56 protein-coding genes and 1 pseudogene (2 of these 57 only partly in view) are annotated in these 55,939 nt (G+C 68.9%); 31 read left to right on the forward strand and 26 right to left on the reverse strand.

The genetic code is table 11. From position 1 onward, the window contains the following. Positions 1 to 846: the 3' portion of an FAD-dependent oxidoreductase gene (locus G9U51_RS15635; RefSeq protein ID WP_166198247.1), read on the forward strand. The gene continues 795 nt to the left of window position 1, outside the view; 846 of the gene's 1,641 nt are visible here — the last part of the coding sequence; the start codon falls outside the window, past its left edge; the stop codon is at positions 844 to 846. Between the two features lie 497 nt (positions 847 to 1,343). Here the strand turns inward: G9U51_RS15635 and mgrA are convergent, their stop codons facing one another. Beyond that, entirely contained in the window at positions 1,344 to 2,387 is a 1,044-nt protein-coding gene (gene mgrA, locus G9U51_RS15640) for an L-glyceraldehyde 3-phosphate reductase (protein WP_166198249.1), read from the reverse strand. Between the two features lie 17 nt (positions 2,388 to 2,404). On the opposite strand from mgrA, the gene thpR reads away from it, so the two are divergent. The 3 genes from thpR (at position 2,405) to G9U51_RS15655 (ending at position 6,304) form a co-directional block, all read left to right on the forward strand. Further along, positions 2,405 to 2,953: an RNA 2',3'-cyclic phosphodiesterase gene (gene thpR / locus G9U51_RS15645; RefSeq protein WP_166198251.1), complete on the forward strand. Its 549-nt coding sequence runs from the start codon at positions 2,405 to 2,407 to the stop codon at positions 2,951 to 2,953. 46 nt (positions 2,954 to 2,999) lie between these two features. Then, positions 3,000 to 4,955 carry a TerD family protein gene (locus tag G9U51_RS15650; protein ID WP_166198253.1) on the forward strand — a complete coding sequence of 652 codons (1,956 nt, stop codon included), beginning with the start codon at positions 3,000 to 3,002 and terminating at the stop codon, positions 4,953 to 4,955. A gap of 131 nt (positions 4,956 to 5,086) precedes the next feature. Then, the gene (locus G9U51_RS15655) at positions 5,087 to 6,304 is read left to right on the forward strand and encodes an MFS transporter (protein WP_166198255.1); all 1,218 of its coding nucleotides are present in this window, start codon (positions 5,087 to 5,089) and stop codon (positions 6,302 to 6,304) included. Between the two features lie 3 nt (positions 6,305 to 6,307). Here the strand turns inward: G9U51_RS15655 and G9U51_RS15660 are convergent, their stop codons facing one another. The 5 genes and pseudogenes from G9U51_RS15660 to G9U51_RS15680 all read right to left on the reverse strand — a co-directional run bounded on the left by G9U51_RS15660 (position 6,308) and on the right by G9U51_RS15680 (position 10,446). Further along, the gene (locus G9U51_RS15660; protein WP_166198257.1) at positions 6,308 to 6,586 is read right to left on the reverse strand and encodes a hypothetical protein; all 279 of its coding nucleotides are present in this window, start codon (positions 6,584 to 6,586) and stop codon (positions 6,308 to 6,310) included. 79 nt (positions 6,587 to 6,665) lie between these two features. Then, positions 6,666 to 7,751, reverse strand: coding sequence for a calcium:proton antiporter (locus tag G9U51_RS15665; RefSeq protein WP_166198259.1), 1,086 nt, complete (start codon positions 7,749 to 7,751; stop codon positions 6,666 to 6,668). Positions 7,752 to 7,761: 10 nt separating this feature from the next. Continuing rightward, positions 7,762 to 8,736: pseudogene (locus G9U51_RS15670) on the reverse strand (TerC family protein); the annotation flags it as partial. Positions 8,737 to 8,848: 112 nt separating this feature from the next. Beyond that, positions 8,849 to 9,400, reverse strand: coding sequence for an LOG family protein (locus G9U51_RS15675; protein ID WP_166198263.1), 552 nt, complete (start codon positions 9,398 to 9,400; stop codon positions 8,849 to 8,851). A 149-nt stretch (positions 9,401 to 9,549) separates the two neighbouring features. Beyond that, positions 9,550 to 10,446, reverse strand: coding sequence for an aminoglycoside phosphotransferase family protein (locus G9U51_RS15680; protein ID WP_166198265.1), 897 nt, complete (start codon positions 10,444 to 10,446; stop codon positions 9,550 to 9,552). Positions 10,447 to 10,747: 301 nt separating this feature from the next. On the opposite strand from G9U51_RS15680, the gene G9U51_RS15685 reads away from it, so the two are divergent. The 7 genes from G9U51_RS15685 to G9U51_RS15715 all read left to right on the forward strand — a co-directional run bounded on the left by G9U51_RS15685 (position 10,748) and on the right by G9U51_RS15715 (position 19,345). Then, on the forward strand, positions 10,748 to 12,190 hold the full coding sequence (locus tag G9U51_RS15685) for a cytochrome ubiquinol oxidase subunit I (RefSeq protein WP_166198267.1): 1,443 nt from the start codon (positions 10,748 to 10,750) through the stop codon (positions 12,188 to 12,190). A 24-nt stretch (positions 12,191 to 12,214) separates the two neighbouring features. After that, on the forward strand, positions 12,215 to 13,279 hold the full coding sequence (cydB, locus tag G9U51_RS15690) for a cytochrome d ubiquinol oxidase subunit II (RefSeq protein ID WP_166198269.1): 1,065 nt from the start codon (positions 12,215 to 12,217) through the stop codon (positions 13,277 to 13,279). Then, positions 13,279 to 14,835 (forward strand): thiol reductant ABC exporter subunit CydD, encoded by a 1,557-nt coding sequence (cydD, locus tag G9U51_RS15695; RefSeq protein ID WP_166198271.1) that lies wholly within the window; start codon positions 13,279 to 13,281, stop codon positions 14,833 to 14,835. Before cydB ends, cydD begins: the two co-directional genes overlap by 1 nt. Continuing rightward, a complete protein-coding gene (cydC, locus tag G9U51_RS15700; RefSeq protein ID WP_166198273.1) occupies positions 14,832 to 16,484 on the forward strand; it encodes a thiol reductant ABC exporter subunit CydC in 1,653 nt (550 codons plus the stop codon). Before cydD ends, cydC begins: the two co-directional genes overlap by 4 nt. Then, on the forward strand, positions 16,481 to 16,894 hold the full coding sequence (locus G9U51_RS15705) for a BlaI/MecI/CopY family transcriptional regulator (RefSeq protein WP_166198275.1): 414 nt from the start codon (positions 16,481 to 16,483) through the stop codon (positions 16,892 to 16,894). Before cydC ends, G9U51_RS15705 begins: the two co-directional genes overlap by 4 nt. Before the next feature lie 108 nt (positions 16,895 to 17,002). Further along, positions 17,003 to 17,872 carry a M56 family metallopeptidase gene (locus G9U51_RS15710; protein WP_166198277.1) on the forward strand — a complete coding sequence of 290 codons (870 nt, stop codon included), beginning with the start codon at positions 17,003 to 17,005 and terminating at the stop codon, positions 17,870 to 17,872. A gap of 24 nt (positions 17,873 to 17,896) precedes the next feature. Continuing rightward, the gene (locus G9U51_RS15715) at positions 17,897 to 19,345 is read left to right on the forward strand and encodes a UDP-N-acetylmuramoyl-L-alanyl-D-glutamate--2,6-diaminopimelate ligase (RefSeq protein WP_166198279.1); all 1,449 of its coding nucleotides are present in this window, start codon (positions 17,897 to 17,899) and stop codon (positions 19,343 to 19,345) included. A gap of 168 nt (positions 19,346 to 19,513) precedes the next feature. Here G9U51_RS15715 and G9U51_RS15720 read toward each other — a convergent pair whose 3' ends face one another. Then, on the reverse strand, positions 19,514 to 20,506 hold the full coding sequence (locus G9U51_RS15720; RefSeq protein ID WP_166198281.1) for a 3-hydroxyisobutyryl-CoA hydrolase: 993 nt from the start codon (positions 20,504 to 20,506) through the stop codon (positions 19,514 to 19,516). A gap of 25 nt (positions 20,507 to 20,531) precedes the next feature. Here G9U51_RS15720 and G9U51_RS15725 point away from each other — a divergent pair, with 25 nt between their 5' ends. The 5 genes from G9U51_RS15725 (at position 20,532) to G9U51_RS15745 (ending at position 25,304) form a co-directional block, all read left to right on the forward strand. Continuing rightward, on the forward strand, positions 20,532 to 21,338 hold the full coding sequence (locus G9U51_RS15725; RefSeq protein WP_217361289.1) for a glycerophosphodiester phosphodiesterase: 807 nt from the start codon (positions 20,532 to 20,534) through the stop codon (positions 21,336 to 21,338). A gap of 86 nt (positions 21,339 to 21,424) precedes the next feature. Further along, entirely contained in the window at positions 21,425 to 21,856 is a 432-nt protein-coding gene (locus G9U51_RS15730) for an ATP-binding protein (protein WP_166198283.1), read from the forward strand. 62 nt (positions 21,857 to 21,918) lie between these two features. Continuing rightward, a complete protein-coding gene (locus G9U51_RS15735; protein ID WP_166198285.1) occupies positions 21,919 to 22,803 on the forward strand; it encodes a DUF5926 family protein in 885 nt (294 codons plus the stop codon). A gap of 134 nt (positions 22,804 to 22,937) precedes the next feature. Next, the gene (locus G9U51_RS15740; RefSeq protein WP_166198287.1) at positions 22,938 to 23,075 is read left to right on the forward strand and encodes a hypothetical protein; all 138 of its coding nucleotides are present in this window, start codon (positions 22,938 to 22,940) and stop codon (positions 23,073 to 23,075) included. Between the two features lie 1,611 nt (positions 23,076 to 24,686). Next, positions 24,687 to 25,304 (forward strand): hypothetical protein, encoded by a 618-nt coding sequence (locus G9U51_RS15745; protein WP_166198289.1) that lies wholly within the window; start codon positions 24,687 to 24,689, stop codon positions 25,302 to 25,304. Positions 25,305 to 25,318: 14 nt separating this feature from the next. On the opposite strand, the gene G9U51_RS15750 is transcribed toward G9U51_RS15745, so the two are convergent. From G9U51_RS15750 to G9U51_RS15760, 3 genes are read right to left on the reverse strand one after another with little or no spacing between them, the layout of a single operon-like run. After that, a complete protein-coding gene (locus tag G9U51_RS15750; RefSeq protein ID WP_166198291.1) occupies positions 25,319 to 26,965 on the reverse strand; it encodes a hypothetical protein in 1,647 nt (548 codons plus the stop codon). A 57-nt stretch (positions 26,966 to 27,022) separates the two neighbouring features. Next, positions 27,023 to 29,203 carry a hypothetical protein gene (locus tag G9U51_RS15755; RefSeq protein ID WP_166198293.1) on the reverse strand — a complete coding sequence of 727 codons (2,181 nt, stop codon included), beginning with the start codon at positions 29,201 to 29,203 and terminating at the stop codon, positions 27,023 to 27,025. Between the two features lie 45 nt (positions 29,204 to 29,248). Beyond that, positions 29,249 to 29,845, reverse strand: coding sequence for a TMEM165/GDT1 family protein (locus G9U51_RS15760; RefSeq protein WP_328823511.1), 597 nt, complete (start codon positions 29,843 to 29,845; stop codon positions 29,249 to 29,251). A gap of 61 nt (positions 29,846 to 29,906) precedes the next feature. Here G9U51_RS15760 and G9U51_RS15765 point away from each other — a divergent pair, with 61 nt between their 5' ends. Together G9U51_RS15765 and pheA are read left to right on the forward strand one after the other, a co-directional pair. Further along, positions 29,907 to 30,386, forward strand: coding sequence for a DUF4446 family protein (locus tag G9U51_RS15765; RefSeq protein ID WP_166198297.1), 480 nt, complete (start codon positions 29,907 to 29,909; stop codon positions 30,384 to 30,386). Then, complete coding sequence (pheA, locus tag G9U51_RS15770) at positions 30,383 to 31,393, forward strand: prephenate dehydratase (RefSeq protein WP_166198299.1); 1,011 nt, start codon at positions 30,383 to 30,385, stop codon at positions 31,391 to 31,393. The genes G9U51_RS15765 and pheA overlap by 4 nt, the downstream gene beginning before the upstream one ends. An 8-nt stretch (positions 31,394 to 31,401) precedes the next feature. Here the strand turns inward: pheA and G9U51_RS17540 are convergent, their stop codons facing one another. Continuing rightward, complete coding sequence (locus tag G9U51_RS17540; RefSeq protein WP_235946227.1) at positions 31,402 to 31,668, reverse strand: hypothetical protein; 267 nt, start codon at positions 31,666 to 31,668, stop codon at positions 31,402 to 31,404. Here G9U51_RS17540 and G9U51_RS15775 point away from each other — a divergent pair. Together G9U51_RS15775 and G9U51_RS15780 are read left to right on the forward strand one after the other, a co-directional pair. Continuing rightward, on the forward strand, positions 31,652 to 32,974 hold the full coding sequence (locus G9U51_RS15775; RefSeq protein WP_328823512.1) for an ABC transporter substrate-binding protein/permease: 1,323 nt from the start codon (positions 31,652 to 31,654) through the stop codon (positions 32,972 to 32,974). The two genes, G9U51_RS17540 and G9U51_RS15775, sit on opposite strands and share 17 nt — an antisense overlap. Further along, complete coding sequence (locus tag G9U51_RS15780; RefSeq protein ID WP_166198301.1) at positions 32,971 to 33,753, forward strand: amino acid ABC transporter ATP-binding protein; 783 nt, start codon at positions 32,971 to 32,973, stop codon at positions 33,751 to 33,753. Before G9U51_RS15775 ends, G9U51_RS15780 begins: the two co-directional genes overlap by 4 nt. A 275-nt stretch (positions 33,754 to 34,028) precedes the next feature. Here the strand turns inward: G9U51_RS15780 and G9U51_RS15785 are convergent, their stop codons facing one another. Both G9U51_RS15785 and G9U51_RS15790 read right to left on the reverse strand, forming a co-directional pair. Next, on the reverse strand, positions 34,029 to 34,469 hold the full coding sequence (locus tag G9U51_RS15785; RefSeq protein ID WP_166198303.1) for an SRPBCC family protein: 441 nt from the start codon (positions 34,467 to 34,469) through the stop codon (positions 34,029 to 34,031). Continuing rightward, a complete protein-coding gene (locus G9U51_RS15790) occupies positions 34,466 to 35,377 on the reverse strand; it encodes a diacylglycerol/lipid kinase family protein (protein WP_166198305.1) in 912 nt (303 codons plus the stop codon). Before G9U51_RS15790 ends, G9U51_RS15785 begins: the two co-directional genes overlap by 4 nt. 162 nt (positions 35,378 to 35,539) lie before the next feature. Between G9U51_RS15790 and serS the strand changes: the two genes are divergently transcribed. From serS to G9U51_RS15815, 5 genes are all read left to right on the forward strand, one after another. Further along, positions 35,540 to 36,850 (forward strand): serine--tRNA ligase, encoded by a 1,311-nt coding sequence (serS, locus tag G9U51_RS15795; RefSeq protein WP_166198307.1) that lies wholly within the window; start codon positions 35,540 to 35,542, stop codon positions 36,848 to 36,850. A 292-nt stretch (positions 36,851 to 37,142) separates the two neighbouring features. Continuing rightward, positions 37,143 to 38,129, forward strand: coding sequence for a hypothetical protein (locus tag G9U51_RS17935; RefSeq protein WP_166198309.1), 987 nt, complete (start codon positions 37,143 to 37,145; stop codon positions 38,127 to 38,129). 70 nt (positions 38,130 to 38,199) lie between these two features. Further along, positions 38,200 to 38,991 carry an HAD family hydrolase gene (locus tag G9U51_RS15805; RefSeq protein ID WP_328823513.1) on the forward strand — a complete coding sequence of 264 codons (792 nt, stop codon included), beginning with the start codon at positions 38,200 to 38,202 and terminating at the stop codon, positions 38,989 to 38,991. Beyond that, on the forward strand, positions 38,988 to 39,794 hold the full coding sequence (locus G9U51_RS15810) for a TrmH family RNA methyltransferase (RefSeq protein ID WP_166198311.1): 807 nt from the start codon (positions 38,988 to 38,990) through the stop codon (positions 39,792 to 39,794). The genes G9U51_RS15805 and G9U51_RS15810 overlap by 4 nt, the downstream gene beginning before the upstream one ends. A gap of 50 nt (positions 39,795 to 39,844) precedes the next feature. Continuing rightward, a complete protein-coding gene (locus tag G9U51_RS15815; protein WP_166198315.1) occupies positions 39,845 to 40,498 on the forward strand; it encodes a VOC family protein in 654 nt (217 codons plus the stop codon). 256 nt (positions 40,499 to 40,754) lie between these two features. On the opposite strand, the gene G9U51_RS15820 is transcribed toward G9U51_RS15815, so the two are convergent. From G9U51_RS15820 to G9U51_RS15835, 4 genes are read right to left on the reverse strand one after another with little or no spacing between them, the layout of a single operon-like run. After that, a complete protein-coding gene (locus tag G9U51_RS15820; RefSeq protein WP_166198317.1) occupies positions 40,755 to 40,970 on the reverse strand; it encodes a heavy-metal-associated domain-containing protein in 216 nt (71 codons plus the stop codon). Between the two features lie 14 nt (positions 40,971 to 40,984). Continuing rightward, the gene (locus tag G9U51_RS15825; protein WP_166198319.1) at positions 40,985 to 41,266 is read right to left on the reverse strand and encodes a metal-sensitive transcriptional regulator; all 282 of its coding nucleotides are present in this window, start codon (positions 41,264 to 41,266) and stop codon (positions 40,985 to 40,987) included. A 38-nt stretch (positions 41,267 to 41,304) separates the two neighbouring features. Next, a complete protein-coding gene (gene purB, locus G9U51_RS15830) occupies positions 41,305 to 42,726 on the reverse strand; it encodes an adenylosuccinate lyase (RefSeq protein WP_166198321.1) in 1,422 nt (473 codons plus the stop codon). 18 nt (positions 42,727 to 42,744) lie between these two features. Further along, positions 42,745 to 43,515 carry a VOC family protein gene (locus G9U51_RS15835; protein ID WP_166198324.1) on the reverse strand — a complete coding sequence of 257 codons (771 nt, stop codon included), beginning with the start codon at positions 43,513 to 43,515 and terminating at the stop codon, positions 42,745 to 42,747. 141 nt (positions 43,516 to 43,656) lie between these two features. On the opposite strand from G9U51_RS15835, the gene G9U51_RS15840 reads away from it, so the two are divergent. Further along, positions 43,657 to 44,145, forward strand: a complete 489-nt coding sequence (locus G9U51_RS15840) for a MarR family winged helix-turn-helix transcriptional regulator (protein ID WP_328823514.1) — start codon at positions 43,657 to 43,659, stop codon at positions 44,143 to 44,145. Between the two features lie 48 nt (positions 44,146 to 44,193). Further along, positions 44,194 to 44,553 carry a tetratricopeptide repeat protein gene (locus G9U51_RS15845; protein WP_166198326.1) on the forward strand — a complete coding sequence of 120 codons (360 nt, stop codon included), beginning with the start codon at positions 44,194 to 44,196 and terminating at the stop codon, positions 44,551 to 44,553. Here G9U51_RS15845 and G9U51_RS15850 read toward each other — a convergent pair. Further along, the gene (locus G9U51_RS15850) at positions 44,542 to 45,027 is read right to left on the reverse strand and encodes a low molecular weight protein-tyrosine-phosphatase (protein ID WP_166198328.1); all 486 of its coding nucleotides are present in this window, start codon (positions 45,025 to 45,027) and stop codon (positions 44,542 to 44,544) included. The two genes, G9U51_RS15845 and G9U51_RS15850, sit on opposite strands and share 12 nt — an antisense overlap. Before the next feature lie 21 nt (positions 45,028 to 45,048). Then, the gene (locus tag G9U51_RS15855) at positions 45,049 to 45,441 is read right to left on the reverse strand and encodes a winged helix-turn-helix transcriptional regulator (protein ID WP_166198330.1); all 393 of its coding nucleotides are present in this window, start codon (positions 45,439 to 45,441) and stop codon (positions 45,049 to 45,051) included. Between the two features lie 118 nt (positions 45,442 to 45,559). Here G9U51_RS15855 and G9U51_RS15860 point away from each other — a divergent pair, with 118 nt between their 5' ends. Then, positions 45,560 to 46,450 carry an NADP-dependent oxidoreductase gene (locus G9U51_RS15860; protein WP_166198332.1) on the forward strand — a complete coding sequence of 297 codons (891 nt, stop codon included), beginning with the start codon at positions 45,560 to 45,562 and terminating at the stop codon, positions 46,448 to 46,450. 63 nt (positions 46,451 to 46,513) lie between these two features. Here the strand turns inward: G9U51_RS15860 and G9U51_RS15865 are convergent, their stop codons facing one another. Next, entirely contained in the window at positions 46,514 to 47,308 is a 795-nt protein-coding gene (locus tag G9U51_RS15865) for a GNAT family N-acetyltransferase (RefSeq protein WP_166198334.1), read from the reverse strand. Between the two features lie 55 nt (positions 47,309 to 47,363). Here G9U51_RS15865 and G9U51_RS15870 point away from each other — a divergent pair, with 55 nt between their 5' ends. Continuing rightward, positions 47,364 to 48,071, forward strand: coding sequence for a GNAT family N-acetyltransferase (locus tag G9U51_RS15870; protein ID WP_166198336.1), 708 nt, complete (start codon positions 47,364 to 47,366; stop codon positions 48,069 to 48,071). Continuing rightward, entirely contained in the window at positions 48,068 to 48,658 is a 591-nt protein-coding gene (locus G9U51_RS15875; RefSeq protein ID WP_166198338.1) for an MOSC domain-containing protein, read from the forward strand. Before G9U51_RS15870 ends, G9U51_RS15875 begins: the two co-directional genes overlap by 4 nt. A gap of 149 nt (positions 48,659 to 48,807) precedes the next feature. On the opposite strand, the gene bioD is transcribed toward G9U51_RS15875, so the two are convergent. From bioD to bioB, 6 genes are all read right to left on the reverse strand, one after another. Further along, positions 48,808 to 49,497, reverse strand: a complete 690-nt coding sequence (gene bioD / locus G9U51_RS15880) for a dethiobiotin synthase (protein WP_166198340.1) — start codon at positions 49,495 to 49,497, stop codon at positions 48,808 to 48,810. Continuing rightward, complete coding sequence (locus G9U51_RS15885; RefSeq protein WP_166198342.1) at positions 49,494 to 50,594, reverse strand: aminotransferase class I/II-fold pyridoxal phosphate-dependent enzyme; 1,101 nt, start codon at positions 50,592 to 50,594, stop codon at positions 49,494 to 49,496. The genes bioD and G9U51_RS15885 overlap by 4 nt, the downstream gene beginning before the upstream one ends. Continuing rightward, positions 50,591 to 52,141: an aspartate aminotransferase family protein gene (locus G9U51_RS15890; RefSeq protein ID WP_166198344.1), complete on the reverse strand. Its 1,551-nt coding sequence runs from the start codon at positions 52,139 to 52,141 to the stop codon at positions 50,591 to 50,593. The genes G9U51_RS15885 and G9U51_RS15890 overlap by 4 nt, the downstream gene beginning before the upstream one ends. A 63-nt stretch (positions 52,142 to 52,204) precedes the next feature. Beyond that, complete coding sequence (locus G9U51_RS15895; protein ID WP_166198346.1) at positions 52,205 to 53,125, reverse strand: DUF4282 domain-containing protein; 921 nt, start codon at positions 53,123 to 53,125, stop codon at positions 52,205 to 52,207. Between the two features lie 64 nt (positions 53,126 to 53,189). Then, complete coding sequence (gene bsaP, locus G9U51_RS15900; protein ID WP_207948391.1) at positions 53,190 to 53,405, reverse strand: biotin synthase auxiliary protein BsaP; 216 nt, start codon at positions 53,403 to 53,405, stop codon at positions 53,190 to 53,192. Next, positions 53,402 to 54,436: a biotin synthase BioB gene (gene bioB, locus G9U51_RS15905; protein WP_166198348.1), complete on the reverse strand. Its 1,035-nt coding sequence runs from the start codon at positions 54,434 to 54,436 to the stop codon at positions 53,402 to 53,404. The genes bsaP and bioB overlap by 4 nt, the downstream gene beginning before the upstream one ends. 70 nt (positions 54,437 to 54,506) lie before the next feature. On the opposite strand from bioB, the gene argS reads away from it, so the two are divergent. Beyond that, positions 54,507 to 55,939: the 5' portion of an arginine--tRNA ligase gene (argS, locus tag G9U51_RS15910; protein ID WP_166198351.1), read on the forward strand. 325 nt of this gene lie beyond the right edge of the window; the window shows 1,433 of its 1,758 coding nt (coding positions 1-1,433); the start codon lies at positions 54,507 to 54,509; its stop codon lies off the right edge, out of view.

The raw sequence follows: 55,939 nt of genomic DNA on the forward strand, positions 1-55,939 counted from the left end.
GGTACGAGCTCGATGATCCGCAACTACCTGGGTTTCCCGCGGGGCATTTCGGGTGCTCGATTGGCTCAGCGGGCGCGTGGCCAGGCGATCCGTTTCGGCACGCGATTTTTCACCGGCTGGCCGGCGACCGGCATCTGCGCCAATGGTGAGGGTGGATTCGTGGTGCAGACCGACGGTGGCGACGTGCAGGCGCGCTCGGTCGTGATCGCGACCGGGGTGAGTTATCGGCGGCTGGGCGTCGAAAGTCTGGAAGCACTCGTCGGGCGCGGCGTGTTCTATGGCGCCGCGATGGCCGCTGCCCGGGAGATGGCCGATGCCGATGTGGTGGTGGTCGGCGGTGGCAACTCGGCCGGTCAGGCGGCGATTCACCTGGCGCGTTTCGCCCGCAGTGTGACCATCGTGATCCGCCGGTCGAGCCTCGCCGAGACAATGTCGGCATACCTGATCGGTGAGATCTCGTTCAACCCGCGGATCACCGTGTGCAGCGAGGCCGAAGTCGTCGACGGTGGGGGCGAGGCCGCGCTGGAGTGGATTACCTTGCGGCACAACGATTCTGGCGAAGACGAGCGGCGGGAGGTCGGCGGGTTGTTCTTGCTGCTCGGCGCCCAGCCGCACTGTGACTGGCTCCCGCCGGAGGTGGCCGTGGACGAGCGGGGCTTCATCCTGACCGGTCGCGACGTGCCGCAGGAGCGGTGGATCGACGGCGAGCCGCCCGAACTGCTGGAGACCAGCCTGCCCGGTGTGTTTGCGGTGGGCGACATCCGGTGCGGGTCGATGAAGCGGGTGGCCTCGGCGACCGGTGAAGGCGCGTCGGTGGTGCCGGCGATCCACGCCTTCCTCGGCTGAGGGCGCGCGACGCGCCGAGGCGGTTGGCTGCCCCGGCGTGTCGCGGTCGCTGGTTGACGGTGACGCGCCGGGGATGGGGTATTCCTCGGCGTGTCGCGGTCGCTGGTTGACGGTGACGCGCCGGGGATCGGGCGTCCCTCGGCGTGTCGCGGTCGCTGGTTGACGCTGACGCGCCGGGGATGGGGTATTCCTCGGCGCGTCGCGGTCGCTGGTTGACGCTAACGCGCCGGGGATCGGGCGTCCCTCGGCGTGTCGCGGTCGCTGGTTGACGCTGACGCGCCGGGGATCGGGCGTCCCTCGGCGTGTCGCGGTCGCTGGTTGACGCTGACGCGCCGGGGATCGGGCGTCCCTCGGCGTGTCGCGGTCGCTGGTTGACGCTGACGCGCCGGGGATCGGGCGTCCCTCGGCGTGTCGCGGTCGCTGGTTGACGGTGACGCGCCGGGGATCGGGCGTCCCTCGGCGTGTCGCGGTCGCTGGTTGACGGTGACGCGCCGGGGTCAGGCGCGACGGGACCGACGCCAGAGGTCGATGTCGGAGTCGACCGCGTGCTTGTCGATCGCGGCGAGCTCCTCATCGGTGAACGTCAGGTTGTCCAGGGCACCGAGTGAGTTCTCGAGCTGCTCGACGCTGGAGGCGCCGATGAGAGCGGAGGTCACCCGCTCGTCACGGAGGATCCAGGCCAGTGCCATCTGTGCAAGTGTCTGGCCGCGCTTCTTAGCGATCCGGTTGAGCGCCCGGATGTGCTTGAGCGCGTCATCGCTGAGCAGCTTCGGGTCGAGCGATTTGCCTTGGGACGCACGGGATCCCGCGGGGATGCCCTTGAGGTATTTGTCGGTGAGCATGCCCTGCGCCAGCGGCGAGAAGGCGATGCAGCCGACACCCTCGGCGTTGAGCACAGCGAGCAGGTCTTCCTCGACCCAGCGGTTGAGCATCGAGTAGGACGGCTGGTGGATGAGCAGCGGGGTGCCCATCGAGCGCAGAATCTCCACGGCCTCCTGGGTGCGAGCGCCGCTGTAGGAGGAGATCCCGACATACAGCGCTTTTCCTTGGCGCACAATGGAATCCAGTGCACCCATCGTCTCCTCGAGGGGTGTTGTCTCGTCGAATCGGTGGCTGTAGAAGATGTCGACATACTCCAGCCCGAGCCGCTGGAGCGACTGGTCCAGGCTGCTGATCAGGTACTTGCGGGAGCCGCCACCCTGACCATAGGGGCCGGGCCACATGTCGTATCCGGCCTTGCTCGAGATGATCAGCTCGTCCCGGTACCGCTTGAAGTCCTGAGCGAAGATGGTGCCGAAGTTGCGCTCAGCGCTGCCGTAGGGCGGCCCGTAGTTGTTGGCCAGGTCGAAGTGCGTGACGCCCAGGTCGAACGCCCGGCGCAGCACTACCCGCTGGCGATCCAACGGCACATCGTCGCCGAAGTTGTGCCATAGGCCGAGCGAGATGGCCGGCAAGTCGAGGCCGCTGTCGCCACAGCGGCGGTAGATCATCGAGTTGTAACGTCCGCGGAGGGCTTGGTAGTCGTCGGCGTGCATCGTCATGAGTTCATGATGGACCCATGGTGGCGACGCAACGGATGTTCGTAGGGGTGGTTCCGCCGCGGGAGGTCGTGGAGGACCTCAGCGAGTTCCTCCAGCCCCGAGCCGGTATGCCGTGGATCGCGCCCGAGCAGTGGCATGTCACCTTGGCGTTCTGCCCGGCGGCGCCGGTGCACCGCGAGGACGAGCTCATCGAGGCGTTGGGCCGGGTTGCGTTGCGGCACAAGGCGTTCGACACCTCACTGGGAGGCGCGGGAACCTTCCCGGATGTCTTGTCTGCTGTGGTGCTCTGGCTCGGCATCGATGGCCCGCTGTCACCGCTCGCCTCCTCGGTGCGCGGCGCCTGCAATTCGGTTGGCGCGACTCCGGACGGCAAGGCGTTCGTGCCACACCTGACCTTGGCCCGGCTTCGCCGGCCGATGGACGCGCGCAAATGGATCCAGGTGCTCGACACCTATCGCTCGCCGCAGTGGCGCGTCGACCGGATCGAGCTGATCGCCTCCCATCTGCGCGAAGGACCGAAGGGACGTCCTCGGTACGAGACCATCGCCGAACTCCCACTCGGGTGAGTCGCATCGCGCCGCAGAGAGCATCTCGCGGTGGTTCACTAGGCCGATGGGAGAGGAACAGGGGCAAGGGGTGGCACTCGTCAGAGGGGCGAATATCTCGCTCCGCGACGAGGACGCCGAGCTGGAGGCACTCACGCTGGTTCTGGATGCGCAGGACTCGGCATCCAGTGATCCGATCGAGGCGGACGTCAGTGTGCTGCTGGTCGGTGAAGACGGTCGGGTCCGCGGCAACGAGGACTTCGTCTTCTACAACCAGCGGGCTGCATATGACGGTGCGGTGCAGCTTCGCGAGAAGCTCCGATCTGTCGACCCGCCGACGACCTCCGACTTCATCACCGTCGCTCTCGACGAACTGCCGGATCACGTCACCCGAGTGGTGGTGGTCGGCAGTACAGATCCTGGCGCCGCCAGCTTCGCCGAGTCGCCGATGATTCAGGTGCGTATCCAACGGAGCAACGGCGATGCGCTCGGACACTTCCGAATCTCGGAGCTCACCACCGAGCGGGCACTCATCTTCGGTGAGTTCTATCGCAGGCGCGGCGATTGGCGATTCCGGGCAGTCGGACAGGGCTACTCGGACGGGCTGGAGGCGGTCGCTCGGGCGTTCGGAGTCGAAGTCGCTACAGACACTCCGGCCGAAACATCGGACGCGCAGCGATCCGAGGTGCCCGAGCCCGTCAAGGCGAAATCCGTTTCGGTGCAGCGTGATCGACGACCTCCGAAGATGCCTGCCGCGTGGCGCAAGACTCTGCCGGAGGGCACCGCGGACCTCCGGCCAGCACGTCTCTTTCCGACCGCCGGCATCGGAGGCTCAGCCGAACGCGAACAGCGCGCGACCTCGATCCTGCTGAGTGTTTCCTCCGTGGTGCGCGACTTCGGACTCAGTTGGCTCCGTCCCTGCGGTGCCCCGACCGGGCCGATCACGGCGTACGTCGAAGTCCCGTTCGGTCACGACGAGTTGCCATACCGGCCGGATGGACTCGTCGAGGTGACCCGGGGTAAGCGCACTTGGCGTGCCCTTGTCGAAGTTAAGACCGGGACGAATGACCTTGAGGACGAACAGGTTTCGACCTACGTGGAGATCGCCCGGGCGCAGAGCTTTGATGCGGTTATCACGATCAGCAACCAGTTGCCGGGACCGGAAGGTGTCCATCCAGTGATGGTGGACAAGCGAAAGCTGCGCAAGGTCGACCTCTTCCACGTGTCGTGGGACGAGCTGCGAATGAGTGCCGCCTTGCTGCAGCACCGCGGCGCCGTCAGTGACCCGACCCAACGGTTGGTTTTGGAGGAGTTCGAGCGCTACCTCGATTCGGAGCGGGCTGGTCTTCGCGGCTTCGAAGACATGGGAAAGTTCTGGCCGGCGACGCGCGACGCCGTGCGCAGCGGGACCGCGCGGCCCAATGACAGGGGAGTGATCGAGGTTTGCGATCGCTTCGACCAGGCCGTCCGCAAGGCTGCCATCGAGTTGTCGTGCTTGCTGGGGGTCGAAGTTCAATCGGCTCGCCCGCGCGATATGCAGGATCAGACCAGCAGGCGGCAGCAACTGACCGACTCGGCGAAACTCTTCGGCGCGTTGAGAGTTCCTGGCGCGCTCGAATCGATGTACGTCGGCGCGGACCTTCGCGTCGAACGCGTGGCGTGCTCGATGACGATCCCGGCTCCGCGGGAAGGGCGCCAGCTGACCCGCGTCAACTGGCTGTTGCGGCAGTTGGTCGACGCACGAGACGGCATCCGAGTGGAGACAGTCCTCGCCGGGTCGAGGCGTGATTCCACTGCGGCACTGCTCAAGAGCGCCCGCGCCGAGCCGACGACTCTGGTGCCAGCCGGAGACGGCGACATTCGCGGGTTCATCGTCACGCTCGAAATGCCCATGGGGGCAAAGCGATCCGTCGGCACTGGCGGGTTGGTCACCTCGATCGGTGACGTGACGAAGTGGTTCTACGACGAGGTCGGGCAGAACGTCCGAGCGTGGTCAGCGCGGCCGCCGAAGATGCCGGATTAGCGGGACACTCGTCGGACCAAACCCCGCCGCTCGCCCGGTGATAGGTCACCGCTCGGAACGAAGTCGTGGCGGCTTGGGGGCGGGGAAACCGGTTTGACCTCAGGTGGACTTGAACTGTCAAGCTTGCGCCTGTGCGTCAGCGTCTTGGGATCCCGCCCGTCGGCCGCAATCGGTTCTTCGTCACTGCAATGGCCATCGACGCGGTGGGCACCGGGGTCTTCGCCCCGGTCGCGATGCTCTATTTTCTCGCCACCACCTCGGTCGGTGTCGGCCGTGTCGGACTCGCGTTGAGCATTGCCGCTGCGATCGCCATACCGATGACCTTCGTGACCGGGCTCTTGGTCGACACCTTCGGACCGCGACCAATCTTGTTGTCCGCCAACGCCGTTCAGGCCCTCGTCTACCTCGGCTATCCGTTCGTGCACGGTTTCACCGGGATCGTCGTCGCGACGACCGTGGCCAGCCTCGGGCAGGCGCTGTTCTGGGGTTCGTTCTCGCCAACGGTCGCGGCGCTCTCTCGCCCGGGTGAGCGCGAGATGTGGTTCGGCTTCCTGGGCGCGCTGCGCAATGTCGGCTTCGCGGTCGGCGGGATCGCGTCCGGTCTGGTCGTCACCATCGGCACACCCACGGCATTCCACGCGATCGTGATCGTCAACGCCGTCTCCTACGCCGTCGCGTTCGCCATGCTCAGCCGTGAGCGGGTCCGCCGGCCCAAGCCGACCCACGAGCCGACGCATTGGGCAATTGCCTTGCGGGACAAGGACTATCGCCCGCTGCTCGTCAACAACCTGGCGTATGCCGTCTGCTCGCTCGCCCTCGTCTACGCGATGCCGGTTTATGCCGTGTCGGTGCTGGGACTGCCCGGCTGGACGGCCGGCGCGATCTACACGGTCAACACCGTGCTGGTGGGGTTCGGTCAGGGCCCGGCGGTCGCCGCCATGCGCGGTCACGTGCGCGCGAGAGTCACGGCCGCCGGCTACGTCGCCTTCATCGTCGGCTTCGGCCTCCTGGCCGTGGCGAGCGCACCGGCCGAGGTCATCGCGGTGGGGACGGTGCTTGTCGGCGTCGCCGTTTATACCGTCGGCGAGGTCATGTGCGGGCCGGTGCTCAGCGCGATCGCGGTCGAGAGTCGCCCCGAGGCCGAGCGCGGCCGCTACCTGTCGGTCTATCAGTTGACCTGGAACCTCGCTAGTGTCATCGCACCGGGTGGTTTCGGCCTGCTGCTGCAGTTCAACCGCCCGAGCGTGTGGCTGGCGCTGATCGCCGTCGCCGCGGCGGCCGGGCTGCTCGCGCTTCGCCTGCCGCTGCGCCTACCCGTCGCCGGTCAGGTCGTCACGAATAAGGCGTGAACCTCACGAGTCCCCGGGCAGCAGCGCGCGTGGCGCCAGATAACGGACCGAGCCGTAGCTCCACTGCGAGGCGCTGCCGTAACAGCTTCCGGCATACCTGATGGTCCCGCCGCCCGAGGTGACCCGATCGATCACCCCGGCCCGGGTCGAGACGCACGCGGCGATGGTCGGGTAGACCGCCGATCGGTGCGTCCACAGCGTCTCCGCTGATGCGGCGCCGGCCGCGGCGACGAGCGAGCCACTGAGGGCGACGGCGGCGGTGGTGCGTGTGATGACGTGCATGATTCCCCCTAAGTCGGGCGGCGCCTCCCCCGGCGCGACCGACCAATCGAGTATGCCGGGTGGCGGGGCAGCGAGGCAATCACGGGTTGATCGCGAGGAAGACGAACGAACCGAGCAGCACCAGGTGGACGCCACCTTGCAGGCGGGTTGCGCGGCCCGGCACCACGGTGAGGACGCTGACCACGACGCTGAGCGCGAGCAACACCAATTGCGTTGAGCCCAGGCCGAGTTCGAGCGGTCCGTCCAACCAGAGCGACGCCAACGCCAGGGCGGGGATGGTCAGGCCGATGCTCGCCATGGCCGAGCCGTAGGCCAGGTTGAGGCTGGTCTGCACCCGGCCGCGGGTGGCGGCCCGTGCGGCGGCGAGCGTCTCCGGGGCGAGCACCAGCAAGGCAATGATCACGCCGACGAAGGACGCCGGGAAACCGAGCGCCGCCACACCGCGCTCGATCGCCGGCGACTCGATCTTGGCCAGCCCGACGACGGCCACCAGGGACACGAGCAGCAGGCCAAGGCTCGCCAGCGCAGCCCGGCCCGACGGCGGCTCGGCGTGTGAGTCCTCGGCGATGACGTCGCCACTCGCGTCGACCGGTAGGAAGAAGTCGCGGTGCCGCACCGTTTGGGTGACGACGAAGAGGCCGTAGAGCACGAGCGAGGCCAGCGCGGCGAAGGTCAGCTGAGCCCCGGTGAACTGCGGCCCGGGCGCGCCGGTGGTGAAGGTCGGCAACACCAGGCAGGTGCCGGCCAGTGCAGCGACCGTCGCGAGCGCGCCGCCGGTGCCCTCAGGGTTGAAGTGGCTGAAGCCAAACCGTTGTGAGGACAACAGGATTGACAGGCCGGCGATGCCGTTCACCGTGATCATCACCGCGGCGAACACGGTGTCGCGGGCGAGCGTGGCGGTGTCCTTGCCGCCGCTCACCATCAAGGTGACGATCAGCGCCACCTCGATGATGGTGACCGCCACCGCGAGCACGAGCGAGCCGAAGGGTTCGCCGACGCGATGAGCGACGACCTCGGCGTGGTGCACCGCGGCGAGCACGGCGCCGCCGAGCAGCACCGCAACGAGGATGACGGGGATCGTGCCGAGGTTGCGGCCCCACGTGAGGGCAAGAGCAACGAGCGCGACGACCGGGACGACATTCGTCCAGGCCAGCCGCTCACGCATCGGAGCGGGCCGCGGTGCCGCGGGACTTGATCAGCGAGGCGATGACAGTGATGGTGAGCACGCCGACAATGATGCCCAGAGATGCACCGGTGGAGATCTCGATGAGCTTGACCGGTTTGCCGTCGTTGATGAACGGCACGGTGTTCTGCTTCAGCGCGTGCAGCAGCAGCTTGACGCCGATCACGCCGAGCACGACCGCCAGGCCGTAGCTCAGGTAGACCAACCGGTCGAGCAACTCGTCGATGAGGAAATAGAGCTGGCGCAGGCCCAGCAGTGAGAACGCCGTCGCGGTGAAGACGATGTAGGGCTCTTCGGTCAGGCCGTAGATCGCCGGGATCGCATCGAGCGCGAAGAGGATGTCGGTGCCGCCGATGATGATCATCACCAGCAGCATCGGCGTCATCACCCGCCGGCCGGCGACGCGGGTGAAGAGCTTGTCGCCGTCATACTCGTCGGTCGCGTTGAAGAACCGCCGCGCCATCCGGGCGATGATGTTGTCGCCGGTGTGCTGGTCGGTGCCCTCGGGTTTGAGCATGTGACCCGCGGTGAGCAGCAGGATTAGGCCGAAAACGTAGAAGATCCAAGCGAATTGGTTGATCAGCGCAGCACCGATGAAGACGAAGATGGTGCGTGCCAGCAGGGCGATGACGATGCCGACGAGCAGCACCTTCTGCTGATACTTCCGCGGCACGGCGAAGCTCGTCATGATCACCAGGAAGACGAAGAGGTTGTCGACCGACAACGCCTTCTCGGTGAGATAACCGGCGAAATATTCGGTGCCGAACTCATTGCCGTAGGTGCCACGGGTCACCAGCCAGAGGCCGATGCCGAAGACGACGGCGACGCCGACATACAGCGCCGACCAGATCGCGGACTCACGCAGCGTCGGCTCGTGTGCCTGGCGGACGTGGAAGAAGAAGTCGAAGAGCAGCAGGCCGACGATCGCGGCGACGGTCAACAGCCAGACATAGACGGGGACGTCCATCGGTCCTTCCCGGTGGGCGTGGTGTGGAGGGGTTCACTGCCTGCAACGCCCGAACCGCCTCCAGAGTGCCCGGCTCACCAGTCGCGACGGAAATCGGCCCGCGAGGGCGGCCTCAGCGCCCGCGCAGTCCCGTCGCGTCGAGGTATGCCGCAGCGTCGGTCGTCACGATGAGGTCGGCGAAGGTGTCGGCCGAGACCAATTCGCCGTCGACCATCCGCTGCAGCATTGCCAGCATCGGCTGCCAGAAGCCACCCACATCGAGCACGCCGACCCGATGCGGCAGGTAGCCGAGGGTGCGCCAGGTCCACACCTCGAAGAACTCCTCCAGCGTGCCGATGCCGCCGGGCAGCACGAGGAAGGCATCGCCGAGCTGCGCCATACGGGCTTTGCGTTCGTGCATGGTCTCGACGACTTCCAGCCGGGTGAGGTCGTGCCGCCCCCACTCCCGGTCGATCATCGATTGAGGTATGACGCCGATGACCTCGCCGCCCGCGTCGAGTGCGCCCTGGGCGAGAGCGCCCATCGAGCCGCCGCCTCCGCCGCCGTAAACGACGCCAAAGCCGTTGTCTGCCAGGGTTTTTCCGGTGTCGTATGCCGCCTGCTGCCACTGCGGGTTGTTGCCCGGGCGGGACGCGCAGAACACGGTGATGAACGGCTGGGTCATGGCTCAAAGTCTCCCCGGCTCTGTCCGCAGTTGCGCGGCAGGGGTGGTGCAGTTCTGCGGACGCTGGGCAGGGGGCGTGCCCTTGCGTCCGCAGTTTCGCGGCAGGGGTGGTGCAGTTCTGCGGACGCTGGGTATGCCGCCCACCGGCGTCACCAGTGCGCGAGCACGGAATAGGGCGGCACCGCGAAATGGTCCGGCAGGCGGGGCAGCAGCCAGAGCAGGTTGTCCACCGCAACCGCCTGAGCCAGATCGACGGCGAGCGCTCGGTCCAGGTCCATCACCTCGACCAGGATGTCCAGCCGGCGTCGAAGCCCACGCTCCGGATCGTCGGCGACATCGGCAAACCTATTGCGCAGCATGGCAATCGGCTCGAACTCCACCGGGCCGGCATACGGCAACGGGTCGATCAGCCGCCAGCCGGGGTCGGTGCCGGGCAGGGTGTGCAGCACGTTGAGGTAGTGCGCGTCGTGGTGCAGCAGCCAGGTGTCGGTGATGTCCACGGCGTCGGCGAGGGTGGCCAGTGCTCGGTCCACGGCCGGCTCAGGCAGCAGCCCCGGTGTCTCGTCCCGGTGCTTGCGGATGGACTCGGCGATGCGTTCGAGCTCCGGTGCGATCCGCGGGACCTCGGTCGGCGCCGCGCTGCGCGAGCGAGCCAGCAGGTCGCCGATGATCGCCGTCGCCTCGTCGGCGTCGGGATGGTGCTCCAGGTCGCGCGCCGGGTCGAGGCGCTCCAACAACATCGCGCCGCGCGTCGCGTCGGAGGCTACGAGTTCGACGGCGGTGCCACGCGGACGCCATACCGAAAGAGCGAGGGCCTCGGCGGCGATCTGGGGAGGGTCGCCGATTTTCAGGACCAGGGCTCGCCCGGCCGCGTCGCGCACCGGCCAGACGACGCCGAGCTGGCCGGCGATCGCGTCGCCATCGCGGCGCAGGCCCCACGCGTCGGCGAGCTCGGGAGCCAGACGCGCCGCGGACTGCTGGCCCTCACGGTGGCCCGGGCGGTCCGGGTCCCACGCGTGCGAAGTGAGGGGGAGCGGCCAGGGCATGGGTTGAGTGTGGCAGGGGCGGGTTTCGACGCGCTCGCTCGTTCCTCGCTCGCTTGCTCAACCAACGAGCGGGGGCGGGTTTCGACGCGCTCGCTCCTTCGTCGCTCGCTTGCTCAACCAACGAGAAGACGCGCTCGCTCGTTCCTCGCTCGCTTGCTCAACCAACGAGAAGGGGCGCTCAACCGGCGGGGCGCGCGCTCAACCGGCGATGGGCTCCGAGGGTGCGTAGTACTACGAGGAGTAGTACTGTCGGATGCGGGCCGCGAGAGGCGACCCGACCTCGGCATACAGGAGTCCCGCGGTGAACACTCTGGACCTGGCGCGATGGCAGTTCGCCATCACGACCGTCTACCACTTCCTCTTCGTGCCGATCACGATCGGTATGTCGGCGATCGTCGCCTATTTCCACACGCGCTGGGTGGTCAAGCGCGACCCGGAGATGCTGCGACTGGCGAAGTTCTTCGGCAAGCTCTTCACGATCAACTTCGCGCTCGGCCTGGTGACCGGCATCGTGCAGGAGTTCCAGTTCGGGATGAACTGGTCGGCCTACAGCCGGTTCGTCGGTGACATCTTCGGCGCGCCGCTGGCCTTCGAGGCGCTGCTCGCGTTCTTCCTCGAGTCGACCTTCCTCGGCCTGTGGATCTTCGGCTGGGGGCGGCTGCCGGAGAAGCTGCACGCGATGACGATCTGGATCGTGCACATCGGCACCGTCCTGTCGGCCTACTTCATCCTGAGCGCCAACTCGTTCATGCAAAACCCGGTCGGCTGGCGCTACAACCCGCAGAAGAACCGCGCCGAGCTGACCGACTTCATGGCGGTGCTGACCAACAAGGTGCAGCTGGTGACCTTCCCGCATGTCATCACCGCGTCCTACATGGTCGGCGGCGCGGTCATCATGGGCGTCGCGCTCTACCAGCAGATGCGCAGCAAGGATCCGGACCGCGGGATGTACCGCAAGGCGACCCGCATCGGTGCCATCGTCACCCTCGTCGGCGGTCTCGGTGTCGCGGTCACTGGCGACGCACAGGGCAAGATCATGACCGACGTCCAGCCGATGAAAATGGCTGCGGCAGAAGCGCTTTACGACACCCAGAACCGTTGCGCCGCCTTCTCGATCTTCACCGTCGGCACCCCGGACGGGCAGAGTCAGAAGTTCGCGGTGAAGGTGCCATGCGTGCTGTCCTTCCTCGCCACCGGCTCGGTCAACGGCAAGGTCGACGGCATCAACGACCTCAAGCGCACGCTGCCCGGACAGCTGCAAGCGCAAGCCAAAGCGGACGGCATACCGGAGCAGTATGTGAGCCCGGACCAGCTCACCCCGACGATCTGGATGACCTACTGGAACTTCCGCTTCATGATCGGAGCGGGTATGGCGGCCGCCTTCTTTGCGGCGCTCACCCTCTGGGCGACCCGCAAGGGCCGCACACCGACCTCACGCTGGTGGACACCACTCGCGGTGGTCACGCCGCTGCTCACGGTCTTCGGGCAGAGCTTCGGCTGGATCTTCACCGAGGTCGGCCGTCAGCCGTGGCTCGTCTACGGGGTGATCACCACCTCCAGTGGAGTGTCGCCGTCCTCGACGACCGGCCAGGTGCTCTTCTCGATGATCGGCTTCACGCTGCTGTATGCCGTGCTGGCCGTGATCGAGGTCAAGCTCTTCCTCGACTACACGCGCAAGGGTGCTGAGCCCTTCGAGGAACCGCGGATGGTCGAGTCCGACGACGAACTGCAGTTCGCCTACTGATTTCGCGAAAAGGACTGTGTCGCAATGAGTCTCGAAACCCTGTGGTTCGTCGTCATCGCTGCCCTGTGGACCGGATATTTCGTCCTCGAGGGCTTCGACTTCGGCGTCGGTATGTCGCTTCCCTTCCTCGGCCGGGGCCAGGACGCCGACGACAGTGAGAAGCGCAAGCGCGTGCTGCTCAACACGATCGGCCCCTTCTGGGACGGCAACGAGGTGTGGCTGATCACCGCGGCCGGCGCAATGTTCGCGGCCTTCCCCGCGTGGTACGGCACGCTCTTCTCGGGCTTCTACCTCGCCTTCTTCGCGATCCTGATTGCGCTGATCCTGCGCAATATGGGCTTCGAATACCGGCACAAGCGCACCAGCCCGCGCTGGCGTCGCGGCTGGGACATCTGCATCGTCGCCGGGTCGCTGCTGCCCCCGCTGCTGCTCGGCATCGGTCTGACCAACATGGTCGTCGGCGTCCCGATCACCCAGAACGCCAACGGCGACTTCCTGTTCACCGGCACCCTGCTGACCCTGCTCAACCCGCTGGCGCTGCTCGGCGGTCTGGTCTTCGTCGGTCTGTCGCTGGCGCACGGCATGCACTTCATCGCGCTCAAGACGGCCGGCGAGATCCGGCAGGGCGCTCGTCGGCTAGCGACCCGATTCGGTGTGGTGGCAACGGTTTTCGCGTTGGTGCTGCTGTTGTGGTTCGACATCACGACGGGCACGGCCGCGTCGTGGGTCACCACCGTGCTGGCCGTGATCGGCCTCGTCGGGGCGCTCGCGGCAAATGCCATCGGGCGGGAGGGTTGGGCCTTCATCGGCTCGACCCTGACCTGGGTGATGACGCTGTCGACCTACTTCCTCGCGCTCTTCCCCAACCTGATGACCAGCAGCACGGCCGAGCGGTTCAGCCTCACCGTCCACAACGCCGCCAGCACGCACCTGACGCTGCAGATCATGTCGTGGACGGCACTGGTCTTCGTGCCGATCACGCTGCTTTACAGCGCCTGGAACTACTGGGTCTTCCGGCGGCGGCTCGCCGTCGAGCACATCCCGGCCGCGCACGACCCGCTCGCTGCGGAGGAGCAGGTGCCGGCCTGATGCGCCCGTTCGACCCGCGCCTGGTGCGCGAGCTGCCGCAGACGCGGGCACCGGTCGCCGCGCTCGGCCTGCTGGGTGCCGCGGCGGGCGTGGCCGCGATCGGGCAGGCCTTCGCGATCGCCTGGCTGGTGACCGCGCTGGTCGGCGGAGGGTCGTTGTGGGCGCCGGCCGTGACCGTGGCGACCATCCTCGCCGTTCGCGGAATCCTCTCTGCCACAACGGAAGTCACCGCCACGTGGGCGGGCGCGCGCGTAGCCGGTGTGCTGCGCGAGCGGATCCTTGGGCGCTGGTCCCGCGCGACAGCCGACGACCGTCCGGCACCCGAGCGCATGCTGACCATCTCCACCCACGGAGCCTCGTCGGTCGAGCCGTATGTCGCTCGCTACCTCCCAGCGCTCGTCGCCGCAGCCGTGGTGCCGCCCCTGGCGATCGTCACCCTGCTCGTCGTCGACTGGAGCTCGGCGCTGATCGTGGTGGCGACCGTGCCCCTGCTGCCGGTCTTCGCCGCGCTCATCGGACGGCATACCCAAGAGGCGACCCAGCGGCGGTGGGCGACGCAGACCCGGCTCGCCGGCCACTTCCTCGACGTGATGCGCGGTCTGCCGACGCTGGTGTCCTACGGCCGGGCCGAGAAGCAGGCCGATCAGGTTGCGGCAGTTGGCGATCGGCATCGCATCGCCACCGTGCGCACGCTCAAGATCGCCTTCCTCTCCTCGGCTGCGCTGGAGCTGCTCGCGACCATCTCTGTCGCGATCGTGGCGGTCTGGACCGGCATGCGGCTGGCGTGGGGCAACCTCGACCTGCAGGTGGCCCTCACCGCGATCCTGCTGGCGCCGGAGGCCTACTGGCCGATCCGTCGGGTGGGGCAGGAGTTCCACGCGGCGGCCGACGGGGCGGAGGCGATCGACGCGCTGCTCGCCGACGTGCCGCCCGCCTGCTTCGCTGGACGCGAGTCCATGTCCGTGCGCGACCTGAGCTACCGCTATCCCGGAGCCAATGTCGATGTGCTGCAAGGGATTTCGTATGCCGTCCGCCCCGGGCTGACCGTCGTGACCGGCCCCTCGGGGTGCGGCAAGACGACGCTGCTCGAACTGCTGGCGGGGCTGCGGACGCCGACCGCCGGCGCCGCGGAGGTGCCTCGGACCCACCTGGTCACGCAGACGCCCTTCGTGCTGCCGGCCACCGTCGCCGACAACCTCGCGCTCGGCACCGGTGCCAGCCCGGCTCAGATCGCGGCGGCGTGTGCCGCCACCGGACTCGACCGGGTGATCGCCGGGCTTCCCGATGGGACAGCAACCCTGTTGGGAGACAATGGGTTTGGCCTGTCCGCTGGTCAACGAGCCCGCCTCGGCCTCACCCGCGCGATGCTGTCCGACGCGGCGGTCGTGCTGCTCGACGAACCCACGGCGCACCTCGACCCGGCCTCCGCGAGACAGGTGCGGTCCGTCATACGGGACCTGGCTCGCACCCGGCCGGTCGTCGCGGTGACCCACGACCCCGAGCTCGCCGCTCTCGCCGACGCGCAGTGGCCGCTGACCGAGCGAGTGCCCGCATGAAGCCGCTGTTGCAGCCCGCGCGCCGGATCGTGCCGGCCGGAGTCCTCGGCGGTATCGCGGTTGCATGCGGCGTCTTCCTCACCGCCACCTCGGGCTGGCTGATCGTGCAGGCGAGCACCCGCCCGGTCATCCTCACCCTGCTGACGGCAGTCGTCGGTGTGCGGACTTTCGGCATCGGCCGGCCGGTTTTCCGCTACTGGGAGCGGGTGATCTCGCACGACGGCGCCTTGCGCGACCTGGCCGAGCGACGCACGGAGACCTACCGCTCGCTGATTCCGCTCACGCCGGCCCGGCTCGGCCGGCGACGTCGCGCGGACCTGCTGACCGGTGTCGTGCGCGACCTGGACGACGAGGTCGATGTGCAGGTGCGCAGCCTGGTGCCGCTCATCGCGACCCTGGTCGCGTCGGTCCTCGCCATCGTGGTGGCCTTCGTGCTGCTGCCCGTGGCCGGGGCGGTCGTCGCCGTGCTCGCTCTGTGCGCCGTGGCGCTGGGTGTCGTCGATGGAGCGCTCGAACGCCGCGGCCAACGCGACGTGCTCGCAGCGCGGGGCGAGGTGCAGCGGATCGCGCATTTGTATGCCGCGAATACCGTTGAACTGCAAGCCATCCACGCTGTCGACGATCTGGCGCGGCAGCTCGCCGAGGCGCAGGCAGCGGCGGAGCGCGCGGCCCGCAGGCAGGTCCTCGGTCGCGCGGTGGGTCTGGGTGGTTCGCTGCTGCTCACCGGCCTGGGCGTCGGCGTCATGGCGTATGCCGTCAGCGGGCCGCTGGGTGCCGGTGCGCTCGCGGCGCCGGTCGCCGCCTTGCTCGTTTTCCTGCCGCTGGCCCTCGGTGACGTGCTGGGGCTGGTCCCGGACGCGGTCGGTGCGCTGGTGCGAGCCCGGGTGGCGCGCCGTCGACTGGTGGGTCTGGTCGACCAGGAGCCCGCTGTGGCCGATGTGGCCCGCGAACGCCTCACCCCGGCAGCGCCGACCCTGCGGCTGGTGGACGCGACTGCCTCCTGGACCGGCGCGGCGGAGCACCTCCCGCCGACCACGCTGACCCTGGCGCCGGGAGAGAAGGTGCTCGTCACCGGTGCCAACGGCAGCGGCAAGTCCACGCTGTTGGCACTGCTGGCGCGCCAGCTCGACCCGTCAGCCGGCCGTTATGAGGTCGACGGGCGGGACGTGCGGACGGTGAGCCTGGCCGGCATACGGGATCTGATGGCGGTGGTCGACGATGATCCCCATCTGTTCAACGGGACCGTGCGGGCGAATCTCCTTCTCGCTCAACCGGATGCGACCGATCGTGAGCTGGATGCTGCGCTCGTGCACGCCGGGCTCGGTCGGTGGCTGGCGGGGCTGCCCGATGGCTTGGACACGCAGCTCGGCACCGGTGTGCGCGGGTTGTCCGGTGGCGAGCGGGCGCGGTTCGGCATTGCGCGGGCGCTGGTGTCGGGCCGCCCGGTGGTGCTGCTGGACGAGCCGGTCGCGCACCTGGACCGGCCGACTGCGACCGCGGTGCTCGGCGATCTGATGGCCTCCGCGGATCGGCGCACGGTGGTGCTGGTGTCCCACCAGCCCGTGCTGACCGAGGCCTTCGACCGGGTCGTAGCGTTGGACGCTTCGCCCGCGCCCCCGCTGCCCAGCTCGATCGGAGGAAGCTCATGACGCGACCCACCGCCGGCACCACGCTCGGTGAGCTCGAGCGGGCGATCATGGAGGTGCTCTGGGCGGCCGACCGACCGCTCGTCGTGCGCGAGATCCTCGACGAGCTCGACGACCGCGACCGCGCGTATACGACGGTGATGACCGTCTCGGACCGGCTCGCCAAGAAGGGCCTCGCCGTCCGGGTGCGCGACGGTCGCGCCTGGGCCTACACCGCGGCCGCGACCCGTTCGGAGCTCACCGCGCAGGCCTTGCGCGACACCATGGCCGGCTGGGGCGGCGACGAATCGCGGGCCGACGTGCTGTTGCACTTCCTGCGAGACGCCTCACCCGACGAAGTCGCCCGACTGCAGGAGGGATTGCGGGCGGTCGAGCGGGCCCACGCCGACCCCACGCTGCCGAGCGGCCAGTAATCACCGCCCGAGCGGCGGGTAATCACCGCCCCAGCGGGCACTCGTCACCGCCCCCGCGGGCACTCGTCACCGCCCGAGCGGGCGGGTCCAACGGGTGGCCGCGCGATCATGGATCCTGTGTTCCTCGCGTTGCTGGTCGTGGCCTTCGTGGTGCTCGCCGCCGCCGTGCCCCAACTCCTGCCGCGGGTGACAGCGCTGCGCGGCGTGCCGGGCCAGGCTCTGCTGCTGTGGCAGGCCGTCGCCTTCGCCGGGGTCATGTCGGGTCTGCTGGTCGCACCGCTCGCGCTGCTCCTCATCGCGCGCAACGGCCGCGAGATCCCGCATCCGCATCAGCACCGGGTGCTCTTCGCGATCGCCTTCGCAGTGACCGCTCTCGTGCTCGGTCGCCTTCTCCTGCACGCCCACCGCACGGGCATGGCGCTGCGCCGCACCCGCCGCAACCACGCTGAACTGCTCGACATCCTCGGACAGGAAAACGATCGGCAGGTGAGGGTGATCGAACACCCGACGCCGACGGCATACTGCATCCCCGGCCGGCACGAACGGGTCGTCCTCACCGACAGCACCCTGGCTCAGCTCAGCGCAACTCAGGTCGAGGCGGTGCTCGCCCACGAACGCGCGCACCTGCGGTGGCGGCACGACCTGGTGCTTGAGTACTTCACGGTGCTGCACACGGTCGTGCCGCGGTGGTTGCGATCAGATGCCGGGCTCGTCGAGGTGCGGCTGCTGATCGAACTGATGGCCGACCGCCGTGCCGCGCAGCTGGTCGGCGCGGTGCCCGTCGCCGGCGCGCTCGTCGCCTTGGCCGATGGATCGACTCCGCCGGCGGCCCTCGGAGCAGGAGAAGGTGCGTCGGCCAGGCTCGCCCAACTCGCCCAGACTCGGCCCCGCCCCGGGCTCGCCGCGCTGACCGTGGTGGCGGCCGTCCTGGTGGTCGCGCTGCCGGTGCTGCTCGCCGCGCTGATCGTATGGTCCTGACTGCCAGCGGATAGGCTCCGGCGGGTGAAGCTGCAGACCACCGATCTCGCCCGGATCCTCGGGGTCGACGTGCCACCCGTGGAGGGGCCGCTCGTCGCTGTCACCAACGCATCGCAGGACGTCGTGCCCGGTGGGGTGTTCGTCGCGGTCAAGGGCTTCACCAGCGACGGCGCGAAGTACGCACCAGCGGCGATCGAGGCCGGCGCCCAGCTGATCGTCGCCGAGGAACCGGTCGGCGACCTGCCCACCGCGGTCGTGCCGAATGCGCGAATTGCGTTGGCGCAGTTGGCTGTTGCCTTCGCGGGTGACCCGTCGCGCGATCTCACGGTGTATGGCGTGACCGGCACCAACGGCAAGACCACGAGCTCCTACGTGTTGCACGCGATCCTGGCGACGGCCTACGGCGCGGAGCACACCGGCCTGCTGACGACCGCCGAGATCGTGGTCGGCACCCAGCGCGAGCCGGCGATCCGCACCACGGGTGAGGCGCCGACCGTGCAGGGCAATCTGGCCCGGATGCGCGACGCCGGCGTTACCCACGTGGTGCTGGAGACCAGCTCGCACGGCCTGCACCTGCACCGGGTGCTCGGAACCCATTACGCCGCAGCGCTTTTCACCAACCTCACCCGCGACCACCTCGACCTGCACGGGTCGATGGAGGACTACTACCTGGCCAAGCGCACCCTCTTCGAACGCACCACCGGGCCCAAGCTCGCCAACGGTGACGACGAGTGGGGCCGACGCCTGGCGGACGAGATCGACGGCACGTTGACCTTCGGCGCGCGGGAGGGTTCGGCATACCGGATCGAGCACGTGCGGCGGGAGGGCACCGGCACGGTCTTCGACCTCACTCGGCCGACCGGTGAGACGCTCACGCTGCGGATGCCGCTGCTCGGTGACTACAACGTGCACAACGTCGCCGGCGCGGCCGCGATCACTCTCGAGATGGGTATGCCGCCCGCCACCCTGATCGACGCTGTCGCCGAAATGCCCCAGGTGCCAGGCAGATTCGAGCGCATCCCGGCCGCGGTGGACCGTGGGTTCGAGGTCGTCGTCGACTACGCGCACACCGACATCGGGCTGCGTGCCGTGCTCGAGGTCGCGCGCGAGGTCGTCACCGACGGCGGCAGGCTGATCTGCGTGTATGGCGCTGCCGGTGCGCGCGATGCCGCGAAGCGTCCCCTCATGGGCCGGGTCGCCTCCGAGCTCGCCGATGTCAACATCATCACCACCGACGACGCCTATCACGAGGACCCGGCCGCGATCGCCGACGAGGTGATGGCCGGAGCCGACCCCGCCGACACGACGATCGTGCTCGACCGGCGCGATGCCATCGCCACCGCGCTCGGACTAGCGCGGCCGGGGGACGTGGTCGTCGTCGCCGGCAAGGGTCACGAGCGGGTGCAGCACCTGCCGACCGGCGATGTCGACTTCCACGACGCGACCGTGGTCACCGAGCTGCTCACGGGTTAACTCCGACAGTGGGCATGATGGTCACATGACCTGGAGTGCTGGCTCTGCCGACGCATGCCGGATCGGGAGGCGGTGTTCGCTCGGGCGCGTGCGCGACCCGAGCGATCGGCGGTGTCGTCGACCCGCTACGTCCGGGCGGACCGTGACCGCGGTCGAAACAAGCCGAGCTCAGGGCTGGAACATGGCCGAGACCTCGCCGGGACTGACGTCGGCCACCGACGGGTGTGACCACTTCGGCGAGCGGTCCTTGTCGACGATCTGAGCGCGCACACCTTCGGCGAAATCGCGCTGGTGGCTGAGGTTGCGAGCCAGCACCACATCCTGGGCGAGCACCTCGTCGATGGTTTTGCCCGCAGCGCGCCGCAGTGCCGCCAGCGAAGTCGCCACCGACAGCGGTGAGCGCTGTTCGATGAGCGCCGCCGCCGAGCGGGCCGCCTCCGCAGAGTGGTTGCGCAGCCGGTCGAGGATCGCCACCGGGTCGTCCCCGGCATAACACTCATCGATCCAATCCCGTTGCGCTTCAAGCGAACCCGGGCCGTCCGGAGCGCCGTATGCCGGGAGCTCACCGGCCGCCATACCGGCCAGCAAGTCCTCCCAGGAGGAGGTGGCGACGCCGTCGGAGAGCCCGGCATACACCGCGTCGGCGGCGTCGATCGTCGAGCCGGTGAGCGCGAGGTGCGTGCCGGTCTCGCCTGGGGCACGGGTGAGCAGGTGCATCGCGCCCACGTCGGCGAAGAAGCCGATGATCGTCTCGGGCATGCCGAGCTTGCTGCGGTCGGTGACCAGACGCACCCGGCAGTGCGCCGACACGCCGACACCGCCGCCGAGCACGATGCCGTCCTGGAAGGCGACGATCGGCTTGGGGTAGTGCGCCATCCGGGCGTTCATCGCGTATTCGTCGCGGAAGAAGTCCTGGCCGTCACCGCCGTCGAGGATCTCCTGGCGCACCGCGACGACGTCGCCGCCGGCGCACAGTCCGCGCTCGCCGGCGCCCTCAACCGAGACGATTTGCACCCGGTCGTCGTCGGCCCACTCGATCAGTTGCCGGTCGATCTCGCGGACCATCGCTAGGGAGAGGGAGTTGATGGCCTTGGGGCGATTGAGCACGATCCGCCCGAGCGCGCCATCGGTGGAGAAGAGGACCTCGCTGTCGGCGTTCATGCCTGAACTGTAGGACGATGGAGGCGTGGCCCAACGACCTCCACTGGTGATCGCCCACCGCGGTGCCTCCGAGACACTGCCCGAGCACACCCTCGCGGCCTACGAGCGCGCGATCGAGGTCGGTGCCGACGGGGTCGAGTGCGATGTGCGGCTGACGGCCGACAAGCACCTGGTGTGCGTGCACGACCGGCGGGTGGACCGCACCTCCGACGGGCGCGGCCCGGTGTCCGCGCTGGAGCTGGCGCAACTCGAGGGTCTGGACTTCGGCTCGTGGAAGGCCCTGCACGGCGACGACGTCGAGCAGCCCGACCGCGACTCGACCCGGCTGCTCACGCTGCGCGGCCTGATCCGGGCGGTGCAGACCGCGGGCCGGCCGATGGATCTGGTGATCGAGACCAAGCACCCCACGCGCTGGGCGGGTGAGGTGGAGGACCGGCTGGTCGCCGTGCTGGAGGAGTTCGATCTGCTGGACCCCCAGCCGGGAGCGCTGCGGGTGCGGCTGATGTCGTTCTCGACCCGGGCAGTGCAACGGTTCGCGGTGCTCGCCCCGAAGGTCGAGCGGGTGCTGCTGGTGGAGTTGCCGTCCTTCTGGCGGTTCGGCGACGGCCTGCCGCGCAATGTGTCGATCGTCGGCCCGCGCGTCGGGATCGTGCGCAAGCACCCGGACTTCGTGGCCCGCCACCACGACCAGGGTCACCAGGTGCACGTGTGGACCGTCGACCGACCCGAGGACATCGAGTTGTGCCTCGAGCTCGGCGTCGACGCGATCATCAGCAACCGCCCGGCGGCGGTGCGGGCCGCGGTGGACGCGGCTTACGGCATCGCCCGCTGATTCACCAGCCCCTGCAGGGAGGCGGACCGGCCGCCGATGGCCTAGCGTGGGCGAGCACCCGGCATACGACAGTGGGAGACGAAGAGTTGAGCGCGGACGAGCACAGTCACGACTCGTGGGTCCGGACGGTCCGGCTGCCGTTCACGACCGAGTCGGTCCCCGAGGTCCGGCAGGCGGTGCGCGAGGACCTCGCGGGCTCGCAGGTGCCGGCCGATGTGATCGAGGAGACCGAGACCGTCGTGTCCGAACTGGTCGCCAACGCGATCCTGCACGGCCGACCGCTGCCCGACGGCACGGTGCGGGTGCACTGGAAGGTGCGCCCGCCGCGGATCGAGCTTGAAGTGTCCGACGGCGGCGGCGAGCGCCACCCGGTGCCCAAGCCGCAGGTGCCCTGGGCGGCGAGCGGCCGCGGTCTGCGGATTGTGCGCTCGCTCGCGCACGAGTGGGGGGTCGCCGACGAGGACGGGCGCACCACCGTGTGGGCCGCCATGGGCGGACCCTCCCGCCGCCGCCTGTGAACTGGTCGGGCCGTCCTTCGGCCGGGCCGCCTCCGCCTGGAGCGAACATCTAGGCTTCCAGCATGGGTAAAGCCGCACGTCGCAAGCGCAAGGACGCCGAAGCCGCCGGGGTCGCCGCACCGAAGCCGGCGCCGTATGCCGCCCGCCCGTTCGAGGGTCTCGCGGACGAGGCGCAGTGGGTCGCGTTGCGCGAGATCGTGCCCGCGGGCACTGCGCCGATCACCGTCGAGGTCGACGGGAGTTCGTATGACGTGTCCCTCGCCACCGTGCTGCCGATGGCCTGGCCGGGGCTGCACCGCGAGGACGGCACCCGGTTCGTGGCCCTGCAGACCGGGAGCACCAGTGGGGATGCGAGCCGTGACCTGGCCGAGGCGGTGCGCGCGGTCGTCGCGCTGGAGCCCGGGCAGCCGCTGACCGCGTCGCCTACGGCGACGGCGGACAGTCCGCGGCTGCAGGACATCGTCACATCGACCTCGCTCGAGGTGACCGTGCACGACGGCTTCGACTTCTGGATCGGCGACCAGGAGCTGGACGAAGCCGGGCGGGCCTCGATGGACCGGGCCAACGAGGCCGTGGCGCCGACCGCGGCGCTGTCGACGGCGGGCGCGTATTGGTGCCGGATCGGCGAACGCTGCTACATCCGGTGGATCCTCGAGGCCCACGAAGACCGAGCCACCGACGCGCTGGCCAGGCTGCACGCGGCCGGCACCGATCGGCTCGGCTCGGGCGAAGGCGCCCACGGACGGCTGCTCGGCGCGTTCCGCGCCTACGGGCTGCTGGTGCCGGTGTGGGAGGTCGACCCGTCGGCCGAGCCGGCGGCATACGACAGCGCGATGAAGGAGGTCGCGCAGCGGTTCGAGCAGGCGCTCGGGGTAAGCGACTCGCTGACGCCGGACGAGCGGCGCGCCCGCAACGGCTTGGTGAGCCGCCAGGTCACACTGCGCTGATCAGCCGCCTGGCTCGGTCGCGATGACTCCGGCCGGTGTAAGGATGTCTCGGCGTGTCGTCGGGTTGGTGGGCATGGGGCCCTTGCCAGGGTGTTGACTGCTGGGCATTGTTCTCGCCGGAGATAGGCGGGTGTGTGAGTAAGGGGTCGTCCAATGGGTCCTCGATCATGCTGTCCTCGATGACCGCGGCGGATATGGCGGCGTCGTTCCAGGACAGTGCGCCGACGAAGGGATTCGCGATGTTCGGACCCGACACCCGATCAACCCCGTGACGTCGGCGATCGATGTTGCTGCCGCCCTAAACCCGGCAGTTCGTAGCGCAAGGGTCTACCGCCATGCGTCACCCAGGCGTGTCTGTAGCCTCAGGCACACCTTTAGATACAACCGGACGAGTGCGGTCAGAAGGTCCTTCCGCCAGATGATTAATCTGGGCTGGGCGAAATGGTCCTGAGCCTGTTCCGTAGGCGCCTCATCCTGGGAACCAGGGAACGGTGGGCGCGACGCCGACTAAACTGGGAAAACGGCTCGAATCTCGTCCTCCGAGCGGTCGCCTTGTTTTTCCAGCCCCGGGGGTCCTGGGGAGGCACCGAGTGGGGGACTTGGTTGTTGTGGTCGATTGGGATGTTTCCGATCTCCTACGTTCTTCTGGTCGGATCCTCAAACTTGCTCGACAGATTTCTCGGCGCAGCGCTCGGATTATTCGCCTTAGAGTGGCTGGGTGAGGTAGTGACCTCGTTGGTTGACAGGAGAAGGTGCGGGACCACGCCGGGTACACAGGACGAGAGCGTCTAACCGAACGGCATGGATCTATGGACTCTAAACTCCTTAATCAACGGCGGCGTCGGGACGCTCGGTCGATCGTCCGACGCTTTCGCAATGTGAGAGGATTCGGCACATTACCGATCATGTGCGCCGTCGCCGCAATGGTGGGCTTCGCTGCGTTCGTGAACGCCGACAATCTCCCCGATCGGGTGCTTTCGGCCGCAATGGCCTTGATCGGGTGCTTGACTCTATTTCGGATTCCCTTCGTTGGTGTCGCGGTCTCGCGGGACGGTACACTGTGGATATCAAGATGGTTTTGGAGGAGACTAAGCATTAGTACTTCCAATATCGCGAGGATCTATCCAGAGATGGACACTAGCGCCCTGACGCGGATCCCGCTTGCTGGTAGGTTCTGCCTGGTGATTAGGACGATCGACAGGCGCGATATCCCGACGGCAGCTGTTGGAAACTATGAATATGTCAGAAGTGTATGTATAGCTCTGCGGGCGGCGGTCAATGAGGCGTCCTCTACCGGCCGCGACTAATAGATCGAAGTTGTTAACTCTGACGGCGCTTCAGAGCCAGGGTCTGGTGACGAGAAAGTGACGGATCGTACTACAACCCTTCGGTCTTGGCCCCGCAATATCTATCTGAGTATCTGACTACTTGCTGGATGCCTCTGCGGCTCATCATGGCTGGCGCTGTGGTTGTCAGCGTACCTCGGAGACACTGGGTCATTCTTGGTGGCGGCCAGCCTTGCCTTTGTGCCACCGGCTCGGATGCTCTGCGTTCGCGTTGTCATTCAGTCCGGAGCGGGATCTGTGCGCCTTCACGGGCTTGTCAGAAATAGGTGCATTGACGTGGACGCGTCCGGAATCTCAACCTATCCGGGAAGTGTGGTTGGTTCTGTTGGACCCGGGGTGCTCTCGAACGGCGAGGTCGTACCACTTATTGAACTGAGCCGGTGGGCCATATGGGGTTCGTTCCGAGCGGCTGAAGAACAGGCCCGACGCATCGCGGACGGCGCGGGTGTGGAGTACATCGGCGACCTCGACGAACGATTGTGGCATGATCGCGACAGTGGGAAGGGCGGCCGTGCTTGACCTGAAGTGGGAGACGTCATGGTGATGGCAGGCAGTGACACTGGGCGTCGCATCAGCTACTTCTGCGTGCTCAGTTGGGTTGCATTGGTTGGCGTTGCAACGCTTCTGCCGACTGCCTTGGCTATAATCTCCGGAGACCTTCTGAACGCGGTGGTCCTTGCTGGTGTGAACTACCTCATTTTGGTGGCGGTGCTCGCCCTCGTGTCAGGCTACTGCGGCCCGGATGCCCAATTTCAAGTTACGTCGTCTGAGATCCTCGTTGCCTCGACATGGGATGTGGTCCAGCGCGTCCCCGTCGATTTGATTGATAACTGCCAAGAGGTCGATCGCTATGCTGATGGCCTCCACCGGCTCACGCGAATTGTTGCCTTCCAGGGAAGAATCCGTGACGATCACGTCATCGCCCTTTTTAGCGAGCCTCAGTTGATGGGCTCCTCGTTCGGCATCCTGCAGCGACTATGGGGCGCCGTGCTCAATCTAGCGGCTAACGATCTTGCATTTCCCATCATTCGCCGACGGCGATACGCAGGCATGGTAGTTCCACGTGAGGTAGCACTGATGATAAATTGCAACTGCCAAGATGGGCCGACAGGGGGGTTGGCGCGGGGCGCTGAGTCCCGACGTCGGAATGAATAGAGTCGCAGAGCTCGTCATCGGCGGTCAGTCGGACGGACCGAGGCCTCGCCTGCGTCGTCATTCTCAGCGAACTCTTCGGCCTCCGCTTCGCGCTGGCGGGCGCGTTCTTCGCGCAACAACTCACGTCGGCTGATGCGGATGGTGGTGTCCGCGGGCAACAACCCCTGCGTCCACGCCGCAAGGGCGAGCGGCACCACGACCACCAGCACGGCGAGCCCCGCGACCACACCGAGCAGCAGCGCGCAGGCCACCGCCGCCACACCGGCCGCGACCCAGACCACCACGTCGCCTCGCACCGGACCAAGAGCCCCAGCGGGCCGCCGTCGCATCACCGCGGCCAGCAGGAGCACCACACAGCCGACCAGCACGCCCGCCGCCGCGGAGCCGATGCCGCGATGCTCGCCGGTTGCAAGCGTGCGCAGCCCGAGGGGCGTGCCCAGTTGCAGCGGCGAGTCGTGCAGGGCATCGCTCACGACGAGCGCGATCGTCAGCCCGGCGAGGACCAGGGACGGCGCCCCGACCGAGCGGCGCCACGGACCGGCATACGCGATCGCCGCACCGAGGCCCGCCCACGCGAGCACGATGAGCCCGAACCACAACGGACCCGGCGTCCACCGCCACCACGGCAGCACGTTGGCGAGATAACTCGCGGCCGGCACTGCACCCAGCCCGACCAGCACCGGTGGCACCCACCGCGGCGCGCTGCGCCGGGCGACCAGCGCCAGCGCCCCGGACGCAACGAGCACCAGCCCGACCAGCCACCAGACGAGCGAATCACCCTGTCGCAGTTGCTGATCCAGGTCACGAGCCGAGGCGGCGAGATGCTTCGAGGGCGTCGAGTTGGGCAGCACCAGCAGGGGCTGCCCCGTCACCCCGGCCGGCATCGTCGTGGACAACCGGCCGAGCGCGAACGCCGTGAGGTCCGAGGTCTGCACCAGCCCGGGCTGCCGGGTCGAATGCGAGGTCAGCGTGCCGTGCGTGACCCCGTTGCCGACCGTGTAGACGAAACCGAGCCCCTCGCCGGACAGCCCGGTGAGCACGACCGTGGCCTCCGACGGCAGCTTGGCGAAGACCGCGTTGAGCTGCGCCATCGTGGCCACCCCACGGCCCGCGCCCGCGTCGACGAGGCTGACCGCGCAGGCCGACAGGTTCGCCGCACCAATCGATCGGGCGTAGCGCGCGACCCGGCCGCGCGGGTCCGCCGCCGCAAGCGCCGCACCGGCCCCGACCGCCTGCACGCACTGCCCCCGCCGACCGTATGCCGCCGCCAGGGCTCCCAGCGGAGCCGAGCCCGAATCGCGTTGCCATTGCTGCCAATGCGGCCACGACGCGGTGCTGCCCGACACCTTCGGCTGCGGCACGGTGCAGCTACCCGTCGAAGCAGCCGCGCCCGCCCCGAGGGTCAGCCAGGCATTCGGCGTGCACGCACCGCCGGTGTCCTGCGAGCCCATTGCGCCGTAGTCGAGCACCGACCACAGGTCGGGATAGCGCTGCTGGGTCACGTCGTGCCAGGTCAGCCCGGGCGCCGCGACGATCACCAGCGGCCCCGGCTGCTTGATCGTCTGCGCGGGCTTGTGCTTGGTCCCCCACATCACCAGCAGGTTCGCGACGACGAAGAGCAGGGCGAGCAGCGCGGCGACGGGCGCGTAGCGGCGGAGCATGGACCCCAGGCTAGGCGGACGCGGCTGTCACTCACCTGTCAGCGGGACAAGACCGCCTCAGCTTCCGTATGCCGCCCGCTGGTCACCTTCCCGGGTCTCCGCACCTTCCGCTGTGGGGCCGGCGGTCACCTCCGCTCGACGAGCACGCCGCCGATGCCGGGCCGACGCCTCGGGCGACACCCGGTTGCGCAACAGGATGAGCAGGGGCACGAGCAACATGGCACCGGCCGGGGGGATCGCGGTGCCGGAGTCGTTGAGGAAGAAGCCGAGCATCCAGGTGACCACGATCGCGGCCAGGCCACGCTCGAGGAAGGGCTGCGCCGCGATGAACGGTCGCAGCGTGCGACCCGGCCACGAGTTCGGCCGCACCAGCGCCCACACGAAGAGCAGCACGATCAGCGGCACGCACATCGCCAGCGGTGACGAGGTGAGCATCGTCCAGTTGGCCTGCCAGATGCGCTCGACACTGCCGAAGGTGCCTGAGGTTCGCAGGCCGGCGACGACTTCACCGAGGTGCGTGCGGCGTTCGGGTCCGCGCAGGTAGTCCAGCACGGCCGCGCCGCCGACGAAGACTCCGGTCACCACCGAGATGAGCGTGATTCGCAGGAAGGTCAACCGTTTTCCCGCCGCGTTGATCGCCAGATAGCCGAACGCCGGGATGAGCGCGGCCGGCCCGCCACCGTCGGCGCCCCACCCCGGGTAACCGTCCACGAGGACCGCCGCCGCGCCGACCACCACCACCGTCAGGGCGGCCAGCCCGTGCGCGGCACGGTGGCCGCGGGTCAACGGCCCGGCGACGATCGCGGCATACAGCAGGGAGGAGGTGGCGAGCAGCGCGAAGGCGACATTGCCCATGCCGTAGTAGCGGCCGCCATACACCGGCTGCAGGCCGAGCATCGACAGGAACTGCAGATCCGAGCCGTGCACGACGTCGAGCCCGATGACCGCGGCGGTGAGCATGCAGATGAAGGCGGTCGGGCCGCCCATCCACCGGCGCCACGGACCGCCGAGGGCGACGACGCCGGCCAGCACGCTGATCCCGCACACCAGCAACGCCAGCTGCAGCCGCGGATGGTGACCGCGATACCAGGGGAAGGCATTGGCGATGAAGGTCGCGACCGGCATACACGCAGCCGTCGCCGCGACGAGCGAGGTCCACCGGCGGATCGCCCGCCGGGTGCTGGAGTCCTCCGGCTCGGAGCGAGCGATGAGCCAGGCGATGCCGCCGAGGGCGAAGGCTGCCAGCACGATGGCGTAGAAACCGACGATGAACGGCTGGACCAGGCTGTATTCCTGGGTCAGGGCGCCGGTGATCTCGGTGGTGCGCACGACGGCCGCGGTCGGGCTGCCGGACGGCTGGACCAGCGGCGAGCGGCCTTCGGGCAGCCGGGGCGCCCCGGCGCCGAGCCGCGAGAGCACGAGCGCCGACAGATCACTGAGGGTGATGACCCCGCGCTGCCGGGTCGAGATCGAGGTCAGCAGTCCGTGCGGCGTGCCCGCTCCGGAGATGACGACGGCGTGCAGTCGCTCCGGGCCGGTGTCGTCGGCCATCCCGGCCACGACGATCGTCGATCGCGGCGGCAGATGCCGCATCAGCATCCGCAAGTAGTCGTCGTCCGGCCCGTCGAGGGAGATAAAGGTGACCGGGCAGGCGTTGACGTCGACATTGGCCGGATCGGGCGTGTAGCGCGCGACCCGGCCGGTGCGGTCAGCCGCACCAAGCGCGGCGAACGGGCCGGCGGCCATGATGCACTGCCCGCGTGCGGCGAGCGTCGAGCCGAGCTTGCCGATGTCCGCCTGGGCGACCCGGCCCAGGGTGACCTGGCGCCACTGCTCCCACTGGGGAAACTGCGCGCCGGCGCCGTCGAAGCTCATCGCCGGTGGGGCCGGGCACGTGCCGGGCGCCTGCCCGCGCGGTGTCGCGCTCACGGTCGCTCCAACCGACGTGCGGGCACCGGCCGAGAAGGTCAGCCAGCTCTGCAACGAGCAACTGTGACCGGTCAGGCTGCGGGTGGCGAGCGCGCCGACCGCCCCGTCACGCGCGAGATCCCACAGCGCGGACTGGCGGGTGTTGGGCGTATCGGCATACGTCAGGGTCGGCATCGAGACCACGACCAGCGGACCCGGTTGCGACACCGGCAGCGCCTTGGGACGCGCCTGCAGCAGCGACCAGGTGATCGTCGCGACGGCGAAGGCAAGGACCGTCAGGCCCATGATGAGGAACCACCGTCGCAGCACCGCTCAAGGCTACGTTGCCGATCGGGGTGCTCCTGACAGCGTCGATCAGCCGAGCGGCGTCTCCACCCCGGCCAGCTGCAGCGCCATCAGCGCGGCGAGGATCAGACAGATCACGCCACCGGCCCGCCGGATCATGGACAGCGAGATCCGTTGCAGCAGAGCGCGTCCCAGCACCGCCGCGAGCCCAGAGACCAGAGCGAGCGCCGCGAAGGCCCCGATGCCGACGCTCACCGGTTGACCCTGCTTGGCCGCGAAACCGGCGGTCGCCAGCTGTGACAGGTCGCCCCATTCGGCCAGGAAGAGCACCAGGAAGCTCGCGCTCACCGCCTTGAGGCCGCGGGCGTCCTTGCTCGCCTTGGCGGTGAACTCCTCCTCGGCCTCGTGCTCCTCCTCGTCGGCGTGGGAGGCACTGCGGATCAGCAGGATGCCCGCGACCAGGAACAGGATGAGCACCACCACGTGCACCGGCGTCTTGGGCAGCCGCGAGATCAGCCCGCCGGCCGTGACCGCCACGACGGTCTGCACCAGGAACGCCAGGCTGACACCGATCCAGACCGGCAGCGGCTTGTAGCGCGTCGAGAGCACGAGCGTGGCGATGAAGGTCTTGTCCGGCAGCTCGACCACGAAGATCGTGGCGAACACCGTGAGCGCGAGGGTGAGATCCGTGGCCCGCTCAGCGTAGGGGCCGACTACCCTGCCCTGCGTGGACGCCGTGGCCGTGATCGCCTGCCTGCTGGCGCTCGTGGCGTGTGCCGCCGCGGGCCTGGTCATGGTGCGGCTGCGGGCGATTCAGCGCAATTTCCGGGTGTTGTGGGGCGGCGCCCAGGAGGGGCCGGATGTGGCGAACGTCATACGGGCCGAACATGATCGGATCACCTCGCTCGACCAGCGGGTGACCGCGCTCAGCGCGCGGATCGACGGGGTCACCGACCATGTCGCGGCAGGGCTGCGGCATGTTTCGGTGGTGCGGTATGACGCCTTCGGCGACATGGGCGGCCGGCTGTCCTTCTCCGCGGCGATCGTCGACGACCGTGGTGACGGGCTGGTGATCAGCTCCATTCACGCGCGCGGCGAGTCCCGCACCTACGCCAAGGGCGTCATCGACGGCGGCTCCGAACTCACCCTCACTCCCGAGGAGCGCCAGGCGCTGGCGGCGGCTCGGACCGATCGGGAGGACGCATGAGCGACGACCGAGTCGAGGACACGAGCGCAGCGAGGCCCGCAGACGAGGGCAGAGGCGCGGCGGAGGGCGTGAGGTACGGATACTTCGGTCCGCGCGGGACCTTCACCCAGATGGCCCTCGCGTCTCACCTGCATTCCCTCGGTATGCCGCAGCTGCTGGACTCTGCGACCGCGTTCGCCACCGTGCCCGCGGCGTTGGACGCGGTCGCCGCGGGCGAGGTCGACGAGGTCATGGTGCCGATCGAGAACTCGGTCGAAGGCGGCGTCTCGGCCACGCTCGACGCGCTGAACGCCCGGGACGGTCTGCTGATCCGTGCCGAGGTGCTGGTGCCGATCACCTTCGTGCTCGCGGTGCGCGCCGGGACGACCCTAGGTGACATCGAGGCGGTGGGCTCGCACTCGCACGCCTGGCCGCAGGTGCGTGGCTGGATGGCCGCGAATGCCCCTGCGGCGCAATACATTCCGACCCTGTCGACGGCCGCTGCAGCCGCCGACCTCGGGGCGGACGGCGAGCCGCCATACCAGGCGGCTGTGTGCGCGCCCGGTGCCGCGGAGACCTTCGGGCTCACCGTGCTGGCCAGTGACATCGGCGACAACGCGAACGCCGTCACCCGCTTCGTGCTCGTCTCCGGGCCGGGCGCTCCGCCCGCGCCGACCGGTGCCGACAAGACGACGATCATGCTCTACCAGCACAGCGACCACGCCGGTGGTCTGCTGGCGCTGCTGGAGCAGTTCGCCGCTCGGGATATCAACATGACCCGGCTGGAGTCGCGGCCGACCGGTGCGGCGATGGGGCAATACGGCTTCTCGATCGACTTCGAGGGCCATGTGTCCGAAGAGCGGGTCGGTGAGGCGCTGATGGGTCTGCACCGGGTGGCCGCCCAGGTGCGCTTCCTCGGCTCCTATCCGCGAGCCGACCGCCGGCCGCCGGTGATCTCGGCGCAGCACGGTGACCGCGCCTTCAGCGAGGCGCGCAGCTGGCTGCGCTCGCTGCGCACCGGCGACTGACGCCGATTTCAGTCCTGCCGGTGATCGGGCATATAACTGTTCGTCATGCAAGTAATCACGTCGCGTGTCGCCGGTATGGCGGCCGCGCTGGTCCTCCTCGCCACGACGCTGCTTGGGCTCGCGCCGGTGGCAGCCGCGGCGAGCTCAGCGCCGACGGCGCCTGCGGGTTCGGCGAGCACGCCGGATACCAGCGCGCCGACGGGATCGCCCAGCGCGGCGAGCGCCGCGCCTTCCGGGCCCGCCGCCGGCCTGCCGAAGGTGCTGCGCGTCGGCACCGAAGGGGTCTACCCGCCGTTCAGCTATCACGCCGGCGGTCAGCTGACCGGCTTCGACGTGGAGTACATGAAGGCACTGGGGCGAGCACTCGGCATACAGGTGCAGTTCGTCGAGGTCCCCTGGGACTCGATGTTCGCCGCCCTCACCTCCGGCCGGATCGATCTGGTCGCCAACGAGGTCACCAAGAATCCGAAGCGCGAGGCGCTCTACGACCTGTCCAGCCCGTATGTCGACACCACCGGCGTGGTCGTCGTCGCCCAGGACAACAGCACGATCAGGTCGCTCAAGGACATTCGCGGCAAGCGCGCCGGGCAGAACCTCACGAGCAACTGGGCCGATGTCGCGCGGGCCAATGGCGCCCAGATCATCGGCGTCGACAGCATGGACAAGGCGATCCAGAACCTGCGCCAGGGCAGCGTCGACGTGGTGGTCAACGACAAGCTCGCCGTGCGCAACTTCATGGCCAGCCAGACCGACCCGGGCGTGAAGATCGTCGCCGAGACGAGCGACCGGTCCGAGTCGGTGCTCGCCGCGCGCAAGGGCTCGGGTTATCTGCCCGCGCTCAACCGCGGCATCGCCGAACTCAAGAGCGACGGGACCACGACGCGGCTCTACGACAAATACTTCACCGCCAAGGAGAAGCCGGTCACCGACTGGCAGCTGATCAAGGACAACGCCTGGCCGATGGCGTGGGCGGCGATCACCGTGTCAATCCCGTTGACGCTCATCAGTTTTGCGCTCGGCCTGCTCATCGCTCTCGGGGTCGCGGTCGCGCGGCTGTCGACCAACCCCGCGCTCTTCGCACCGGCTCGCTTCTTCATCTCGCTGATGCGCGGCATCCCGGTGCTCGTGTTGCTGCTGCTGATCTACTTCGGTCTGCCGCAGTTCGGCTGGAAGCTCGCGCCGTTCACGGCGGCGGTCATCGGCTTCACCCTCAATGTCAGCGGGTATGCCGCCGAGACCATCCGCTCGGCCATCTCCTCGGTGCCCCGTGGCCAGTGGGAGGCGGCCCGCACGATCGGGATGGGCTATCGGTCGACGCTGGGGCGGATCGTCCTGCCGCAGGCGGCGCGCACCGCGGTGCCACCCCTGTCCAACATTCTGATCGACCTGCTGAAGAGCACCTCGCTCGCGTCGTCGATCCTGGTGGTGGAGTTGTTGCGGCAGGCACAGATCGCGGCCGCGCCGACCTTCAAGTTCTTCACCCTCTACGGCCTCGCGGCCATCTACTACTGGCTGATCTGTGTCGTGCTGTCCTTCGTGCAGCACCGGGTCGAGCGTCGAGTGAGCAGGTTCGTGGCATGAGTGAATTGGTCCGCGTCGAGCGCCTCAAGAAGTCCTTCGGCGAGCACACCGTCCTGCAGGACGTGTCGTTCGCGGTGCCCGAGGGCAGCGTCACGGTGATCCTCGGCCCGTCGGGCTCGGGCAAGACGACGCTGCTGCGCTCGCTCAACGGGCTGGAGCTGCCGGACGCCGGCACCGTGCGCGTGAGTGACGCCACGGTCGACTTCGCCGACGTCCACCCCGGCCGTCGCGGGCGGTTGCCCCGTCCGCAGCGGCAGACGGTGGACCGCCTGACCGCGCAGAGCGGCATGGTCTTCCAGGCTCACAACCTCTTCCCGCATCGCACCGCTATCGAGAATGTGATCGAGGGACCCGTTGTGGTGCAACGGATTCCGCGTGAGGAGGCGCGCTCGCAGGGCGTGGAACTGCTCGCCAAGGTCGGTCTCGCCGAGCACGCGGACAAATTCCCCTACCAGCTGTCCGGTGGCCAGCAGCAGCGCGTCGGTATCGCCCGGGCGCTCGCGCTGAAGCCCAAGCTGGTGCTTTTCGACGAGCCCACCTCAGCGCTCGACCCGGAGCTGGTGGGTGAGGTACTGCGGGTGATCCGCGATCTGGCCACCGAGGGCTGGACAATGGTGATCGTGACGCACGAGGTGAAGTTCGCCGCTCAGGTCGCCGACCAGGTCCTCTTCATCGACGGCGGTGTCGTGGTCGAGCACGGCACGCCGGGTGAGGTCATCTCCCACCCTCAGAACGCTCGCACCCAGGACTTCCTGCGCCGCATCCTCGAACCGATCTAGACCCACGCCCCACACTCCCGCTGGTTGAGCAAGCGGAGGAGCGAAGCGGGGGAGCGCGTCGAAACCACTTGAGGTGCAACGGGTTTCGACGCGGACTCGGCTAGCGCCTCGTCCTTGCTCAACCAACGAAAAGCCGCGGGGTTTCGACGCGGACTCGGCTAGCGCCTCGTCCTTGCTCAACCAACGAAAAGCCGCGGGGTTTCGACGCGGGCCTCGCAAGCTCGGCCCTCGCTCAACCAGCGAAGGGGGCGGATTTGCTCAACCGGCGGAGGGGGTCAGGCCGTATGCCGGGCCAGCCGGCGCATCCCGCTGCTCATCATCACCCGGTGGTTGGCGACGAAGGCCATCCGGAAGAACGGTGCCGCCGTCGCCGCACCACGCTTGGTGACCACCGACACCTGGTCGAAGATCAGCCGGGTCCCACCGTCATTGCCCGGCTTCACGTGAAACTGCGACCAGCCCACCAGGTCGCCGGCGATGTCCGCGCGCAGCCGCCGATCCGATTGATCCACAACGGATTCGGTGAGGATGAGGTCCAACGACAGCGGCAGGAAGCTGCGGATGAGCACCCGGCCGCGGCGTTCGTCATACCGCTCGATCTCACGGATCTGCGGCCACCAGCGCTGCCAGGTGTCGACATCGCGCAGGGCGTCGAAGACGCGAGCGGGGGGGCCGGGCAGGTCGTACTCGGAGTGGAAGATGAAGCGGCGGTTCATCGCACCCGCACCACCAGGGCGCCCGGGAGCACGGTCGCGCGGATCGCCCGGGCCCGCCCGGCGATATCGCCGTCGATTTCGATCATCGCCGCGTCTTCGGTGCGCACGTCGATCGACCGGGCACGCGAGCGGCTGAGCTGGCGGGAGTCACCGCGCCGCCGCAGCGATGTGTGCGCGATCAGCGGCACCCAGGCCCGCAGGTTGTCGACGCGCAGCGAGACCGCATCGAGCAGGCCGTCGTCGACCTGGGCGTCCGGCATCAAGGTGATGCCGCCCTGCAACATCCCGCACGAGCCGACGATGACCGCGGTGAGCGGGTCGCGGGAGACCTCGGTCCCATCGTGGGTCACGGTCATCGGCACGGGCCGGCGCCGCAGATACGCGCGGCTGGCCATCGGATAGGCCAACCAGCCGATCTTGGTCTTCAAGGATTCGTCGGTCGCGGCCAGGATCTCGGCGTCCAGGCCGATCCCGCTCATGACCAGCCCGAACTGCGGCTCCTCATAGAGCCCATCCCCATCGCGGTCGATGTCGATCTGCATCGCATCGATCTGCCGGGACTGCCCGCTGAGAGCCACCCGCACCGCGTCGGGCACCGAACGGGGCAGGCCGAGATTGCGCGAGAGGAGGTTGCCGGTGCCGGAGGCGAGCACACCGAGCGGAATCCCGGTGTGCAGCAACGGTGTTGCCACACATCGCACCGTGCCGTCGCCACCCAGGGCGCACACCATGTCCACCCCCTCGTCGACGGCGCGCCGGCTCTGGGACACCCCGGGCTCGGCCACCGTCGTCTCCAGGTAGAGCGGTTCGGCCCAGCCGTAACCCCAGAAGATCGCCGAGATCTCCTGCTTCACCGCACGCAGATCCCGCACCTTGACGGGGTTGATGACGACGGCACTGCGCTTCATGGCGTTGCGGAACCTTGGAGGGGGAACGGGGGTGCGACCGTCCGCAAGCTATCGCAGGCGGCGGTCCAGCGGCCGCCCAAGCGGGTCATGGTGACCGACACGACAGGGGCGAGACGAAACCGGAAGGCGAGGCGGGCGGCATACCGATTAGCCTTGGCGACCGTGATCGACATCAAACTGCTGCGGGACAACCCCGAGATCGTGCGCGCCAGCCAGCGCGCCCGCGGGGCGGACGAGAGCCTGGTCGACCAGGTCCTGGACGCCGACGAGAAGCGGCGCTCGTCGCTGCAGCAGTTCGAGCAACTGCGCTCGCAGCAGAAGACGGTGAGCAAGGAGGTCGGCGCGGCGATGGGCCGGCTCAGCAAGGCCAAGAAGGCCGGCGAGGACACCGCCGCGCTGGAGGTCGAGGCCGAGGCGGCCCGCACCAGGGCGGGCGATCTCGCCGCCGAGGTGAAGCGCCTTGAAGCGGCCGCCGACACCGAGGGGCAGCGCTACGACACCCTGCTGCGCGCGCTCGACAATGTCATCATCGACGGCGTGCCCGCCGGCGGCGAGGACGACTTCGACACCCTCGAAACCGTCGGCACCCCAAGGGAATTCGACTTCGAGCCGCTCGACCACCTCGCGCTCGGGGAGAAGCTCGGCGCGATCGACATGGAGCGCGGCGCCAAGGTCAGCGGCTCGCGGTTCTACTACCTGCGCGGTGCGGGGGCGCGGCTGTCGACCGCGTTGATGGCCTTCGCGCAGAGCATCGCGGCCGAGGAGGGTTTCACCCCGCTCGTCGTGCCGACCCTCGTGAGCGCGGCGACGATGGGTGGCACCGGCTATCTCGACGCGCATGACGACGTCTACCACCTGGCCGACGACGACCTCTATCTCACCGGCACGAGCGAGGTGGCGCTCGCCGGTTATCACACCGACGAGATCATCGACCTGGCCGACGGGCCGTTGCGCTACACCGCGACCTCGACCTGTTATCGGCGCGAGGCGGGGTCCTACGGCAAGGACACCCGCGGGATCTTCCGGGTGCACCAGTTCACCAAGACCGAGATGTTCGTCTTCTGCCGGCCGGAAGAGGCCGTCGCCGAACACCAGAACCTGCTGCGGATCGAGCGGCGGCTGCTGGACGCGCTTGAGCTGCCCTACCGGGTGATCGACGTGGCCGCGGGCGACCTCGGTGGCTCGGCCGCGCGCAAATTCGACTGCGAAGCGTGGGTGCCCACGCAGGGCAAGTACCGCGAGCTCACCTCGACCTCGAATTGCACGACCTATCAGGCCCGCCGGCTCGGCATCCGCTATCGCACGGACGAAGGTCGCACCGACTATGTCGCGACGCTCAACGGCACGATGCTCACCGACACCCGCCCGATCGTCGCGCTGCTCGAAAACAACCAGCAGCCAGACGGATCCGTGCGGGTGCCCGCGGCGCTGCAGCCGTTCATCGGCACCGAGGTGCTCCAGCCCGTCGGCTGATCTCGTCCGCCTCGCGCGCTACCGTCGAACGCAGACACGCGCACCCCGCGCGCGTGAGCGTCACCAGGAGGGGACATGAGCAACAACGGTGGATGGGACTCCGACCCCTCGGAGCAGCCCACCCGCGCCGCGCCGATCGTGCCCGACCCCCGTCAGGGCTCCGCGTCCGGCGAGCGTGCCGGCGAGCGCGCCGACGAGCGTGCCGGCGCCCGTCCGGGTCAGGACGATCGCGGGCAGCAGACCCAGCCCTATCAGGGCCGCCCGGGCGGACCGTCCGGTCCGAATCAGCCGTATGGCGGTGCGCCGGGTGACCAGCCCGGCCACGGCGGCCCATCGTCTGGCGCACAGCCCGGCCACGGTGGCCAGCCGTATGGCGGGCAGCCGGGCTCTGCGGGTCAGCCTGGGCGCCCCGCCTACCCCGGTCACGGTTGGCCCCGCCCAGCCTGGGCCTGGCGCTGGGCAGCAGTCGGCATACGGCCACAGCGGCCCTCAGGGTTACGGCCAGCCGCAGCAATCCGGCTATGGCCAGGGCGGTCAGACCTACGGTCAGCCCGGTTACGCCCAGGGTGGTCAGCCGCAGCAGCCCGGCTACGGGCAAGGTGGTCAGCCCTACGGTCAGTCCAGCGGCGGTTACGGACAGCCGGCGCACCAGTCCTACGGGCAGGGCGCCCCGGCATACGGCCAGGGCCAACCGGGTTATGGCGGACAGCCGGGTTATGCCGGACAGCCTTATGGCACAAGCGGATCCACCCGTCCGCCGCTCAGCAGTGGCGCCAAGATGATCGGCTGGATCCTCGCCCTGCTGTCGCTGCTGGCAATCGGCGCGACCTTCGGCACGTGGGCCAAAGTGGATGCATCGGCGCCGGGCATCGGCAGCTATTCCGCCTCGGTCAACGGTTGGGGCAGCGAGTCCACGAACGCACCCCAGGGCGAGTCCAGCTCCTCACCGGACGACGGGTCGAAGCCCGCGCACGACGGCATCCTCGTGGCGATCCTGGCGCTGATCGCCCTCGTCGCCGGGGTGCTGCGCGGGCTGGGCAAGCTGCCCCGGCCGATGGCGATCCTCGCCGCGGTGATGGGGATCTTCATCTTCGTCATCGGCATCGTCGATTGGGCCGACGTGCGGGACAAGGCCGGTCAGCTGAAGGACCAGATGGGCGGGGACATGCCGCCCGGCGCCTCGCTGTCGATGGGCGCCGGCTGGGGCCTGTGGGCGGTGCTGCTCCTCGGCCTGGCGATCGCCGCCGCCGGCATCGCCGGGGCCGTCAAAGCCCGCTGAAGCAGCACACGCCTCATCCGCCCCGTCTGCCCTGCGCGGACGGGGCGGACCGCTGGCCTAGTGTGGCCGCGTGACGAAACTGCTGGTCGCCCTCGACATCGACGGCACGACCATCCACCACGACGGCCACCTGTCCGACCGGGTGCGCGCGGCCGTCCAGGCGGCTCGGGACGCCGGTCACCAGATCGTCATCGCCACGGGACGTTCGGTGCTGGGCACGCTGCCGGTGTGTGCCGAGCTCGGTCTCACCGACGGGTATGCCGTGTGCTCCAACGGCGCAGTGACCCTGGCACTGGATCCGACTGTGCCCCAGGGCTATCGGATCGAGGACGTGGTGACCTTCGACCCCCGACCGGTGCTGGCTCGGTTGCGCAATGCGTGGGACGACGGGCTCGTGGCGGTCGAGGTGCTCGGCTCGCATTACAAGATCAGCGCGCCCTTCCCCGAGGGTGAACTGCCCGGGCCGACCGAGGTGGTGTCCTGGGAAGAGCTCGGCACGGAACCGACGACCCGGCTGACCTTCCGGTCGCCGACCGGCACGGCCGACGATTTCGTCGAACTCGCCGAAGGGCTCGGCCTGCACGGCATGAACTATGCGGTGGGCTTCACCGCCTGGATGGACATCAACCCCGATGGCATCTCCAAGGCCTCCGCGCTGGAGCAGATCCGCGCTCGGCTCGGGGTGCCGATCGAGAATGTCGTGGCCGTCGGCGACCATCGCAATGACGTGCAGATGCTGCAGTGGGCCGGTCGAGGCGTCGCGATGGGTCAGGCGCCCGAGGAGGTCAAGGCCGTCGCCGACGAAGTCACGGCGCCGGTCGAGGAGGACGGCCTCGCGCTCGTGCTCGAGGGGTTGGTGTGACCGACCTGCTCATCACCTCCGCCTCCAACCCGCGGCTCAAGCAGCTGATCTCGTTGCGGCGCAGGCGGATTCGCGACGCCGAGCGGCTCACCCTCGTCGAGGGGTATGACGAGCTGCGGCTCGCGCTCGATGCAGGCCTGCGGCCGCACACCCTCTTCCACTGCCCGGAGCTGACCGACGGATCGGCGGCCGCCGCCGAGTTGGTGGAGGCCGTGCGGTCGCGTGGCGTCGAGACCGTGCGGCTGTCGCGGCCGGCCTTCGAGAAGGTCGCCTATCGCGAGGGCGCCGACGGCTTCCTCGCGGTGGCGCCGGCAGTCGAGGACCGGCTGGACGCCTTGCAGTTGCCGGCCAACCCTTTGGTGCTGCTCACCGAGGCGGTCGAGAAGCCGGGCAACCTCGGGGCGATGCTGCGCACCGCCGATGCGGTGGGCGTCGACGCGGTCATCGCGGCCGACCCGGTCACCGACTGGGGCAATCCTAATGTGGTGCGTGGTTCCAAGGGCACGGTGTTTTCGGTGCCGGTCGCTTCGGCCAGCACGACCGAGGCGCTCGATCGGTTGCGCGCTCTCGGTGTCCGGGTGGTCGCCACCACCCCCGACACGGACACTCTGCACACGTCATACGACTGGACCGGACCGGTGGCGATCGCGGTCGGCACCGAGAAATACGGGCTGACCGACGAGCTGCTCGCCCGGGCCGACGCGCGGGTGCGGATCCCGATGGTCGGGCGGGCGAACTCCCTCAATGTCGCGACTTCCGCGGCCGTCGTGCTGTATGAGGCGATGCGGCAGCGAACCCGCTAGCGATGGCCCCCGATGTCCTCCGGCGGGCGCGACGGTGGCAGGATCGGGTCATGCGAGTTGACCATGTGGTGTACGCCGCCGAATCGGACGGCGTGGAGCTCACTGCCAAGCGCTTGGGGGAGCAGCTGGGGGTCGAGCCGGGGGACAGCGGTGTGCATCCGCGCTTCGGCACCCGCAATGTTGTGATTCCGCTGGCGGAGCACAGGTTCGTGGAAGTGGTGGAGGTCCTGGACCACCCCGCCTCCGACAAGGCAGCGTTCGGCCAGGCCGTGCGCGCCCGCTCTGCGGCCGGTGGCGGCTGGCTCGGCTGGGTCGTCGAAGTCGACGACATGGCCGGTGCCGAGCGTGCCCTCGGCCGTCCCGCCGCGCCCGGCAACCGGCACCGCCCGGACGGCACCGAGCTCACCTGGCGACAGCTGGGGGTCAAGGGCCTGATGGCCGACCCGCAGGTGCCGTTCTTCATCGAGTGGGGTGACGGCGAGCCGCATCCCTCACAGATCGGCCAGTCCACGGCGAAATTGCGCGGTATGGCGATCGCCGGCTCACCGGACCGGGTGCGCGAGTGGCTCGGACTCACCGGCGAGCCCGGCGTGGACCGGGACGAATGGGAGCCGGACATCGAGTTCACCTTCGCCGCGCCGCATGGCACGCCGGGGGTGCTGTCGGTGAGCTTCGAAACGCCGAGCGGCGTCGTCACCATCTGACCCCGCGAAACGTCACTTAAGCCTCGCGAAACGTCGCTAGTGCCTCGCGAAACGTCACTCAAGTCTCGCGAAACGTCACTTGAGTCTCGCGAAACGTCACTAGTGCCTCGCGAAACGTCACTAGTGCCTCGCGAAACGTCACTTGAGTCTCGCGAAACGTCACTCAAGTCTCGCGAGCCGTCACTCCCGAATCTCGAGTGACGCTCGCGAGGATTTACTGACGTTTCGGGCGTTTTTACTGACGTTTCGCGAGGATCTACTGACGTTTCGCGGAGTAGCCGGCCTCGTCGACGGCAGCGAGCACGGCGGCCTCGTCGAGCGGTGCGTCACTGGTGATCGTCACCGGCGAGTCGCCGCCGGCCACCAAGTCCACCGAGACATCGGTGACGCCCGGCACCTCCTGCAGTTCCTCGGTGACCGACGCGACGCAGTGGCCGCACGTCATACCGCTCACGATGATCTGGGTCTGCATGTGGAACGTCCTTTCTAGCTGCGCACCAGCCGCGCGATCGCGGCCGACGCCTCGCTGACCTTCGCCTCGGCGGCGGCGTCGGACTCGCGCGCCGCGTCGACGACGCAGTGCCCGATGTGGTCTTCGAGCAGCCCGAGGCTCACGGCCTGCAGCGCCTTGGTGACCGCGCTGATCTGGGTCAGCACGTCGATGCAATAGGTGTCGTCGTCGACCATTCGCTGGATGCCGCGCACCTGACCTTCGATGCGCCGCAACCGCTTCAGGTAGTCGGCCTTGTCGCCTGCGTATCCCGGCATACCGTCGATCATACCCCGAGGGGGTATGCCGGCCGCGATCACTCCGCGGGCACGTCCAGGAAGTCGACCAACCGGGGGGCGAGACCGACATAGGTCTGCGGGGTCAGGGCGAGGAAGCGCTGCTCGACGTCGGCCGGCAGGCCGAGGCCACGCACGAATTCGCGCAGGTCGTCGCCGGTAATCCGCCGCCCGCGGGTCAGCTCCTTGAGGCGTTCGTAAGGCTGCTCCATGCCGGGCACGCCGCGGGCTCCGAGCGCTCGCATCGCCGACTGGATCGGCTCGCCGAGCACTTCCCAGTTGGCGTCGAGGTCGGCCGCCATCGCCGCCGGCACCGGGTCGAGACCGGCGAGCCCGCGCGCGACATTGTCGAGCGCGAGCAGCGAGTGGCCGAACGCCGTGCCGATATTGCGCTGCATCGAGGAGTCGGTGAGATCGCGCTGCAACCGCGACTGCACGAGCGTCGAGGCGAGCACGTCGAGCAGGGCGCACGACACCTCGAGGTTGGCCTCGGCGTTTTCGAAGCGGATCGGGTTGACCTTGTGCGGCATCGTCGACGAGCCGACCGTGCCCTGGCCGCGCACCTGGGCGAAATAGCCCATCGAGATGTAGGTCCAGGTGTCGGTGCACAGGTTGTGCAGGATGCGGTTGAAGCGCGCGACATCGGCATACAGCTCGGCCTGCCAGTCGTGGCTCTCGATCTGCGTGGTGAGCGGGTTCCATTGCAGCCCAAGGGATTCCACAAACGACTGGGAAACGGCGACCCAGTCGGTCTCCGGGACGGCCTCGACATGCGCACCATAGGTGCCGGTCGCCCCGTTGATCTTGCCGAGGTAGTCCTGGGCGTCGATCCGGCGCAGCTGCCGCGACAGCCGGTGGGCGAGCACGGCGAACTCCTTGCCGAGCGTCGTCGGCGTCGCCGGCTGGCCGTGGGTGTGGGCGAGCAACGGCTGGTCACGCAGGTCACGAGCCAGCTCAGCGATCTGGCGGGTGACAGCGGCAGCCTTCGGCCGCCATACGTCGTGGACCGCGCCCTGCACCATCAGCGCGTAGGACAGGTTGTTGATGTCCTCGCTCGTGCAGGCGAAGTGGATCAGCTCGGCCAGCCCGGTCGCGTCGTCCGTGCCGACGATCGCGGGCAGCCGACGCTTGAGGTAGTACTCGACGGCCTTGACGTCGTGCACCGTCTCGCGCTCGATCTGCGCGAGCTCGGCGATGTCGTCGGCGCCAAACTCGGCGACGATCTCGCGCAGCTGGGCCTGCTCGTCGGCGGTCAGCGCGCGCACACCCGGGACCGCACCCACCGTGGTCAGGTGGATCAGCCACTCGATCTCGACGCGCACCCGGGCGCGGTTGAGCGCCGCCTCGGATAGGTGGTCGACGAGGTCCGCGACGGCACCGCGGTAACGACCATCGAGAGCGCCGAGGGCGATGGGCGGACTGACTTCGGCAAGCGAGCGCATGGCCGCCATTGTCGCGGGTCAGGCGTCGGGCAGCTGCAGCAGGTTGAGGATCTCCCCGCCGGGTGCCTGGATGGTGGCCTCCGGACCGGCCGGGCCGTCGAAGGTCAGCAGGATCTGCGCGTCGAGCTCCTGGGCGATCTGGGCGGAGGCGTCGCGGCTCACGACGCCGAAGTGCACCAGCCAGGCCGAGCGCACATCGTCGGGCAACTGGTCGGCCTGGTGCACAGTCGCGATGGGTGCTCCGTCGAGGTGCGCGGTCGCGCCATACGCGTCGTCGCTGGTGAACGTCCAGCCGAAGACGTCACCGTAAAACCGTTGGGACGCAGGCACATCCAGCGTCAAGAGGGTGTGGTGGGCGACGGTGTCGGGCTCGCCCGTGATGCCGTAGCCGATGTGGTCGCCGGCCTGCCAGAGGCCGACGTGCCCGCCGACCGGGTCCATGACGTATGCCGCCCGCCCGGCCGTCAGCACGTCCATCGGGCCTGCCACGACCTGGCCGCCGGCGCCGACCACCCGCTGCAGGGTCGCGTCGAGGTCGTCGGTGGCGAGGTAGACCGTCCACGCCGCCGGTTGCTCCTCGGACATGGCGGGGGCGAGGGCAGCGGCTGCGGCGTCGTCCTTCAGGCAGATGGCATAGCCACCGGCCTCCTTCGGCCCCTCCTCGATCCGCCACCCAAACAGCCGCTCGTAGAAGTCGGTCGCGTGGTGCATGCCGCGGTGCTCAGGCTGCACGGCGCAATCGGCCCAGCAGGGGGTTCCGGCGGGCCAGGGCGAGGTGCGGGTCGGCATACGGGCTCCTTGAGGGGTTCGTGCGGGACGGCGTGGTCCGAGCCTAATGCGACGAGGTCCGACTGCCGGCGCGGTGAGCGGGGCGCTCACCCTGTCAGGCTCGATGATTGGTGCACCAAGGGTTGGGTTAGCATCGGGTGCGTGGCGGAATCCGATGACCCACTCGCACTGGAAAACCAGGTCTGCTACTGCCTGGCGCTCGCCGCGCGCGGGGTGATCGGCGCCTACCGCGAGGTGCTCGAGCCCCTGGGTCTGACCCACCCGCAGTATCTGGTGATGTTGGTGCTCTGGGAGCGCGAACCCCGGTCCAACCGCGAGCTGGCGCAGGCGCTGCGCCTTGACCCCGGCACCTTGTCGCCGCTGTTGAAGCGGCTCGAGGCAGCCGGCTATGTCACCAAGGAGCGCTCGCAGGGTGACGAGCGCACGCTCGCGGTGCGACTCACGCGGGCTGGAAAAGCATTGCGGGACAAGGCGATTCACGTCCCCGAGATCATGATCCGGCGGTTGGGGCTGGAGGGGATGGACTTGGTCAAGCTCAACCAGACGCTGCGCACGCTGGTCGATGGGGCCGATGCGCCGCTGGACATCACCACCCAGGAGTTCCGGTGGCTCGGCGTGGCACAGCAGTGACCGTCGGCTGGCGGGAATGCGCCACCACCCCCGGGCGTTCGTAGGCTCATGGGCATCTACGAGCGCTTCCAGCGGGCCGGCGAACTGTTCGCCGCTAAGGACTACCGCACCGCCGCGTCGATGTGCGAGAACATCCTGGCCGATGTGGCCTACGAGGACTCGACGACGCACGGTGTGGACGACGTGCGGCTGCTGCTCGCCCGCTCCTATTTCCACTCCGCACAACTGCAGCGGGCCGAGGAAACCTCGCGAGTTCTGTTGCAGGACAACCCGACCGACGCGTATGCCGCGCTGCTCCGGGCCCGCTCGCTGCAGCGGCTCGGACGTCGTGACGAGGCCGAGCGGGCGATGGCTCTGGCCACCGCTCTCGGCGCGCCCGGCACCGGCGAGCAGTCCTCAGACGACTGAGCGCAGTCGGTCCACCAGGCCGCGGCAGGCCGCCTCGACCTCCCTTCGGCAACGACGGAAGTCCTCCTCGTCGCCATACCAGGGATCGTCGAGTTCCAGCGTGCCTGCCGCGACCGCGTCCGGGTCGAACTCCCGCACCAGCCGCAACTCCGCGTGATCGGCCAATCCTCTTGCGAGAGAACGCAATCGGCGCAGGTGTCCTTCGTCCGCCGCGAGGATCAAGTCCCGTGACGTGAGGTATGCCGCGTCGAGCTGGCTTGCGCGGTGAGCGGACCCGTCATACCCCGCGGCTTTGAGCTCGGCGATCGTGCGCGGATCGGCGCCGTCGCCCACGTGCCAGTCGCCGGTGCCGGCCGAGTCCACCTCGACCCGACCGGCGAGGCCGGCGTCGGCCAGCATCGAGCGCAGGATGATCTCGCCCATCGGCGATCGGCAGATGTTGCCCGAGCACAGGAAGCACACGCGGTAGGTCACCGGGCCACGGTAAGGCGCGGCTCAGCTCGCCGCGCGCGCCGCCTCGATCTGCTCGATGTGGGTGTCGGCCCACGCCTTGAGCGGCTTGATGACCTCGAGCAGCGACTCGCCGAGCGGGGTGAGCGCGTAGTGGACGGTGACCGGCACGGTCGGTGTCACGGTGCGGGTGACCAGGCCGTCGCCTTCGAGGTTGCGCAGCGTCTGGGTGAGCATCTTTTGCGAGACACCGGCGATGTGCCGATGTAACTGCGAAAACCGCATCGGCCCGTCGGCCTCGCCGAGTGAACTCAGGATCAAGGCGACCCACTTGTCGCTGATCCGATCGAGCAGCTTGCGGCTCGGGCAGTCGGCGAAGTACGAGTTGAACTCCTGGCGCGCCTTCGCGCGCCGCGCCGCGGCCGTCTTCGTCGCCATGCTTCCCTCCGGGGTTGTTAGGCACTGTCAGGTGCCTACTTACCAACAGTGACTAATGCCCTCAACGATAGACGCGGCGGCGCGACCGCGCCAGCCGTGTTCTCACGAAAGGTCAGTCATGCGAGCTGTTGTCACAACTTCGCCGGGAAGCATCGAGATCATCGACGTCGATCGGCCCGAGCCGGGCGCCGGCCAGGTGCGGGTGCGCGTCGAGGTGGCGAGCATCAACCCGGTCGACGGCGGGGTCGTCGCCGGAGTGTTCAGCGAACTGGGCTGGATCGATCAGCCCGACCACATCGGCCTCGGCTGGGATGCCTCCGGTGTCGTCGACGCGGTGGGTCCGGGTGTCGACACGGTGCGTCCCGGCGATCGCGTCGCCGCGTTCTCCAACGGCGTCGACAAGCCCCTCGGCGCGCTCGCCGGGTTCGTCGTCGTGCCCACGGATGCCGTCGCGCCCCTGCCCGACGCCCTGTCCACGCAGGATGCGGCGACCTTCCCGCTCAACGGGCTGACCGCCATACAGGCTCTGGATCTGCTCGGTGAGCCGGCCGGTGAGTTGCTGATCACGGGGGCGGCGGGGGCTGTCGGCGGTTTCGCGGCGACGCTCGCGGCCGACCGCGGCTGGCAGGTGCTCGGCCTGGCGCGGGCGTCGGACCGGGAGTTTGTGGAGAGCGCCGGCGCGGCGCTGGTGACGGCGTTGCCGGACGCGCCGGTTGACGCGGTGCTCGACACCGCGGTGCTCGCCACGACCGCTCTGGCGGCGGTGCGGGACGGCGGCCGGTATGTCGGGGTGCTGCCGGCAGCCGTACCGGAGAGTGTGCGTGGCATCGATACTGCAGCAATTACGGTGCAGGACAATGGGATTCATCTCGCACAGGTCATCGAGCTGGCCGCGAGCGGGCGGTTGGCGGCACGACATGCGGCCGAGTTCTCGCTCGACGATGCTCCCGCGGCGTTCGCAGCTCTGGGGGAGTCCGGGTTGCGGGGCCGAGTGACAGTGCGGCCGTGACATCTGGCCCCGCAGTTCACGACTGGCACGGTATGCCGTGCCAGTCATGACGCGGCGCCCCAGTTATCCGTCGCGGCGCCAGATGTATGGCGTGGTCGTGGTCACCTTGACCAGCCCGCTGCGCTCCAGGATGGGCCGGGACATCGCGGTGCAATCGCTCTGCACGTAGCGCACGCCGCGGCTCGCAGCCGACCGGGCGCGAGCCGCGGTGAGGGCGCGGTAGATGCCGCGGCCGCGCCAGTCGGCCAGCGTCGCGCCACCCCAGAGCCCGGCGCATTCGGTGCCCTCCACGAAATCGATCCGGCCGGCGCTGACGACCTGGTCACCCGCCTCGGCGAGCCACAACTCGACGCGGCCCGCACCCTTGCGCAGGTGATCGAGCGTGGACCGCCAGTCCGGCCCGCCGCCGAAGACGGCGACCTGCATCCCGGCGGCTCGGCGGACGTCATACCCCAGGTCGCCGCCAACCCCGGCCTGCCGCACGACCACGCCGTCCGGCAGTCCGACGTCGGCGGTGAGGTGCTCGACCGAACCCATCATCACCGTCTCGACCTCCTCGGCCGCGAAGCCGCGCGCGGTGAGTAGTGGCCGCACGTCGGCGGGATCGTGGCCACGGGTCTTCCACTCGAACTCGGCCACCCGCGTGTCGTCGCGGAAGTGGGCGATCGTGGCATCGACGAGTCGCTCCAGTTCCGCCTCGGCGACCGACAATCGCCCGCTGGTGACGAAACCGCCGTCAGCGCTGACCCCCCACCACAGCGGCCCACGCCGTTCAACGCTCGAGCAGTGGCTCACCTCGGCGGCTTCGCGCAGCTGGCTGTCGTAGACGTGCAGCAGCGCCGCGGCATCCTCACCCATGGGCGAGACGCTAAGGCGTGCTGGTCGTTCGCCGCGACCGGATAACCTCGCTGGCGTGAGCGAGCGACGCAACGACCACGGTCAGCCGATCGGACCGCCGTTGCCCGGCTGGACCGAGCGCAGCTCGCCCTGCCCGGATGTGCTCAAGGGGACGTCGGTGCGGCTGGAAGCGCTCGACGCCCGTCACGTTCCGAGCCTGTTCGCGCACACCTGCGGGCCGGGCACTGAAGCGCGTTGGACCTACATGTCCGCCGGTCCGTTCGCCGACGAGGCGGGGTTCGCGGCCCACCTGCGGCCGATGCAGGCCGCCGGGACGTGGCCGCTCGCGATCGTCGACGCCGGCAGCGGGGACGCCCTGGGCATGGCGTGTTATCTGCGGATCAACACCCGTGACGGCGCCGCCGAAGTCGGGTCGATCATGTATGGCGAGTCGCTCGCCCGCACGCGCGGCGCCACCGAGGCGATGTATCTCATGGCGCGCCACCTCTTCGACGATCTGGGCTACCGGCGGTATGAGTGGAAATGCGATGCGCTCAACGCGCCGTCCCAGGCGGCCGCACTCCGGTTGGGGTTCCGGCCCGAGGGTGTCTGGCGCAACGCGGTCGTCTACAAGGGCCGCAGCCGGGACACAGCGTGGTTCGCGATGACCGACGAAGACTGGCGCACGCTGGCCCCGGCATACGGGCAGTGGCTTCGCGAGACTGAAGGCGATGTGCCGCAACGGAATTCGTTGATTTCGCTCATTGAAGCAGCACGCTCGTGACGGCGGTGGTCGAGGCGGTATGTCGGGACGGGATCCATCGGTTCTCCAAGACACCGGTCGGCTCGATCACGCTCGTCGCCCGGCTCGGCGTGGTCGGTGACGCCCACGCCGGCACGCTCGTGCAGCACCGCTCCCGGGTGCGCCGCGACCCCAATCAGCCGAACCTGCGACAGGTGCATCTCCTCCACGCCGAACTCTTCGACGAAGCGCGCGCGATGGGGTACGAACTCGCGGCCGGCGATCTCGGGGAAAATGTGCTGACCCGAGGCATCGACCTGCTGGGTCTGCCGACGGGGACGCTGCTCGGTCTCGGCGATGCGGTGGTGCGGCTCACCGGGTTGCGCAATCCGTGCCGGCAGATCAACGACTTCCAGCCGGGTCTGCTCAAGGTGGTGCTGTCGCGCGCCGATGGCACCCCGACCGACGTGCCCGCACCCTCGACGGCGTCACCGGAGATCGCGAAGGTGCAGCTGATCCGCAAGGCGGGCGTGATGGCGGTGGTCGAGCGCGGCGGCGACGTGCGACCGGGTCAGCCGATCGCGGTCACCCTGCCACCCGCACCCCACCAGCCTCTCCTCCCCGTCTGACCCTCGACGCTTCTATGTTCGTCAAGCGGCGGTGGCTGAGTAAGGCGCGAGGGACGAGCGCCGCATCGAAACCCGGTGCGCCACAACGAAAGGCCGGGGTCGTTATTGCCGCCGAAATCCTCTACTACGGGTGTAGGTGGTGCCGATGATCAGAGGTGGATCCAGGTGGGGGCGGCCGCCTGGAACTCGTCGGGCGCGAGGTCGGCGGCGCCGGCCGGGATCGCGCCGAGCAGCTGGCCGCCGGCAAGCTCGCGCAACTGCTCGACATTGGTCTGCGCCGCGAGATCCGGCTCGGCCGACGCCGCCCCGATGACCACGCCGACCAGGTCGAGTCTGCGCCGTTCCAACGCCTCCAAGGTCAGCGCCGTGTGGTTCAAGGTGCCCAGACCCTCACGGCATACGACAACGAAGCCCGCTCGAACTCCCTTGTCCCACAGCGTGATCGCGAAGTCGGCGAGCGTGCCACCAGCGAGGTCGAGCCGCACCAGCAAGCCTCCCGACCCCTCGGCCAGGATCACGTCGTAGTCACCCGCACGGGCGATCTCGGCGACCCGGGCCGCGTGCTCCTCGACCGTCGGTATGCCGACGCCGGCCCGTCGCGCTGCCACGTCCGGTGCCAGCGGCTCGGGCAGGCGCACGAACTCTTCGACGTCCACCGGTCCGGCGAGTCGACGCACCACGGCAACATCGCCGTCATCATCGGACGCCATACCCGTCTGCGCCAGCTTGACGACCAATACGCGCTGGCCCTGCGACCGCAGCGCAGCCGCGATGGCAGCCGTGGTGATCGTCTTGCCGATCTCGGTGTCGGTGCCGGTGATGCACAGCACGGACGTCATCGCACTACCTCCTGCACGACCGCACACGCACGGTCAATATCGTTGTCGGACAAGGCTGCCGACGCGGTGAACCGCAACCGGGAGATGCCGTCGGGTGTGGATGGTGGTCGGAAGCAGCCGATCGCGACACCGGCCGCCCGTGCCCGCTCGACCGCCGCTAGGGCTTCGGTGGGCCCGGGCATCGGCACCGACAGGACGGCACCGGCAGGCGCGACGACCCCGGCCGCGTCGGCCAGGCGACGCGCCACCGCACGCACCCGAGCAGGCCGCTCCGCGCCCATCGCTTCCAGAGCGGCTGCGGCGGCCGCGGCACTGGCTGGCGCAAGCCCGGTGTCGAAGATGTAGGGCCGTGCGGTGTTGACCAGGTGCTCTCGCACCAGCGCGCTGCCGATCACCGCACCCCCTTGTGCCGCAAGGGATTTCGACAAGCTGGTGGTCAGCACGATGTGGTCGCCAGCCAGTCCAGCGGCGCCGCCCTCGCCCCCAGGGCCGACCACGCCGAGCCCATGAGCTTCGTCGACGAGCAGCAGAGCGTCATACCGGAGCACGAGATCGGACAGGGCCGCCAGACCGGCGGCATCTCCGAGCACCGAAAACACCGACTCGACGATTACCAGCGCACGCGGCTCTGCGCGTTCGGCGAGCGCGACCTCGACGGCGGCCAGATCGAGATGCGGCACCACCTGCACGCGCCCCCGCGCCAGCCGGCACCCGTCCACGATCGAGGCGTGGTTGTGCGCGTCGGACACGATGAGCGTGTCCCCGTCGCCAAGCGCGGTGATCGCGGCGAGATTCGCGTGGTAGCCGGTCGAGCACACCAGCGCGGCCTCCCGTCCCGTATGCCGGGCGAGCGCTCGCTCGAGTTCGACGTGTACCGGCCAAGTGCCGCTCACCAGCCGTGATGCCCCGGCGCCGGGGCCGTATGCCGTGAGCGCTTCGTGCGCGGCGGCGAGCACGGCGGGGTGCTGACGCAGCCCGAGATAGTCGTTGCTGCACAAGTCGATCAGGCCCGGCGGAAGGATGCCGTCGCGTCGGGTCAGCCCACGCGAATGACGTTGCGCCGCAACGGATTTCAGGTGGTCGTCGAAGGCACTCATCGGCTTGCCCCCGCGGCAGCGAGGACGGAACCCGTGATGGCGGCGACGTCGGCGTCGGTGCAGACATACGGCGGCATCGTGTAGATCAGGTCGCGGAACGGGCGCAGCCAGACCCCGCGCTCAAGGGCCGCAGCCGAAGCCGCCGCGACATTGACCGGTCGGTCGAGCTGCACGACGCCGACCGCGCCGATCGTGCGGACATCGGCGACCTGCGGCAGGTCACGAGCCGGCGCGAGTCCGGCGGCGAGTCGGTCGCCGATCCGGTGCACCGGCTCCAAGCCGCGTGACAGCAACAGGTCGATGCTCGCGTTCGCGATCGCGCACGCCAGGGGGTTGGCCATGAAGGTCGGGCCATGCATCAGCGCACCCGCCGGTTCGGCGCTCACCGCCGCGGCGACGTCGGCCGAGCAGAGCACCGCGGCCATCGTCAGGTAGCCACCGGTCAGTGCCTTGCCGACGCACATGATGTCGGGCACCACACCGCAACGGTCGGCGGCCCACATCGTGCCGGTGCGCCCGAAGCCCGTTGCGATCTCGTCGAAAATCACCAGCGCCCCTGCTTCCCGAGCCAGGGACGCGAGCAGCCGGACGCACTCCGGCGGCCAGATCCGCATACCCCCGGCGCCCTGCAGCACCGGCTCCACGATCACGGCGGCGATGTCGTCGGCGTGCTGCGCGAAGAGCGCCCGCGTCTCGCGCTCCCACGCCGCCATCGCGTCCGCACCAGCGCACGACGGGTGGTGCGGATCTGCGGACGCGGCGGAACGGCCGGGGCCAGCGTCCGCACCAGCGCACGACGGGTGGTGCAGATCTGCGGACGCGGCGGGTATGCCGAGGCCAGCGTCCGCACCAGCGCACGACGGGTGGTGCGGATCTGCGGACGCGGCGGAACGGCCGGGGCCAGCGTCCGCACCAGCGAACGATGGGTGGTGCGGATCTGCGGACGCGGCGGGAGAGTCGGGGGAGACGACGCCACTCAGATCCTCGCCAAGACCCGCCGGCGGCAAGGGCGCGAACACCTGCTGCGGCAACACCCCGCGAAACAACGTGTGCATCCCGTTCACCGGATCGCACACGCTCATCGGCGCCAGCGTGTCGCCGTGATAGCCGCCGCGCACGGTGAACACCTTCGAGCGCGGACGCCCCGCCGCGGCGAACACCTGCCACGCCATCTTCAACGCAACTTCGACCGACACCGACCCCGAGTCGGCGAAGAAGACATGCTGCAGCGACGAGCCCGGCGCGAGGTCAATCAGCTTGTCCGCCAACGTGATTGCCGGCTCATGCGTCAGCCCGCCGAACATCACATGCGACATCCGCGCCAGCTGCGCGTGAGCTGCGGCGTCGAGCTCGGGCACGGCATACCCGTGGATCGCACACCACCACGACGACATCCCGTCGATGACCTCGCGAGCCGAGCCGTCCGGCATACGCACCCGCAACCGCACACCCGACGCGGACTCGACCAGCAGGGTCGGCGCAGGATTCAGCGCCGAGGCATAGGGATGCCACACGTGGTCGCGGTCGAAGGCCAGCAGGTCCTGCACCGCAGCATCCAACCAAGCAGAAGGCCCGGGTCGGAAATCCGGGCCTTCGACGATGAGACGACGTCAGTCGCGCCCCGCGATCTTGGCGACGTTGACGCACAGTTCGAGCACGATCCGCACAGACACCACGACGAACCCGACGAACGCCAGGTCAGTCAGGAAGTTCATCAGCGCGGTGCCGGTGCCGATGAAGTCGCTGCTGAAGTTGTAGACCATATTGCTCACCAGCCGCAGCACCGCCCACACCAGCGTCAGCGTGAACGCGATCGACGCCAGCGCACCGGTCAGCGACTTCTCAAACTTCAGGTCGCTGAACATGTCGCCGATGCCCGGCTTCTTCGGACCCTTCGCGACCTGCTGCTGCCCACCGAACTGCTGCCCCTGGTCGAAACCACCCTGCTGGTAACCACCCTGCTGGTAGCCGCCGGCCTGCTGGCCATAGCCGCCGCCATAGGCCGACTGCTGGCCCTGATCGAAGGACCCCTGCTCGTAGCCTTGGGAGCCGTAGCCACCCGTCGAGCCCTGCGCGCCGTAGCCACCGGTCGAGCCTTGCGTGCCGTATGCCGTCTGCTCACCCTGCGAGCCGAAACCGCCCTGCGAGTTTCGCGACCCGTATGCCGCCGCCTGCTCGCCCTGCTGGCCGAGCGAACCCTGCGAACCCTGGTCGTAGGAGCTCTGGGTTGCCGGCGAACCCCAGTCGCCCTGCTGGCCGAGCGAACCCTGCGAACCCTGCGAACCCTGCGACGCCTGGTCGAACGAACCCTGCGAACCCCCGTCATACGAGCCCTGCTCGGACGAACCCTGGTCATACGCACCGGGCGAGCTGGCCGCCTCCTGGCCGCCCGGCTGGCCCCACGCCGGCGACACCTGCGTCTGGTCGGAGGCCTCGGATGCGGAGTCGAAGTGCTGGCCGAGGCTGCCGCCGGAGTGGCCGGAGCCTTCCTGCTGGCCCTCGCTCCAGGAGCCGTTGGTCGGCTGGGACATGGTTCCTCCTGCTGTTGATGGTCAGGTCGGCGCGACCCATCGGCCGCAACGCACTGCCCCGAGACTAACCCGCGGGCGGGCCGGGAGCCTCGAGCCGTGAGCGCAGGTCTCCGTGCGCGACACAGGTCGCGGTCCAGCCCATCGGGGTGACCTGCACCTTCATCCGGCGTCGGCAGGCGGAGCAGAAGCGTGGCGGTTCGAGTCGCAGCGCCGCCGCGCATCGCTCGTGGGCACCGGCGTCGAGCGCCTCACCGCACCGCCCGCAGTAGATCGTGTTCACAAGGTCGCGTTCAGCGCCTTGATCGGCATCTGCAGTTCGTCCAGCAACTCCAGGTCCTCGCGCGGGTCGCGGCCGAGCGTGGTCAGGTAGTTGCCGACGATCACCGCGTTGATGCCGCCCAGCAGGCCCTCGCGGGTGCCGAGGTCGCCGAGCGTGAGCTCGCGGCCGCCGGCATACCGCAGGATCGTGCGCGGCAGCGCGAGGCGGAAGGCCGCGATCGTGCGCAAGGCGTCGCGCGAGTCCATCGGCTCCAGGTCGCCGAACGGCGTGCCCGGGCGCGGGTTGAGGAAGTTCAACGGCACCTCGTGCGGTTCGAGGGCGCCGAGCTCGGCGGCGAGTTCAGCGCGCTGCTCGAGCGTCTCGCCCATGCCGACCAGCCCACCGCAGCACAACTGCATGCCGGAGGCCTTGACCATGCGGCAGGTTTCGACCCGCTCGTCGTAGCTGTGCGTGGTGACGACCTGCGGGAAGTAGGAGCGCGCGGCTTCCAGGTTGTGGTTGTAACGGTGCACGCCCATCTCGACCAGCGCATCCACCTGGTCCTGGGTGAGCATGCCGAGCGAGGCGGCCACCTCGATGTCGACGGCCGCCTTGATCGCGGCGACCCCGTCGCGCATCTGCGACATCAACCGCTCGTCCGGCCCACGCACGGCCGCCACGATGCAGAACTCCGTGGCCCCGGTGGCTGCGGTCTGCTCCGCCGCCTTCACCAGCTCGGGGATGTTGAGCCACACCGAGCGCACCGGGGAGGTGAACTGCCCCGACTGGCTGCAGAAGTGGCAGTCCTCCGGGCAGCCGCCGGTCTTCAGCGACACGATGCCCTCGACCTCGACCTCGTCACCGTTGAACTTGCGGCGCACCTCGTGCGCGAGCGCCAACAGATCGGGGAGCAGTTCGTCCGGCGTACGCAGGATCTCGACGAGGTCGGCATACCCGAGGGGTTCACCGCGGACCAGGACGGTCTCGCGGGCGCGGTCAAGCACCTCACGAGCCGGATCGAGCACGGACGCGGGCGCGGTGGTCTCGCTCATGCCGCACGATTGTGGTGCACCCGGTCGGGTGCCGCGAGGCCGGGTGCCCGGGCGCCTCTAGGCTTGGCGCATGGTCGATCCCGCGCTCGCTCTCACCGTGTCCGTCCAGCAGGCGATGGGTGCGGCATTCGGGCGGGAGTATGCCGGGGCTGACCCCGTGGTCCGGCCGGCGAACAAGAAGCAGACCACCGCTGACCTGCAGGTCAACGCGGCGATGGCGCTCGCCAAGCAGGTCGGGCGGCCGCCGCGGGAGGTGGCCCAGGCGATCCTGGATCACCTCGATGACGATGGCCTGATCGCGGCCGCCGAGATCGCCGGCCCGGGGTTCATCAACGTGACGTTGTCGACCGACTGGATCGCCCGGCATACCTCCGACATGTTGGCCAGCGACCGGCTCGGCGTCGAAGCCGTCGAGCACCCCGAGCGGATCCCAGTCGACTATTCCTCGCCCAATGTCGCCAAGGAGATGCACGTCGGCCACCTGCGCACGACGGTCGTCGGCGACTCGCTCGTGCGCACGCTGGAGTTCCTCGGGCACGAGGTCTTCCGGCAGAACCACGTCGGCGACTGGGGCACACCCTTCGGCATGCTGATCGAGCACCTGCTCGAGGCCGGCGAGGACAGCGACGAGGCGCGGCTGCTCGAGGACGATCCCAACGAGTTCTACCAACACGCCAACGCGAAATTCAAAGCGGCAGAAGGCGATTCGGCCAACGACTTCGACGACCGGGCTCGCCGGCGGGTGACGCTGTTGCAAGGCGGCGATGCGGACACGATGCGCCATTGGGACGCGCTGATGGAGCGCTCCAAGGCGTATTTCAACAAGGTGTATGCCGAGCTCGATGTCACCCTGACCGACGACGACCTGTCCGGCGAATCGCAGTACAACGACGAGCTTGCCGAGATTTGCGACGACCTCGAGGCACGCGGCATCGCCCGGATCGACAACGGTGCGCTGTGCGTCTTCCTCGACGGCTTCGTGGGGCGCGACGACCAGCCGCTGCCGCTGATCATCCGCAAGTCCGACGGCGGCTATGGCTACGCCACCACCGATATCGCGACCGTGCGGCATTACTCGCGTGACCTGCTCGCCGATCGGGCGGTGTATGTCGTCGGCGCGACCCAGAACCTGCACTTCCGGATGGCCTGGGCAGCGGCCGACAAGGCCGGTTACATCCGCCCGGAGACCACCCCGATCCACGTGCAGATCGGCAACGTGCTCGGCAAGGACAGCAAGCTGCTGCGCACCCGCTCCGGCGACTCGATGAAGCTGCAGTATTTCGTCGACCAGGCGCTCGAGCGGGCGGCCACGGTGGTCGCCGAATCGCGCCCGGACCTGCCCGAGGACGTGCGCGCGACCATCGCCCAGCAGGTCGGCATCGGGGCGCTGAAGTATGCCGACCTGTCGGTCGCGCACGACAGCGAATACATCTTCGACCTCGACCGGATGCTGGCGCTGACGGGCAACACCGGTCCCTACCTGCAATACGCGACCGCGCGGAT

Source organism: Metallococcus carri (assembly GCF_011440275.1).
Classification (GTDB): Bacteria; Actinomycetota; Actinomycetes; order Actinomycetales; family Dermatophilaceae; genus Metallococcus; species Metallococcus carri.

What these genes read in the sequence shown, in the direction of transcription:
- mgrA (WP_166198249.1), bottom strand. Translation starts at nt 2,387, where the DNA reads ATGACGATGCACGCCGACGACTACCAAGCCCTCCGCGGACGTTACAAC.
- thpR (WP_166198251.1), top strand. Translation starts at nt 2,405, where the DNA reads ATGGTGGCGACGCAACGGATGTTCGTAGGGGTGGTTCCGCCGCGGGAG.
- G9U51_RS15650 (WP_166198253.1), top strand. Translation starts at nt 3,000, where the DNA reads ATGGGAGAGGAACAGGGGCAAGGGGTGGCACTCGTCAGAGGGGCGAAT.
- G9U51_RS15660 (WP_166198257.1), bottom strand. Translation starts at nt 6,586, where the DNA reads ATGCACGTCATCACACGCACCACCGCCGCCGTCGCCCTCAGTGGCTCG.
- G9U51_RS15665 (WP_166198259.1), bottom strand. Translation starts at nt 7,751, where the DNA reads ATGCGTGAGCGGCTGGCCTGGACGAATGTCGTCCCGGTCGTCGCGCTC.
- G9U51_RS15675 (WP_166198263.1), bottom strand. Translation starts at nt 9,400, where the DNA reads ATGACCCAGCCGTTCATCACCGTGTTCTGCGCGTCCCGCCCGGGCAAC.
- G9U51_RS15680 (WP_166198265.1), bottom strand. Translation starts at nt 10,446, where the DNA reads ATGCCCTGGCCGCTCCCCCTCACTTCGCACGCGTGGGACCCGGACCGC.
- cydB (WP_166198269.1), top strand. Translation starts at nt 12,215, where the DNA reads ATGAGTCTCGAAACCCTGTGGTTCGTCGTCATCGCTGCCCTGTGGACC.
- cydD (WP_166198271.1), top strand. Translation starts at nt 13,279, where the DNA reads ATGCGCCCGTTCGACCCGCGCCTGGTGCGCGAGCTGCCGCAGACGCGG.
- cydC (WP_166198273.1), top strand. Translation starts at nt 14,832, where the DNA reads ATGAAGCCGCTGTTGCAGCCCGCGCGCCGGATCGTGCCGGCCGGAGTC.
- G9U51_RS15705 (WP_166198275.1), top strand. Translation starts at nt 16,481, where the DNA reads ATGACGCGACCCACCGCCGGCACCACGCTCGGTGAGCTCGAGCGGGCG.
- G9U51_RS15710 (WP_166198277.1), top strand. Translation starts at nt 17,003, where the DNA reads ATGGATCCTGTGTTCCTCGCGTTGCTGGTCGTGGCCTTCGTGGTGCTC.
- G9U51_RS15720 (WP_166198281.1), bottom strand. Translation starts at nt 20,506, where the DNA reads ATGAACGCCGACAGCGAGGTCCTCTTCTCCACCGATGGCGCGCTCGGG.
- G9U51_RS15735 (WP_166198285.1), top strand. Translation starts at nt 21,919, where the DNA reads ATGGGTAAAGCCGCACGTCGCAAGCGCAAGGACGCCGAAGCCGCCGGG.
- G9U51_RS15745 (WP_166198289.1), top strand. Translation starts at nt 24,687, where the DNA reads ATGGTGATGGCAGGCAGTGACACTGGGCGTCGCATCAGCTACTTCTGC.
- G9U51_RS15750 (WP_166198291.1), bottom strand. Translation starts at nt 26,965, where the DNA reads ATGCTCCGCCGCTACGCGCCCGTCGCCGCGCTGCTCGCCCTGCTCTTC.
- pheA (WP_166198299.1), top strand. Translation starts at nt 30,383, where the DNA reads ATGAGCGACGACCGAGTCGAGGACACGAGCGCAGCGAGGCCCGCAGAC.
- G9U51_RS15780 (WP_166198301.1), top strand. Translation starts at nt 32,971, where the DNA reads ATGAGTGAATTGGTCCGCGTCGAGCGCCTCAAGAAGTCCTTCGGCGAG.
- G9U51_RS15785 (WP_166198303.1), bottom strand. Translation starts at nt 34,469, where the DNA reads ATGAACCGCCGCTTCATCTTCCACTCCGAGTACGACCTGCCCGGCCCC.
- G9U51_RS15790 (WP_166198305.1), bottom strand. Translation starts at nt 35,377, where the DNA reads ATGAAGCGCAGTGCCGTCGTCATCAACCCCGTCAAGGTGCGGGATCTG.
- G9U51_RS17935 (WP_166198309.1), top strand. Translation starts at nt 37,143, where the DNA reads ATGGCGGTGCGCCGGGTGACCAGCCCGGCCACGGCGGCCCATCGTCTG.
- G9U51_RS15815 (WP_166198315.1), top strand. Translation starts at nt 39,845, where the DNA reads ATGCGAGTTGACCATGTGGTGTACGCCGCCGAATCGGACGGCGTGGAG.
- G9U51_RS15820 (WP_166198317.1), bottom strand. Translation starts at nt 40,970, where the DNA reads ATGCAGACCCAGATCATCGTGAGCGGTATGACGTGCGGCCACTGCGTC.
- G9U51_RS15825 (WP_166198319.1), bottom strand. Translation starts at nt 41,266, where the DNA reads ATGCCGGGATACGCAGGCGACAAGGCCGACTACCTGAAGCGGTTGCGG.
- purB (WP_166198321.1), bottom strand. Translation starts at nt 42,726, where the DNA reads ATGCGCTCGCTTGCCGAAGTCAGTCCGCCCATCGCCCTCGGCGCTCTC.
- G9U51_RS15835 (WP_166198324.1), bottom strand. Translation starts at nt 43,515, where the DNA reads ATGCCGACCCGCACCTCGCCCTGGCCCGCCGGAACCCCCTGCTGGGCC.
- G9U51_RS15845 (WP_166198326.1), top strand. Translation starts at nt 44,194, where the DNA reads ATGGGCATCTACGAGCGCTTCCAGCGGGCCGGCGAACTGTTCGCCGCT.
- G9U51_RS15855 (WP_166198330.1), bottom strand. Translation starts at nt 45,441, where the DNA reads ATGGCGACGAAGACGGCCGCGGCGCGGCGCGCGAAGGCGCGCCAGGAG.
- G9U51_RS15860 (WP_166198332.1), top strand. Translation starts at nt 45,560, where the DNA reads ATGCGAGCTGTTGTCACAACTTCGCCGGGAAGCATCGAGATCATCGAC.
- G9U51_RS15865 (WP_166198334.1), bottom strand. Translation starts at nt 47,308, where the DNA reads ATGGGTGAGGATGCCGCGGCGCTGCTGCACGTCTACGACAGCCAGCTG.
- bioD (WP_166198340.1), bottom strand. Translation starts at nt 49,497, where the DNA reads ATGACGTCCGTGCTGTGCATCACCGGCACCGACACCGAGATCGGCAAG.
- G9U51_RS15885 (WP_166198342.1), bottom strand. Translation starts at nt 50,594, where the DNA reads ATGAGTGCCTTCGACGACCACCTGAAATCCGTTGCGGCGCAACGTCAT.
- G9U51_RS15895 (WP_166198346.1), bottom strand. Translation starts at nt 53,125, where the DNA reads ATGTCCCAGCCGACCAACGGCTCCTGGAGCGAGGGCCAGCAGGAAGGC.
- bioB (WP_166198348.1), bottom strand. Translation starts at nt 54,436, where the DNA reads ATGAGCGAGACCACCGCGCCCGCGTCCGTGCTCGATCCGGCTCGTGAG.